The following is a 57,671-nucleotide window of genomic DNA, read 5'->3' as shown; positions in this document are numbered from 1 at the left end:
CCCGTGCAATTGCCACCCGCTGCATTTGTCCACCAGAAAGCTGATTGGGCTTTTTGTGCATATGATCTGCAAGACCCACACGCGTCAGTGCGTCTGTTGCTTTGGCTCTTTTCTCTTCTTTCGAAACACCGCTTAGGGTCATCCCTAGTTCAACATTATCGATGATGCCTAGATGACTGATCAAGTTATAGCTTTGAAAGACAAATCCGATGGAGTTGTTTCGATAGGCATCCCAGTCACGGTCTTTGAAAGATTTGGTTGATTTGCCATTGATGACCATATCACCAGAATCGTAATTGTCCAGACCACCGATCACATTGAGCATCGTTGTTTTACCAGAACCGCTTGGCCCCAAAATAGCCACGAATTCTTGTTTACGGAAAGAAACGGATACACCGTCTAACGCCTTGGTCGTACTAGCGCCGACCGTATAATACTTTTTGATATCTTTTAATTCTAACATGCTGTCACTCTTTTCTTGCTGTTTTCACAACTTTTTTCATCCTGTATCCACGCTATCACAATGGTTAACAAAAATCAACGATTATCATTGTTTAATTGAAAGGTTTATACTAAACTAAAGATAGAAGAGAGGGAGTCACATGGAGAAGCAACAAGGGAAATTCAATATAGCGGTGTTTGCAGAAATTTTTTCTTTAATGGGGAACATATTATTTGAAGAAATCGGGTTAGAAGATTTAAAATTGACCAAAATGGAAATGTTGGAGCTTGTGATCGTTTCTAGTAACGAAGGATTGACGATGTCCGAACTGGCACAACAAATCGGCACGTCAAAGGTCCAGATCAGTCGGTCGATCTCTCGGTTAGAAAAAGAGGGGTTTGTCCATAGAGAAACCAATGGGATGAATCGGCGTAACGTGAATGTCTATCTAGATGAAGCAGGCAAGCAATTATTCATTCAGAAGAAACAGCAAGTAGAGGATCGATTAAATAGCAAAGCGGCGGAGATGTCTCAGGAAGATTATGCGCAATTGACAGCTTCTTTGAGCGCGTCTGTTCGTTTGTTGCGTAAATATAAAATTCTTAAGGATGTCTAGTTCGACTATTTTTTATAGATAAGGGAGTAAAGCAATCGATTGCTCTTTGATTACAACATGATGGAATATAATGTTTTTAATCGTTTGATTATAGAGGTGAATTCAAAGCAATCGGTTGCGTTTACCTCTTGTTTTCGTGGCCTCTTTGTGGGACAATAGAAGCAACAACGCAATCCAAAGGAGACTACTATGAATACAACTGCTATTTACCATCGCCCTGAAAGCGAATTTGCCTATCTTTACGAAAAAGATCAAATGCATATTCGCTTGCGTACTGCCCGTCAAGATATCCGTCATGTCCAATTGCTGTGCGGCGATCCGTACACATTGTTTAAAGAAGCATGGTATCAAACGAAAATCCCCATGGAAAAAGTACTATCTACCGACTTGCACGATTACTGGCAAGTAGCCGTCGGTGCAGAGTTCCGTCGATTATCCTATGGGTTTTCCCTGGAAAGCTTTGATGGCTTGCATGTGTTTTATGGTGACCACGGTGTATATCCATTTGAACAACAATATTTAGAAATGAACAACAACTATTTTCGGATGCCGTATTTCCAAGATGCCGATCGTTTTAAAGTGCCTGAGTGGGCCAAAGAAACAGTCTGGTATCAAATTTTTCCAGAACGCTTTGCCAATGGAGATCCATCAAATGACCCTGAAGGCGTTCTGCCATGGGGGTCTAAAAATCCCGATCGTCAAGATTTCTTTGGTGGCGATTTACAAGGTGTCATTGATCATCTGGATTACTTAGTGGATCTGGGAATCAACGGGATTTACTTCTGCCCGATTTTTGAGGCCTATTCGAATCACAAGTATGACACGATTGATTACTTGGCGATCGATCCGGCCTTTGGGGACAACGATACATTCAAGCGTTTGGTGGATGAATGCCACAAACGCGGCATCAAGGTGATGTTAGATGCAGTTTTCAATCATATGGGTGATACGTCTCATCAATGGTTAGATGTCATCGAAAATGGCCAAGATTCTCCGTTTGCGGACTGGTTCCATATCAATGAATTCCCTGTGGATTATAAAGAAGGAGAAAACTTTGAAGATGCCTATGACATCACTTACGATGTCTTTGCGTTTACGCCACATATGCCAAAATTAAACACGGAGAATCCTGATGTTCAAGCCTATTTATTGAATATTGCCCGTTACTGGATAGAAGAATTTGATATTGATGCATGGCGTTTAGATGTTGCAAATGAAGTCAGTCACACATTTTGGAAAAAATTCCGCCAAGTTTGCGACAATGCCAAAAAAGACTTTTATATTCTTGGTGAGATTTGGCATTCTTCCCAAAGCTGGCTGCAAGGGGATGAATTCCATGCTGTCATGAACTATGCTTATACCGATGCAATTATTGAGTATTTTGTGAAAAATGAAATCTCTATGACCAAAATGGTCTCTGAGTTGAATAATCAATTGATGTTATATCGCGAACAAACCAATCAAGTTCAATTCAATATCTTAGATTCCCATGATACCCCACGGATCTTGACGTTGGCGCAAGGAGACAAAGACTTGATGCGCCAAGTGATGGCCTTTATGTACTTGCAACAAGGTGTGCCGTGTTTGTATTATGGCGATGAGATCGGGTTGACCGGTGATATGGATCCTGATTGCCGGAAATGTATGATATGGGAAGAAGAAAAGCAAGACCGAGATTTGCTGCAGTTTACAAAAAATCTGATCAGTATTCGCAAAGAAAATCAAAAGGTGCTTTCTGAAGGTGTCATGCATTGGAATTGGGTGTCAGAAGATGACGGGCTGATTATTTTTGAAAGAGAGTTAGAGGCGCAGCGAGTGATTGGTATCTTTAATACAGGCGACGAACAAATTACATTATCGAAACCAGAAAATGTGCTGTTGCAGCAATTTATGCAAGAGGAAGAAGAAGTGATTGTGATCGATAAAAAAGGATTTGTGATCGCCAAAGCCGATCAAGAGGATATGATTGAAAAAGAATAAACTAAAAATGAGGCAAGATTCGCTAAGAATCTTGCCTCATTCAAGTTATTGGGTTTTTTTAATTTCCCCATGCACGTTGGAAAGAATCTTCCCCAAAATTCCTTCTGGGCACATTATAGCCTATAACATATGAATGTGACAAATAATATCTTTTCAAAAAAGTGTCGTTTTATGAAAAAAAGCGATAGTTGCTGAAAATTCTGATAGTTCAAAACATTTTTCACCGCTTCTTTCATAAAGGGGTTTTCTTTTTTTAGGGATGTGATAAACTAGGGAAAATGTATGAATATTCGAGGAGTGATTTGATGAGTACAGGGTATCACGTAGCGGTTGTCGGTGCGACTGGCGCTGTTGGAACAAAAATGATAGAGATGTTGGAACGAACCACGCTGCCAATCAGTAAAATGACGTTATTGGCCTCCAAGCGTTCTGCCGGCAAGACCCTAGTGTTCAATAATCAATCAATTGTTATTGAAGAATTGACTGCAGATTCTTTTGAAGGGGTCGACATTGCTTTGTTCAGTGCCGGCGGTGGGATATCAAAAGTATATGCACCAGAAGCTGTGAAGCGCGGCGCTGTAGTGATCGACAATACGAGTCATTTTCGGATGGATCCTGAAGTGCCATTGGTCGTGCCAGAAGTCAATGCCCACGCACTTGCGCAACACAAAGGCATCATTGCCAACCCAAACTGTTCAACGATCCAAATGATGGTTGCCCTAGAACCGATCCGCCAGAAAGTCGGGTTGAAACGTTTGATTGTTTCTACCTATCAAGCGGTTTCTGGTGCGGGTGCGAAAGCATTGGCTGAGTTGGCACAAGAGTCGGCAGATTTGTTGGCAGGCAAGCAACCCGAAGAATTATCACCAGCGATTTTGCCAGCTGGCAGTGACAAAAAACATTATCCAATCGCCTTCAATGCCTTACCGCAGATCGATGTCTTTGCAGAAGATGATTATACCTACGAAGAATGGAAAATGATCAACGAAACCAAAAAAATTATGGAAGACGATACGATTCAAGTGGCAGCAACCTGTGTCCGCATTCCAGTATTCAGTGGCCATTCGGAGTCGGTGTATATCGAAACGGCAGAACACGCCGACGTTGCAGCGGTCAAACAATGGATCAACGATGCACCAGGGGCGGTGCTGGAAGATGATCCAAGCCAGCAAATCTATCCTCAAGCCTTAAACAGTGTAGGGAAAACCGAGACCTTTGTTGGACGCATCCGCAAAGATTTAGATGTTGCCAATGGTCTGCATTTATGGGTGGTTTCTGATAACTTGCTCAAAGGTGCTGCTTGGAATTCTGTTCAAATCGCCGAAGCCTTGCACCAACAAGGTTTGGTCCATGTGTAAACCATAAGATTTTCGGGAAAAGTGTGGTGAATGCAGCGAATTCCAGAAGCTAAATCAAAATTCTAGCTTCTGGTGTTCGCTATTTTTAATGAAAACGCATAAATTTGGATTCAAATATAAAGTCGTTGAAGAATAGGTTAAAAGTGCGGACGGATATCGTATTTCAGATAGGACCCGATGAAAGAATATTCTTTTTGCATTATTCGTATGCTAGTTGAGTGAAGTCTTTATAAACAACACTTTTGGGAGCGTTTGCAAAAAAAGGTTGGATTTTTGGATCTAATTTAAATAAAAATTTTTTTAAGATAAGGAGAATATGAATGTTCAATGAGTATTTTGCGGAAGAAATAACTATAATGCCCAATTTTTTAAAAACTAAGTATATAGGAGCAATCAGAGGTTTGATAAAAACGCCAGAATTTGAGAACAAAAAATCTCAAGTTGAAGCTATTTTTGCTAAAGGAAATGGATCCGAAACTTCGCTAAAAGAAATAGCAGCCACACACAATGACTTGTTAATCGCAGCACACAAAAATATAGAGTCTAATAAGAGTCTAAAATACAGTGCACTATATGAATTAGACGATGAACGTACATCAGAAGAAATTATAGATTTGATCACCAATAACAATGGTTTTTTAGAGTGTGGGAATACTTTGAATACGCAAGTACAAAATCTGAAAGCTACTAAACTAAATGATGTAATAAAATTTACTTTTTTTCTTGATGGAATTCGAATTAAAAATAATGTGCCTATACCTATCAAAACAACCTATTCAGTCATAGTTAAATTCTGGGGATATGGGAACGATAATAAGAAATTTATTGAAATAGATGCTGATAATGTGGCTTCGTATTTCAGATTAGATAAAAGTAATTTTTTTGAGCAAATGATAGCAACAGTTGAAGAATATCTTCAGTCAAAATTTTCTTTGACTTTGATTCCAATTGACTTATTCCAGACTTTAGAAAATATTAAGGAAAAGGTGAAGAAAGGGGAGCTAGCAGATCTTCCGATTGCATCAGCACAGAAGATGGTATTGAGTTCTGGTTCGCAAGCTATTTTAGATTCAAATGATGCGGAAACTATTATTTTACCTATACTTGGAGAGTTAAGAAAACTAATAGAGGATAATGAAGAATTGTTTTCAGAAGCTTCAGATGTTAAAATTCTTTTAGAGGGTTTTATACAAGATACGGAAACAATGTCAGATTTACCATGGATGACATTCACTTGGGATAACAAAATCAAAAGCAAAAAAATTCAAGTGAAATTTGTTTTATCAGAGTATCCTTATACACTTTTAAATTATTATAGCCATAACAAAGGAAGGAGTGGAATGAATGATGTCGTTGAATCCTTGCTCAAAGAGTATTGCAATAACCAAGATGATGGAGAAGAAGAAAATTGATGAAACTAAGACAATTGAATTTTTGAGTAAGTTAGAGTTAAAAAGCTCATCCAGAATTTACGTTTCTTTTGTTAGACGCTTTTTTGATGTATCAGAAAAGGATTCTTTAGATATTATTGAAATTTTAAATACATTAGATATCTTAAAACCAATCTATAAAATAAAGATATCTAATAGACTACTTCCAGAAGAGTATGAGTTTCTTAGAGATATTCCTCCTATTATATTCGATGAAGAATCATATGAAGATAGACAAATAAATTTTTCTGAGAATGTTTTTGTTTTTTTTAAGGTGATAAAAGATGAGTGAGCAAGTAACCGAGTTGATTAAAGCCGCAAAAACACATCCCGATTTATTTAAAAAAGAATATATTTTTACCAAAGAGGAATCAGAATCAATAGACGTATTGATAAATCAATTAATATGTGATAAATTCAACACCACCAAAGAAAAAGGGGATGCGTTAGAAAATTTAATAGAAAAAATTTTTAAGAAGCATTCAGTATATAAGGTGAAAAGAAATTTAAAAACCACTACTAATGAAATAGATTTATTTTTAGAATTAGATTTCTTTGGGAATCAAGTAAATAAAAGCATTGAAAAAGAATGTTTGCCAGATGAAGTTTTAGTGGAATGTAAAAATTATTCGACAAAGCTAGAAGTCAGTTGGATTGGTAAATTTGCTAGCCTTTTAAGAGTATCTAGCTTGAAAGATGGTTTCTTCGTAACGAAGAAAGGGATAACCGGAAGGCATAGCTGGGATGCGAGCGAAGGTTTAATTAGAAAGCTTGCTTTAAAAGATGGCAATCGAATATTACATTTCTTACTTGAAGATTTTATTCATTTACAAGGTAAAACAATTTTCGATGTTATAAAATTGAAAAAACAATCATTAGATTTAGATGTCGATGTTGAAAAGTGGATTGAATCACATGAATTAGAATCCAAACTACAAAAATAGAGCAGATTATCTGCTTTATTTTTTTCTTTTAAAATCAATTCGATGGTAAATCAAAGGTTTTTACATCAAAGTGTAAAGGCGTGGGTGATTGTACTATATTAGGACATCATAGCATCGCAAAACCTCTAGGTTGCGAGATTTTGCGATTGATTATAAGTAATATTCTTTTTTTTGTTGTATAATAGAAAAGACGGCTTATGCTTGGGATATAAAAGATAGAGAAAATTATAAGAGGTGAATAGAAGTGGAAACAATAAAAATCATTCCTCTTGGCGGTGTTCGTGAGAACGGAAAGAATATGTACATTGCTGAAGTAGGAGAGGATATATTTGTGCTGGATTGCGGTGTTCGCTATCCAGAAAACGAATTATTAGGAATCGATACGGTGATTCCTGATTTTACGTATTTAGAAGAAAATGCAGATCGTGTGGCGGGTGTCTTTTTGACCCATGGTCATGCGGATGCAATTGGGGCATTGCCTTATTTCTTAGAAAACATTCAAGTACCTGTATTCGGTACAGAATTAACCATTGAACTAGCGAAATTAACAGTCAATAAAAATGAAGCAACCAAGCGCTTCAAAGATTTCCATGTGATTGATGAACATTCTGAAATCGATTTTGGCGATGCAACCATCAGTTTCTTTAGAACGACTCATTCGATTCCTGATTCAGTGGGGATCAGTGTCAAAACAAAAGCGGGCAATATCGTCTATACAGGGGATTTCAAGTTTGATCAAACAGCGATTCCGATGTATCAAACCGACTTTGGCCGCTTGGCAGAGATCGGTAAAGAAGGTGTCTTGGCGTTGTTAAGTACTTCTTCTAATGCTGAAAACCCAACACCTGTAGCTTCTGAGCTGACGATTCAAGACGAAGTCTATGACAATATTCGGTACTGGGAAGGCCGCATTATCGTGGCTAGCGTGGCCAGCAATCTGCAACGGGTCCAGCAAGTGTTAGATGCAGCCTTTCGTTCAGGCCGCAAAGTCGTATTGACTGGGCAAGATTTCGGCCGAATCATCAAAACGGCGATGAAATTAGGAAAGTTGAAATTACCTGCAGAAGATTTGCTGATCACACAAAAAGAAATGAAAAAATACGCACCAGAACAATTGTTGATTCTGGAAACAGGCCGGATGGGTGAGCCTATCAGAGCGTTGCAAAAAATGGCAAACGGCACACATCGTTCATTGAAAGTGCAAGAAGGCGATTTGGTTTATATCACTACTACGCCTACGACTGCCATGGAAACGATCGTTGCAAAGACGGAAGATATGATTTATCGCGCAGGCGGAACAGTCAAACAGATCTCTGACAATTTCCGGGTATCTGGTCATGCCAATCCCAATGATCTACAGTTGATGCTGAACATGATGAAACCTACGTATTTGATTCCGATTCAGGGGGAATACCGTCAATTGGCAGCTCATGCTGACTTAGCCCTTGAAGTTGGGATTCCAATGAAGAACATCTTCATCACTGCCCGTGGCGATGTGCTGGAGTTCAAAAAAGATCAAATGCACGCTGCTGGCAACGTCCCTGCTGAAAACGTCATGATCGATGGTATCGGCGTGGGAGATATTGGCAATATCGTCTTGCGAGACCGTAAAGTGTTGTCAGAAGATGGTATTTTTGTGGCTGTCGTGACGATCAATCGTCGCGAAAAGAAAATTGTTTCTGCACCGCAAATCACTTCTCGCGGCTTTGTATATGTCAAAGCCAGTCGTGATTTGATCCGTGAAAGCGGCGAGATCATCGCTGAAATCGTGGAAAAACATTTGCACGATGAAGAGTTTGAATGGAGCAAGCTGAAACAAGATATCCGTGACCGTTTGAGTCGGTTCTTGTTTGAACAAACCAAACGTCGCCCTGTGATCTTGCCAGTGATCATGGAATCAAGTCAAAGAAATCGTCATCGTAAATAGACCGTCATTATCTGTAACTGAATCGAATGAGCGACCACAATTAATTTTGCTGACTGTGGACTCATTTGCTTCAGTTGCAGTTTTTTTTTGCCAATGATGCATGTTGAAGTAAGGCATTTGAACTGTGCTACTCTTTTCCTGTTTCATCTTATTGAATAGATACGTTTAAATAGAATCGATGATGATAAGGGCGGTTGGTCAGGAGCTAGCGAATTTCTCCTTTGGGTATCCTGTATTTATCTGTTATAATAAAAAATATTAGACTGTATCACTAGATAGGGAAGGAGCTTTTCTAAATGAAATTGACGTATCATGGACACTCCGTCGTGACAATTGATTTTGACAATGGGCAGAAGGTTTTGTTTGATCCTTTTATCAATGGCAACAGTGGGACGGATCTAAAGGCGGAGACTGTAACAACGGATTGGGTATTGATCACCCATGGCCATAGTGACCATATTGGTGATATGACAGAAATCGCGATTCGGAATGAGGCGCCTGTCATCAGCGTGGTAGAAGTGTGCCAATATGCAAGTCGCAAAGGTGTGCCTAAGACGCATGGCATGAATATTGGCGGCTCATATGCTTTTCCTTTTGGTCAGGTGACGTTAGTAGAAGCACATCACAGTTCCGGCATTGAAGAAGACGGGACAACGATTTATATGGGGAACCCCGCAGGTATCATCATTCAAGCAGAAGGCAAAACGATTTATCACGCAGGGGATACGGCGTTATTTGACGATATGGCTTTGCTAGGAGAACAATTTAATATCGATGTGGCGTTTTTGCCGATCGGTGATAATTTCACAATGGGACCGCAAGACGCTGCAACGGCTGCCGGTTTGTTGAAAGTCAAACAAGCGGTACCAGTTCATTACAATACATTTCCGCTGATCAAACAAGATCCGCAAGATTTTATCAAGTTGCTCCCAGAGGGTGTAGGCAAAGTAATGGCGATCGGAGAATCGATCATCCTTTAAAAAAATGAAGATTGTTCGTAGGAATAGGGGATAGTTATGGCGACAAAACATGATTTGATTTTAGCGCATATTGAGAATTTGCCAGTCGGTGATCGGATCTCAGTGCGGGGAATCGCAAAAGATTTAAATGTCAGTGAAGGCACGGCCTATCGTGCCATTAAAGATGCCGAAAACATTGGTTTAGTGTCGACGATCCAACGGGTAGGAACGATTCGGATCGAACGTAAATTAAAGAAGCATATCGAAAAATTGACTTTCGGCGAAGTGGTTCAAATCATTGAAGGCAATGTTCTTGGCGGGGCAAGTGGACTAAACAAAGATTTGAACAAGTTTGTGATTGGTGCCATGAAAGAATCTGCTATGGAACGCTATATCACTCCGGGATCGTTGATGATCGTGGGGAATCGAAACGAAGTCCACAAACTAGCCTTAGAAGACGGCGCAGCGGTATTGATCACTGGTGGTTTTGAAACAACACCAGAAATCTGCCAATTGGCAGATACGTTGGCGTTACCAATTTTACAGACAACCTATGATACATTTACAGTAGCAACGATGATCAACCGGGCATTGAGTGACCAATTGATCAAAAAAGATATCATGTTGGTCAGTGACATCTATATGCCACTAGAAAAAACCAAGTATTTGTATACGTTTGACACAGTAAAGGACTACAAGATTCTCTCAGAATCAACCAATCACTCCCGTTACCCTGTTGTAAACAAAAATATGCGGGTCGTTGGCATCATCACAGCGAAAGATGTCTTGGAAAAACCGGATACGCAAATCATTGAGCGCATTATGACTCGAGATCCTCGAGTCGTCAAAAAAGAGATGAGTGTGGCCTCTGCCAGCCATCAAATGATTTGGGACGGCTTAGAAGTGATGCCGGTGGTGGCAGATGACCTCTCTTTGATTGGGATTGTTACTAGACAAGATATCATGAAAGCCATGCAAATGGTTCAACGACAAACACAAATATCAGATACCATCTCTGATCAAATCTCAGGACAGATGCAAGTTATCGATCAAGATTTTGAAGGCAACAAATTGCCGCAGCCGCATTTTAGTTTTGCCGTTACACCGCAAATGGTCAACGAGGTAGGGACCATCTCATTTGGTGTCTTGAGCGAAGTCATTGCCAATACAGCAAAACGAACCATGCAACTGAATCAAAGACGCAATAGCTGGATCGAGCAAGTCAATCTGCATTATTTTCGTTTGATCCAATTAGAGAGTGAAATCATTATTCAACCGCGTATTTTAGAACTAGGTAGACGTTCGGCCAAAATCGATATCGAAGTGACCATAGAAAATTCTTTGGTAGCCAAAGCCATCGTTGTCTGCCAAGTTATGGAACGTCCATAAGAGCAATTGGTCATCCTATCATGGGCATCATTCAGTAAATCGAATAGAGAAAGTTGAGACAGACATGACTGTACAAGAAGAAATCTTAGAAACCATCAAGGCATATGAAACAATTATCATTCATCGCCATCAACGTCCTGATCCAGACGCATTGGGATCGCAAGTGGGGTTGGCCGAAATCATTAGAGCCAGTTTCCCGGAGAAAACCGTTTATCAAGTTGGCGGTCCAGTAGAAGGTTTAGATTATTTGGCTGACATGCAAACCGTGGCGGACACGGACTATCAAGGGGCTTTGGTAATCGTTACCGATACAGCAAACGCTCCTCGCATCAGTGATCAACGCTATGATCAAGGAGCTAAATTGATCAAAATCGATCATCATCCCAACGATGAACCCTATGGAGACCTTGTCTGGGTCAATACTAAAGCCAGCAGTTGTAGTGAAATGATCGCATCTTTTTGGTCAACCTATCAAGAGACGTTGACCATGACCAAAGAAGCAGCCCGTTTGCTTTATGCAGGGATCGTCGGTGATACAGGTCGTTTCTTGTATCCTGCCACCACAGCAACGACACTGCGCTTAGCTGCTGAGTTATTGGACCGTGGCTTCGATGCACCGAAAATCAATCGTCAAATCGATCAAATATCTCGATCAGTAGCACGACTATCTGGGTATGTCTATGAGCATATAGAGGTAGACGAGAGTGGGGCGGGGAAAGTGATTCTCTCACAAGAATTGCAGCAATCTTTTGGTGTTGTCGACTCAGAAACATCGGCCATTGTATCTCTACCCGGGAAAATAGAAGATGTGGTAGCATGGGCCATTTTTGTAGAGCAGCCCGAAGGTTATTATCGCGTACGGATGCGTTCAAAGGGACCTGTCATCAATGAAATCGCCAAACGCCATCACGGTGGGGGGCATCCATTGGCTAGTGGTGCCAATGCAGCGGATCTCGAAGAAGTAGCAATGATCTATCAAGAAATTCAAGAAGTCATTAAACAAGCGTAAAAAAAGAGAAGCGGCCATAAAGGCTGCTTCTCTTTTGCTGTTCACCGTTGGAAAAAATCAACCGCGTAAATCATCTAAGAATTCTGTTTTGCTCTTCGTTTTGTCATCTTTCATTTTGATGACTCTTGCAGGCGAACCAGCGACTACTGCGCCAGCAGGCACATCTTCAGTGACGACTGAACCAGCGGCAACCACCGCACCTTCACCCACACGAACGCCTTCTAAAACGACTGCGTTGGCACCAATCAACACATGGTCTTCCACGATGACTGGACTTGCTGAAGGTGGCTCAAGAACGCCTGCCAAGACGGCACCAGCACCAATATGTGCTTTTTTTCCGACAGTCGCACGAGCACCTAAAATGGCCCCCATATCGATCATTGTTTCTTCACCGACGACCGCACCGATGTTAATGACGGCACCCATCATGATGACCGCATTCTTTTCAATGATTGCTTGGTCGCGGATGAAAGCACCTGGTTCGATCCGTGCATCAATAGTGGTCAAATCCAGTAAAGGAATCGCGGAATTGCGGCGATCATTTTCTAAATATTGATCTGTGATCTTGTCTTGATGTTCTGTTAGAAATGCAGCGACTTTTTGGCTGTCTCCGACGACGAAATAGAAGGAACCTGCGCCAAATAATTGCAGACCATCAGCTGAAACATCTGACAAATCACCATTGATATATACTTTGACAGGTGTTTGTTTATTGGCGTCTTTGATATATTTTGCTAATTGATAGGGATCTGAAAACTGTAATTCTGACATAAGATACCACCTTTACTTATCAAGTAGATTTTGCATAGAATAAAGACCAGGCGCCTGGTCAGCCAAAAAGAGTGCAGCTTTTAATGCACCATTGGCAAAGATGTCGCGGGAAAGGGCTGTGTGTGTTAATTCGATGATCTCGTCTTGTCCCGCGTAGATCACGGTATGCTCACCAGGAATCGTGCCACCGCGTACTGCGTGGATACCCATTTGGCCACGATCGTTGGTCAAATCACTACCGGATCGAACGTATAAATAGTCTTTCTTGGTGTCGCAACTGTCATTGATGCTGTCTGCCAACAATAACGCTGTACCACTCGGGGCATCTAATTTTTGATTGTGATGTTTCTCGATGATCTCAATATCGAAATCGGCTTCCAATGCAGGTGTGATAGATTGCAATGCTTTGATCAAAATATTGATACCCAATGACATATTCGCTGAATAAAAGACAGGAATCACTTTGGCTGCTACTGGCAGCATCATTTGCGTTTCTTCCGTCAATCCCGTTGTTGCGACTACGATTGGCAGTTGTTGTGCCACACAATAGTTCAATAGATCGGGCACATTGCTGTAATGAGAAAAATCGATGACCACATCCACCGTTTCTTTGATAGCGTCAGCTGAATCGTAAATCGGAAAAGAACCGCTGCGGTCTTCTTGGCGGTCTAAACCTGCCGCTACTTCAAGATCTGGCTGTTGTGCAATCAACTTTTGCAAGACTTGCCCCATGCGGCCATTTGCACCGCTTAATAATACTTGTTTCACTATGTCGCCTCCTTAAAGCAAACCATATGCAGTCATTTCTTCTTCTAAATGCACCAATGTTGCATCTTCGGGCATGCCCAACGGCAAGCGATAATGCAAGTCGCATTTTCCAAGCAAGGATACGGCGGCTTTGATCGGTACGGGGTTAACTTCGCTAAAAATCGCATCGATCAACGGTTTTTGTTTCAATTGTTCTTTGATCGCTGGTTGGATGTCACCCTGTAAGAAATCAGCCACCATCGTTGCTGTTTGTTTAGGTGCGATGTTGGCAATCGTTGAAATGACACCGGCACCGCCGAGGGCAAGAATGGGGGTCACTTGATCATCGTTGCCAGAGTAAACGGCAAAATCTTCATCCGCTAAGCGGGCAATTTCAGCAATTTGCGAAATATCGCCGCTGGCTTCTTTGATGCCTTTGATATTGGGAATTTTTTTCAGTTCAGCCACTGCATCAGGTGTCAGATTCAATCCTGTACGAGAAGCAACTGAATAAAGGATCACTGGTAAGTCTACACTTTGGCAGATTGCTTCATAATGGGCCACTAAACTTCTTTTGGTTGCTTTGTTGTAATAAGGTGTAACAACCAATAGGGCGTCAGCACCGACACGTTGTGCTTCTTGTGAAAGGTGGATCCCATGTTGGGTATTGTTTGAACCAGTGCCACCGATAACGGGTATTCTGCCGGCCACTTGTTTGACGACAGCCTCAATCACAGCAATATGTTCTTCATCATCAAGTGTAGAGGCTTCACCGGTTGTACCACAAGCAATAATCGCATCAGTTCCTTGCTGCACATGCCATTCCGCCAACTCCTTCAACTTATCGAAATCCACCGAACCATCTTGAAGCATAGGGGTAATCAATGCAACGCCAGAACCTTTGAATATTGTCAAAATACGACACATCCTTTCAACCAATTTATTTTTTTTCTATAAGATAAGTGTAACAGAAAAGTTTGAATAAAAATCGAAAAATTTAGACAATTTATCTATAGATTATTCGAATTATATACTATAATATTAACCAATATCAATGAAAAACCATGAAAAACTGGATATCCAGTCACTTTTACGAATAAATGAATGGAATGAAAGAAAGGTGTTTATTAGATGCAAGTATCTCAAGCTGTCAAAGATTTAACCGAAGATGTGATTCGATTTCGTCGTGCATTACATCAAATCCCCGAATTAGGACTGACCGAATTCAAGACAAAAGAATACTTGCTACGTCAGTTGCAATCTTTTGGGATCAATGAGATCTATCCGATATTAGAAACCGGGCTAGTTGTTGTATTTCGCAGTGATGTCCCGGGTAAAACATTGGCCTTTCGCACCGATATCGATGGATTGCCGATAAAGGAAGAAACCGGTATTGATTTTGCTTCGACCCACGAAGGGCGAATGCATGCTTGCGGCCATGATGGCCATATGGCGACGATGTTAGGATTTGCTAAATATTTAGCCAACCACCCTGAAGCGATCCAAGGGACGATCGTTTTGATTTTCCAACCAGCGGAAGAAGGACCTGGTGGTGCCCAATTACTGATCGATGAAGGCGTTTTGCGAGACTTTGCTGTTGAGAAAATTGTCGGTCTGCATGTCTTTCCAGATTTTCCTGAAGGTGTGATTGCTTGTCGCAAAGGACCAATGATGGCCCGTAATGGTGAAATCAATATCACGATCCATGGTGCCAGCGCACATGGTGCTCAGCCGCAACAAGGCAGTGATGCGATTTTGGCGGCTGCCGCTGTGATCCAAGGATTACATTCTGTGATTTCGCGGAATATCAGTCCGCTGTCGTCTGGTGTCATCACGTTTGGCAAAATTCACGGTGGTGATGCTGAAAACATCATCCCTGGAAAAGTCGTGTTGAACGGAACGATGCGGGCCTTTGAAGATGAGATTTATGAAACAATGACACAACGGATCACTGTATTGGCAGAAGAAATCGCAAAAGGCTATGGTTGTCGCGCAGAAGTAGACTTCCAACACCTCTATCGAGTGGTGGATAATGATACAGAGATGGTGGATATTCTGGCTGAGGTCGTGGGAGACAGTTATCTTGAAACACCGCCTTATATGTTGGCAGAAGATTTCTCGATGTATCAAAAAGAAATTCCCGGTGTCTTCTTTTTTGTAGGAATTCGTAATGAAGACAAAGGCTATACTTATCCTTTACACAGCAATAAAATGAATTTTGATGAAAAAAATCTCTTGCAAGGAATCGAGTGCTATGTCCGATTGATCCCTGCACTGAATGACACAAAAGGAGCTGCAGAATGACGAAAGAAATCAAAGAGAACCATCTGTTTATAGACGGTGTCGACACTGTTTCGCTGGCACAAAAATTTGGCACGCCATTGTACGTGTATTCCGTTTCTGAGATTCGAGAAGAATGCCGCAAGATTCATGCTGCATTTTTAGATCGCTATCCTCACACCCGGGCAGCATATGCAGCCAAAGCATTTTGCACAACAGCTATGCTGCGTATTATTGAAGCTGAAGGGTTATCATTAGATGTTGTCAGTGGTGGCGAGTTGTATACAGCGATCCAAGCAGGATTTACAGCTGAACATATCGAGTTCAATGGGAACAACAAATCCATCGAAGAACTGACTGAAGCCATCGATTATGGCGTTGGCCGGATCATTGTAGACGGTATTCAAGAAATCGGTTTGATTCGAGCAATCTGCCAAGAAACAAATCAAGTGGCCAAAATCATGTTGCGGATCACACCAGAAGTTTCAGTTCAGACGCATCAATTTATTTCTACTGGCCAAAAAGATTCAAAATTTGGTATTCCATTGGATGAAGAAATTTTGTTTCCGCTGATAGCAGAAGTCATTGAAGCACCAGAGCTCGATTTTTATGGGTTGCATTTCCATGTGGGCAGCCAGTTGTCGGACAATCAATCTCACTTAAGCGCAACAGATGCAGCATTGCAATTAGTCCAACAAATCTATGAGCGTTTTTCTTATTGGATCAAAGAGTTGAATGTTGGTGGTGGTTTTGGCGTTCGTTATACGGATACAGATGTACGCCAACCCTATCAATTCTTCCTTGATCCTGTGATGCAAAAAATCAATGATTTTTATCAGCAACACGACCAAGAACGACCAACGATCGTTATTGAACCTGGTCGCAGCATCGTTGCAGAGGCAGGGATCAGTTTGCATACGATCGGCAGTATCAAAACGCTGCCAGGTATTCGGACTTACGCTAGTATCGATGGCGGCATGACAGACAATATTCGTCCTGGATTGTACCAAGCAAGCTATACTGGCATATTAGCCAATCGCGCCAGCGAAGCGGCAACAGAAACCATCACGATTTCTGGTAAGGCCTGTGAAAGCACCGATATCTTGGTAAAAGACTTGGCTTTACCGCCAGTTGAAACTGGCGATATATTTGCGACATTTGCGACTGGGGCGTATGGGTATTCAATGGCCAGTAATTATAACAATTTACAGATTCCAGCTGTTGTATTTGTGGAAGACGGCCAAGCAGAATTGGCTGTAAAACGCCAAACGTATCAGCAAATGATCCAAAATGAAGTGATTCCTTCGTTTTTAGCAAAGTAAATCACTCGATCTTTCCTAAAAAAAGAGAGCAGGTGAACAAATGATGAACATTCCTTATACCAAAATGCAAGGGGCTGCCAATGATTTCATTGTGATCGATAATCGCCAATTGAAACTGACCCATGCGCAACTTTCAGCCTTAGCGATCCAAACCTGTCAGCACAAGTTCTCAATCGGGGCTGATGCGGTAATGGCTGTTGATTATCCGGAAGGTACTGCAGATTTTCGCATGCGTTTTTACAACGCCGATGGTACGGAGGCTGAGATGTGCGGCAATGGCGCGCGGTGTATTGCCCGTTATGCCTATGAAAATCAAATTGCTGGTGAAGCGATGACGATTGAAACTGTCGCCGGAGATGTACCGGCTTGGCGGTTAGCTCAGAAAGAATACAAAGTGATGCTAAATCCGCCAACAGTCACCCGTTTTAATCAAGTATTTCCTGGTACAGAGGTCACGACCTTAGATTATGTTGAATTAGGGGATCCAGGTATTCCCCATGCAGTAGTGCGTTATCCTGGATTAGCTGATATACCATTAAGTGAACTGACGGATGTGGCAAAAGCGATACGACATTGGGAGGTATTTCCAAAAGGGGCCAATGTCAACTTCTATGATGAAGAGGCAAATGGTGACTTGGTAGTCAGAACCTTTGAACGTGGGGTGGAAGACTTTACCTTTGCATGCGGGACTGGTTCTGGCGCAACGGCCTTCGCAGTGTCACATCACCAAGGAAAAGCAGCGGCCAATGTTGTGTTGCATGTTCTTGGCGGTGAACTGACAGTGGTCGTTGATCACAACGATCTTGAGTTGATTGGCGATGCCATCATGGTGTCAGAAGGCTTGATCTTAGATGAGAATTTGCATCTATAAACGCAGTGAAATCTCTTGCAAATCAATTGGATTTTCATGAAAAAAAGATTGACAAGCAAAGCTCCATATCGTATAGTTAAGCACAATTAAAAAACACGCAATGATAAGAAAAGTAGATCGATTGTGCTTGTTTCAGAGAGCTCGGATGGTGAGAAAGAGCGCAAGCAGGTGATTGAAGATGGTCTTGGAGCGTTTGGACGTGAGTATCTTAGATACAAGCGTGCAACGGGTTGCCCGTTACAGCAAATCAGTGAACTGATAAGGTTGATGTTGATCAACGAATAAAGGTGGTACCACGAACTTGGTTGTTTCGTCCTTTCCCTATAATACGGGGAGAGGACTTTTTTTATTTAAAAAGGGGGAAATGTAAATGTTAGGTTTAAAAAAATTGACAGTTGGTTTGGCGGCAGCGGCCGTCTTGTTCTCTTTGGCAGCTTGCGGGAACAGCAGCACCAGTGATACCCAAGCGTCCAGTAGTACAGCAGCATTAGAAGAGAAAGTTGTGGGTGTAGCACCTGGTCCTTATGGTGATATGGTGACGGATGTTATCTCACCGTTATTAGCAGATAAAGGCTATGAATTAACGACAAAAGTGTTTAATGACTATATTCAACCGAATAATGCATTGGCCAATGGACAAATCGATGCCAATCTCTTTCAACATACCGCGTATCTGGAAAAATTTTCAGCAGACAACGGGTTGGATTTGACTGCATTACAAAAAGTACCAACACTCGGTATGGGGATCTATTCAAACACATTGACAAGTTTGGATGATTTAGCAGATGGTGCAACAGTGTCGATCGCCAATGATGCGTCAAACTTGGCACGGACATTGCAATTATTAGCAGCCAATGATTTGATCACGATTGCCGATGACATCGATGAAACAAAAGCAACGGTTGCAGATATCAAAGAAAATCCTAAGAACTTAACATTTAAAGAATTGGATGCCGCTCAATTGGCGCGTTCGTTAGATACAGTCGATTTGGCGTTGGTACCAGGAAACTTTGCTTGGGCTGCGTCATTAGACCCAGCAGATGCGTTGGCGTTAGAATCATTGAAAGAAGAATACAAAAATGTTTTTGTTGTGCGTACGGAAGACAAAGACAGCGATTTTGCCCAAGCAGTCACTGAAGTATTAGAGAGTCAAGACTTCAAAGATGCAATTGCAGATTCCGCGTTCAAAGATTTCAATCAACCAGATTTCTGGACTGAGTAAGAAGGGTCAGTTATGGCAAAAATAGAAGTAAAACAGCTATCTGTGCAATTCAAACAGAACAAGCAAATAAAAAAAGCTGTGGACAACGTTGATTTTTCTGTTCAGACGGGGGAAGTATTCGGCATTGTTGGTTTGAGCGGGGCGGGGAAAAGCACCCTCGTCCGTACCTTGAATCTATTACAGGCACCTTCAAGCGGCCAGATTTTGATTGATGGACAGGACATCACGAAAGCCCGTGGGCAAGCATTGCGGGAATTACGTCAAAAAATCGGCATGATCTTTCAACATTTCAATTTGATCCACAATCGGACAATCAAAGATAATTTGGCCTTCGCATTGAAAGCCGGCAATTATCCGAAAGACAAACGAGAAGCACGAATCAAAGAATTATTGGAAATGGTAGATTTAACTGATAAATTGCATACGTATCCCAATAATTTGTCTGGTGGCGAAAAGCAGCGTATCGGTATTGCCCGTGCGATTGCCAATGAGCCCGAGATCTTGCTCTGCGACGAAGCTACCAGTGCGCTAGATGTCGAAACAACCGAAGAAATCTTGCAATTGTTGACACGGATCAAAGCCCAAACCGGGATCACGATTGTCTTTATTACCCATGAATTGGATGTAGCACGCAAGTTTTTTGACCGCGTTGCTGTTATGGAAAACGGGCGGATTGTGGAAGAACAATCAACATATGGCTTATTCAGTCAACCCAATCAACCTATAACAAAAAAATTAGTAGGTCGCTATTTGGATCTGACATTGCCTGATGAAATTGCTGCACTGTTTACACAAGGTGAGTTGCTGGAATTGAGATATCAAGGAGAATACACATTGGAACCGTTGATTTCAACCGTTGCAAAGGCCTATGATGTAGCAGTGAATATTATTCATGGCAAAATTGAATATATTCAACAAGATGTGATTGGTATCTTGTATGTCTATCTCACTGGACCTGAAGAAGAAGTCCAAAAGGCGCGAACATATATCGGCGAAAACGTCTTTTCTTTACGGAAGGTAGGTGACGTCAATGACTGAAACGATTGAGATTTTGAAAGCCAACTTACCGAAAGCACTTTGGGAAACCTGTTTTATGGTAGGGACGTCCGCGATCATCGGTGTTCTATTCGGTTTGTTGATCGGTTTGCTGCTCTTTTTGGTCAGCAGTAAACTATTCTACAAGAACAAAGTGTTGCATCATGTGGCAGACTTTATAGTGAATGCGATTCGTTCACTGCCGTTTTTGATTCTCTTGATCACATTGATTCCGGTCTCCGCATTGCTGATCGGTGATCCCTATACACCAGCGGGGGGTGCTATTGCTCTGTCGATTGCGGCCATTCCATTTTATGCGCGGATCGCAGAATCGGCTTTTGCAGAAATCGATTATGGCGTATTGGAAGCAAGTATTGCTTCTGGCGCAACGACAGGTCAGATTATTCGCGAAGTGATTTTACCGGAAAGTTTGCCTGCGTTGATTCGCGGCTTTGTTTTGACTTTGATCAGTTTGCTAGGCTACTCCGCTATGGTCGGAACGATTGGTGCCGGTGGGATTGGCGATTTGGCCATTCAATATGGCTATTATCGCTATGAAACAGCGATATTGATTTTTGTGATCATTTTGCTGGTAATCATCGTCCAAGTCATCCAATGGATCGGGGATGCTTGTGCCAATCATTTTTCGAAATAAACGCGTTGTTCATCAGATCATGGATCATGCGAACCGTCAAAAATCAGCTGCTTTCAGCAGACGCCCTGGTGTGTCGATTGAAAGCAGCTGTTTTTTTGCGTGTAGAATGGTCGATTCGCAGTTGCACCAGCAGCAAATTTTGGGTATGCTGAGTTGAGGTGGATACACTGCCTATATTACTGATCAAAGGAGCAACAACATGACACAAATGCCTCATTGCCCCGCTTGCCAATCAAGCTATACCTACGAAGACCGCGGCTTATATGTTTGTCCAGAATGCGGACATGAATGGGAAGAACAAGTAGAAGAAGCACCTGTCTATAAGGATGCCAATGGCAACTTGCTAGTCGATGGTGACACAGTAACGGTCATCAAAGATCTGAAAGTCAAAGGTGCCTCTGGTGCAATCAAACAAGGAACCAAAGTCAAAAATATCAAATTGGTAGAAGGCGATCACAATATCGATTGCAAGATTGATGGCTTTGGTGCGATGAAATTGAAATCTGAATTTGTAAAAAAAGGTTAAAAGCAAAATATTCGTTTCATCTTCATCATTTTTTCACGACTTTAATGGTAAAATAAGGTCAGAGATTTAAAGGAGGAATACGCTTATGTACGGTATGGGTGGATATGGTTTTGGTTGGTTTTATGACCCGACGTTTATTTTAGTGATCATCGGTATGGTCATTTCGATGGCTGCTTCAGCATATGTCAAAAGTACCTTTAACAAATTTGACAAAGTCAAAAGTCGCAACAATATTACTGGAACGAAAGCTGCGCAATTCATTTTGGAGAGCCAAGGAATCCATGATGTAGGCGTCCAAGCAATTGCCGGTGATTTGACGGATAACTACAATTCTGGAAACAAAACATTGAGTTTGTCGCAAGCCACAGCGCAATCAACATCGGTCGCAGCCATTGGCGTCGCAGCCCATGAATGTGGACACGCTGTTCAAGATGCTAAAGGGTATTTCCCTTTACGGTTGCGACATGCAATTGTCCCCATCGCCAACATTGGGACATCGATCTCGATTCCTTTGATTTTGATTGGTGTTTTATTGCGCGGGTCGTTTCTAGTGAATTTAGGATTGATCGCTTTCTCATTGGCCTTTATCTTTCAGTTGGTAACATTACCGGTTGAATTTGATGCGTCAAAACGGGCAATCCGTATCTTGGCCGATGGTGGGTTATTGACAGAAGAAGAAGTGCCGCAAGCACGACGGGTTCTCTTTGCAGCAGCATTGACTTATGTCGCTGCAGCAGTTGCCACATTACTGCAATTGTTGCGGTTGGTGATCTTGTTTGGGAATAATCGTCGGAATTAGCGGTTGAACAAAAATTAAAGAAAGTATCTGCAGATTCATTTTTCTGCAGATACTTTTTTTTATTCAACAATCATATAGATATAAAAAACCCGTTCCAACGTCTGAAGGTTATCTTGGGCAATATTGTTTTCGAAATCTTCATATATTTTCAAGTCATTGCCATTTGCCAGATAAAGCAAAGGAATGTCTTGTTTCTTTTGAATCTCTATTTGGTCATTTTCAATGCTGAGTACACCACCAAAAGGGAGTGGGAATTCTTCGTCTGCTGTCGGATAATCATATTGGGTCAAATCGTGACCGACTCTTTCGCCAAAATGGTAAGTGTCAATGTACACAGTCATTGAAGTTGCATTAGTATTGAAGGTCAGATGGGAGCCATAATCAAATAATAAACTACTAAGGCCATTATCATTTTCGGATTGAACCAAATGATTGTCAGGAACACCAACGACTTTATTCCCTTGAAAAGGACCGTAGTTATAGTAACGCAGATACAAGGTGAGCGGTGCACCTACGAAGAGAATCAACATCAGTAACACAGTGAGAATATGTTTTCGATTGTTCTTGCACCGGGCTTTTTTTACGATAGCTGCCAATTGTTTGTCTTCAATAGTCATTGTTCTGTCTCCTTTAAGATTGTCTTTAATTGTTTACGTCCACGATAAAGGGAAGCCTTGAAACTATCTTCAGGCCGATTGAGCAAAAAGCTGATCTCTTTGATACTGCGGCCTTCGATATATGTCATGGCTAAAAGAGTGGCCGTGGTCAATGGCAATTGCAGCAATGCATCATATAGCGTGTCATCTGCCTCTTGCCAGATGGCTTCTTCTGTGGGCTGTACATAGTGCTTGAGAATCCGCTTGCGGCGTTTTGTCTGATTATATAGGTTGAAATAACGGTTGATACCCACGCGAAATAGCCAAGGCCGAATCTCGTCAACAGCCAAAACAGTATCGATCTCAAGTATTTTTACGAGGGCTTCTTGTGCAAGGTCTTCAGCATCTTACACACTCGCACCAATCGATTGCAGATAATGGACCAAATCGTTCGTCACTGTAAAAAGATAATGTTGATAAGCGTCTATCTGCATACCGATATTTCCCTCCTCATTCAAACAACAAATGACCTGTATAAAAAGTGAACAAAAATATAAAAAAAGTGGTCGCTCTTACACACTTTTTCTCAAATCATGGAAGAGATGACAACGAAAGAATAAAAGAAGAAACGAGACAACACAAAAAAACAAGATACAGGAAATGCATCTTGTTCAATGGCCCTTAGCGTAGAAGGCAGGAATCGAACCTGCACCTCACCTTTGCCAAAAACACCCAGAAGTAACCTTCTGATCATTTTTAGCAAAACGAGTAAAGCGCCAGTCTTCATCTACAAGACCTATTATGGCAGGGAGAAATCAAGAAATGAGGGGAGAAAAGTGATGTTATCAAGAATAGTTGTGGTGAAATCGTGAAGAGTAGTTAAGAATTTCTTGCTTTGCATAACTGAATCAAATTTGAAACACAATTGATTTTCTGAAAAAAATCCGAGAAAGTTTTCTTGACATTTGTTAGGTGAGATTGTATCATTCTGTTTGGGCACTCTTTACAAGAGTCAGAAAGTGATTTAGAATTTTCGCTCCCTATTCATTCGATGGATAGGGAGCTTTTACTATTTTCTAAGTGCTTTTCCTGTAAAATAGATTAAAGGAGTTTTTCAGTTTATGACAAAATATATTTTTGTAACCGGCGGCGTGGTTTCTTCAATTGGTAAAGGTATCGTAGCAGCGTCATTGGGCCGTTTGCTTAAAAACCGCGGCTTGAAAGTAACGATCCAAAAGTTCGATCCTTACATCAATGTCGATCCAGGAACAATGAGTCCGTATCAACATGGGGAAGTCTTTGTAACAGATGATGGCGCAGAAACCGACTTGGACCTAGGGCATTACGAACGGTTTATTGATATCAACTTGAACAAATACTCAAACGTAACAACTGGAAAAATCTACTCAGAAGTTTTGCGGAAAGAGCGTAAAGGGGAATACTTAGGGGCAACTGTCCAAGTGATTCCGCATATCACCAATGAAATCAAAGAAAAAATCATGCGGGCTGCCAAAATGACGGACGCTGATGTCATCATTACTGAAGTTGGCGGAACGGTTGGGGATATTGAATCATTGCCTTTCTTAGAAGCTTTGCGTCAAATGAAAGCTGATGTGGGTTCAGATAATGTGATGTATATCCATACGACGTTGATTCCTTATTTGAAAGCAGCAGGAGAAATGAAAACCAAACCGACACAACATAGTGTCAAAGAATTGCGTGGTTTAGGGATTCAGCCAAATATCTTGGTTGTTCGTACGGAACAACCAGTCTCTCAATCAACCAAAAATAAATTGGCCCAATTTTGTGATGTGGCACCAGAAGCTGTCATTGAATCTCGTGACGTGGAAACCTTGTATTCCATTCCATTGGCACTACAAGCGCAAGGGATGGATCAAATCGTCTGTGACCATTTGAAATTGACTGCACCAGCTGCAGACATGACGGAATGGCAAGCATTGGAAGAAAAGGTATTGAACTTGAAGAAAAAAGTTCGGATTGCCCTAGTCGGGAAATATGTTGAGTTACCAGATGCCTATCTATCTGTAGTAGAAGCATTGAAACATTCTGGATTTGCGTTTGATGCAGATATCGAATTGGATTGGATCAAAGCCCAAGACATCACACCTGAAAATGTGGCTGAATACTTGGCTGATGCAGACGGTATCTTGGTTCCTGGCGGCTTTGGCGATCGTGGAATCGAAGGGAAAATCGAAGCGATTCGCTATGCCCGTGAAAACGATGTGCCATTCTTAGGTATTTGTTTAGGTATGCAAATGGCCTGCGTGGAATTCGCCCGCAATGTCGTTGGCTTAGAAAATGCCAATTCTGCTGAAACAGATCCAGAAACAGCCAATAACATCATTGACTTGATGGCTGATCAAGAAAACATTGAAAACATGGGTGGTACATTACGCTTAGGCTTGTATCCATGTAAAATTAAGAAAGGCACCAAAACGGCTGCGGCATATAATGATGAAGAAGTGGTGCAAGAACGTCACCGTCACCGGTATGAATTCAACAACCAATACCGTGAAATATTCGAAGCACAAGGAATGGTCTTTTCAGGTGTATCACCAGACAATCGTTTGGTTGAAATCGTTGAAATTCCAGAAAATAAATTCTTTGTGGGCTGCCAATTCCATCCAGAATTGATTTCACGCCCAACCCGTCCACAACGCTTGATCAAAGCATTCGTCGGTGCATCATTAAACAATCGTCAAGCCTAACAAAAAACGCTATGTCTCGCGTACTTCAACTGAAGTAACGCGATGACTAGCGTTTTTTTCTATATTGACCCGCGTAGGGATTATTCTTCTTTCAGTTCGTATCCTTGATCCAAAAGCATTTCTTCGGTTCGTTCCATACTGATGCCATTGTCTGTGTTGCCTTCGAAGCTAACGCCAGGCAACTGCTTGGCAGAATCATAATCTAATTCATCGTAGTTGATTGTTAAGGATTCAGTAGCTTCACTATCGCTATACTCTAAAGAGTAATCTAACCCTTGTACTTGCTGGTATTGTTCAGCGATTGGATCCAAAACTTCTTGTGCTTCTTCTTTGGTGCTTACCCCGATTGCTTCATAAGGCATGACATTGTTTGCTGTTTGACTAGTGACCTTGTCGCCACTGTAGTTGAAGACCAACTCCATCGATACGCCGTTTTGATCCATCGTGAATGTTTTCGATTCTTCTTGCGAACCTGCACCAGTGCCACAACTTGCCAAAAATAATACGCCAACCAACGCAAAAAATCCAAGTAATGCTTTTTTCATTCTATCCCTCCTTTTTTAATATGATAGTATAGGCGCTTTCACATGACTATTGATATGCTCAATATGCCTTTGAGGTGAATTATGATAAATCAGCGAAAAAAATTGTGAAATTTTTCGCGAATTTTCACATGTGAAACACTGTGCGAATTGAAAGATGAAGGGAAAGAATGCCTTGTAAAATACAGTGTTTTCAGAAAAAGATTTGAAAACAACGGTCTTCTGACTTTGTGCAGACTTTTTTTGAAAAGATAAATTCTTTTTTTTAGTAGCAAATACCGCAAATATTTGCTAAAATAGCAGTGTCGGTTAAGCATGGCTTAACAAATAAAGTTTTTTAAAACTTAGGAGGAATTTTTTATGCCAGTAGTATCAGGAGCTGAATTCTTAAAAGCTGCTCGTCAAGGCGGATATGCAGTCGGCGGATTCAACACAAATAACTTAGAATGGACACAAGCGATCTTAAAAGCCGCTGAAGCAAAGAAAGCACCAGTATTGATCCAAACTTCAATGGGCGCTGCGAAATACATGGGCGGTTACAAAGTTGCTAAAGATATCATTACTAACTTAGTTGACTCAATGAACATTACTGTTCCAGTTGCAATCCACTTAGACCATGGTGACTATGATGCAGCAATGGAATGTATCGAAGTAGGTTATACTTCAGTTATGTTCGATGGCTCTCACTTACCATTCGACGAAAACTTGAAATTGGCTAAAGAAGTTGTAGAAAAAGCACACGCAAAAGGTATCTCTGTTGAGTGTGAAGTTGGTTCAATCGGTGGAGAAGAAGATGGTATTATCGGTTCTGGCGAATTGGCTGACATCGAAGAATGTAAACAAATGGTTGCAACTGGTTTAGACTACCTAGCTTGCGGTATTGGTAACATTCATGGTCAATATCCAGAAAACTGGAAAGGCCTTGCATTTGACCACTTACAAGCAATCGCTGATGCTGTAGGTTCTGATGTACCTCTAGTATTACATGGTGGTTCTGGTATTCCTCAAGAACAAATCCAAAAAGCAATCGCTATGGGTGTATCTAAAGTCAACGTAAATACTGAATTCCAATTGTCATTTGCTAAAGCAACTCGTGAATATATCGAAGCTGGCAAAGATCAAGAAGGCAAAGGATTCGACCCTCGTAAATTATTGGCACCAGGTGTTGCTGCGATCGTTAAAGATGCAGAAGAACACATCGACTGGTTCGGTTCAGCTGGTAAAGCTTAATTCGAATTACTGCCAAAAGCCGTTAGAAAGATTTCTTTCTAGCGGCTTTTTTTTGTTTCATATGTCCAATGTAACTTAGCACATAGATTTTTCACCAACCGACGAAAAAGATGATTTTTATTATATGGGTTATTTATATATATTAAATAAGGGTTTAAAGACATTGGACATAAACCGTTTTTGATAAATCATATTTTCGAATTTAGGGGGAAAATAATTATGGGACTGAAACGAAAGGTATCACTGCTTAGTGTGTTACTCATCTGTTTCCAAGCACTATCATCTCCTTTGTATATTGTACGCGCTGAAACGTTTGCTCATATAGATTATGTGGAAACAACGAGGGATGATATACAACAAGATGATGAAATAGCGGAGACTGAAAATGCAGCTGAAAATCCGCCTCAAAGCACGGAAGACTCTGAAAAACAAGAGGATCAAGAAACAATTGAGGACCAAGAAGAACGTCAGGATGAAAATGAACCGAAGGAAGGGGACATGCATATGAACGTCCCACCTAATGGATCAGAGGAGAGTAGTCAAAGATCGATTGCGCCACTTAATGTAACTACTGTAACGTCAGAAAGTGATTTTCGCAATGCAATGAATAATTCTTCTGTTGGCGTGATTTCATTAGGCGCAAATGTGACTGTTTCAACTGGGGTTAATTTTGTATTGAATCGTGATTTGGTCATTCAAGGCAATGGACACACATTGAGTCTATCGAACAACAGTATTTTCTTCGGTTTGCAGTTGCGTTCGAATACGCAGCCGGCAACCTTACGTTTGGAAAATATAGGGTTGAGTAAAATAGGGTCCACTCCTTTTTTTAAAGCATTGGACAACAATGACTTAGGTACAGGTTGGACAGTCGAGTTAGAAGATGTGTATGAATTAAGTACGAGCCGTGCCGCCGTAATTTTGGCGAGGGAAGCAAAAATCCATTTTACAGGTGGACAGAATACCTTTGATACGCGAATCAGCTCGACGGATACTTTATTTAATGTCAAAGATGTTCTGATCAGCAATCAAGCAAACCTAACGATTGCCAAACAAAATCTTTGGATCTTTTATTCGGCCCCTACGGTAAGTCAGCCGAGTGTGCAACTCTCAGGAAATGCCACCGTTGATGTGACGACCACTGCAGGAGATGCCAACGTAATTGATTACCGAGGCCCAAATCCATTGGTGCAAATTGAAGAGGGCAGCCGTTTTAACATTGATACAATAGGTACAGCACCAGTCGCGACAGTGAACAGCAACAATGTAATCACGCTGAATGGTAATAATCCGCGGCTTTTGTTATCGGGTGATAGCCAGCTGCAAATTGATACGACCCTAAATAAACGGCCAATCAATCTAGAAGGCACCAATCCAACTGTTCAATTGGATCAATCTCGTATATTGATCAAAAGTGAAACGCAAACTGGCGTCAATTTAGTCGGCAACCAGCCATCGTTTGCTATGACCAATGACAGTCGATTGTCCATCAATGCCCAATCAGGGAGCGGGGTGGTTCTTGCTGGGAATCAACCAAAAATGGACCTGTTAGATTCTGAAATTACGATAGAAAATCAAATCGCAGCATCGGCGCTAGTTGTTGATGGCCTAGAAGCGCGCCTTACCCTCGATAATAGTCAACTCTCCATTTCAAATGCGGGAACGGGCGTGATCGACAATATTCAAATCGGACAAAACAAAGACTTCCCTCAGTTACGATTAAGCAATCAATCGACAATCTCAATCGATACAGCTTCAGGGACCGCTGCACCCACGGCTACAGCAAACAATGGCCTCAGTCTTAGAGGGAGGGAAGCCAAAATGATTGTCGACCAAGAATCTGCCCTCCAGTTTCAGGTACGTTCGGGGGTCCGCAGAGGCCTATATATCAACGGGGCATCAGCGGAACTATTGGTAGACAATCAATCGACTATCTCCAGCCGTAACCTGTATGGCACGTCGATCGAACTGGAAACATCTAATGGACAATTTACCGTTGATCGCGGTTCAGAAGTTACTGTTGAAGGATCGTCTAATCGTGCCCGTGGTCTGATTATTTTTAGAAACGGCAACAACCGACTAACCGTACGCAATGATGGCAAACTGGCAACCAAGCATGTTGAATTTGACCGACTTGGCAGCAATACAAATGCTGTGGCGATGCATGGTTCAGAAAACCGTATTCGGGTAACAAATGGCGGTGCCCTAGATTTAAATAATACCCATTATTCTGTTAAACCGGCAGATGGCACAGTTGACGAAAGATATGCCACTTTGTATCTAGGGACGGGAAACAATTACTTTGTGATCGATAACGAAGCAGGCGTACAATCAAATTCATTGTCTCGATTGGTACTGATCAATGACTACGCTGCAGCGATGCTGTCGGACGGCGGACATTTAACATTTGAGCAGCAAAAAGACACAATTTTTATTGCCGAAGGTTCCTCAAGTGGTGATAAAGAGTTCGGTGTGTTTGTGGCTGGAGACACCATGAGTTTCAACGTGACGGAACCATTTTATTATGATTTCAGAAATATTCGTCGTGGTGGTGGAGATATCTTCGGGACAAAAGACGGATCAGAATTACTTTTAAATGATACCTTCTTTTCGGCATGGAAATCGGGCAGGAACTTTGACCACGATGCAGATGTCATGTTTTCATCAAAGATCAATGTCAATTACGAAGGACGGGATTTCGTTACAGCAACAAGTAAGAATGATCCAGAATTGACAAGGTTATTACCAAGCTTAACAGGGACAGTCTCACGGATTTCAGCCAATAATGCGCAACCAATTTCTCAAGGCTATCGACAACCAACCAATGCGGACAAGTCTTTTATCGCCGAATTTGGATTTAAAGAAGGGGATCATTCGATACGTGAAGCTGGGACGGGTGAGGTCACAGCAGAAATACTTGTGACATTCCCTAATGGACAAACAGAAACCCATCGTCTTTCGACACAAGGCGCAGAATCGGCATATCAAACGTGGGAAGAAGCCGAGCAAAATATTACTGGGAAAGCCGGTAGAATCAAGCTGACGTTACCATCATTGTTTGAAGTCGGCACAACCTTTGAATTTTTATCTGTACAACGTGGAGAAGGATCCACAGCCATTTCTATACCGGATGAAGAACTGGCAGCGATTGGCAAAATCGAGGTCTTGCCAATCAGGCCACCAGCATTGGCCGACTTTGGCCAATCACTGACTATCTTTACGACAGATCGCAGTGTTCGTGCGCTCCCTAACAGTATCAACCAAGCAGGAAACCGCGTGAACCTGTATCTGAATCAAACCTATATCCAACACACATTGGTAGAATCAGACGGCAGTTTTGCGCTTTCGTTACCGGAACAATTAGCGGAAAATGATGTCTTGCAATTTGTGATGGAAGACCACTCCGGTGCTGTGATCGATACTTACAGTACAATCGATAATACATTCCGACGACCGGCCACCAACACAGATATTGGGAATCGCAACCCGCTTACGGAAGATTATGTCTATCATGACACAGTGTTTCCCAAAGCAGTCTCCTATATCGTCAAACAGCCAACACATGTTGGTCCTGTAGATCCTTTAGATCCAGGAGAATCTGTGACGCCGGAAGATCTTCCAGATCGACCTGCAGACCAAGGTCTGTTGAGCATTGACTTTGTGTCTAATTTCAATTTTGGTGTCCAACGTATCGCGACACAAACCGCACAGTACTATGCTCGGCCGCAGCGAATCATTGAAGATGATGGTCGCTTGGAAGAGCGCCCAAATTATGTGCAAGTCAGTGATAGGCGTGGAGAAGATAAAGGCTGGCAGCTTGCGGTGACACAAGCAGGCGCGTTTGAATCAGTGTCCGGTCATACCTTGCAAGGGGCACAAATCAATCTGACGAATCAAGAGTTGGCCAGCATTGACACGAGTGCTGATCCGACATTCAATTATGCAACAACAGTCGGATTGATTCCAGGATACAAGCATCTTGTCCTTTCAGCAGATGACGCACAGGGCAAGGGGACTTGGGTCTATCGTTTTGGGGATGAGACAAGCGCTGACCAGAGTATTTTCTTGGAAGTACCGGGGGGAGCCAATCCGCAAGCGGTGGCATATAAAACCACGTTAGATTGGCAGCTGCAATCCGTTCCGGGGAATTAACGATAGAACTGATTGATCAGGGAAAGGAGAAGTATCCTACATGAGAATGTAAGATACTCCTCCTTTTTTCTTTCGCGTTTTTGTGCTAAACTTGTACTGATACACATAAATTTAAAAAAGAGTATAGGTGAATATAAATGAAGAAAATTGTCATTGAAGGCAATCGTCCCTTACAAGGGGAAGTCACCATCAGCGGGGCAAAAAACAGTGCTGTTGCGTTGATTCCAGCTGCAATTCTTGCAGATTCTCCCGTTGTCTTAGAAGGAGTGCCAGATATCCAAGATGTGCACTCATTAATTGAAATCCTCGAAATCATGGGCGTCAAAACCCATTTTGAACACAATACCCTCGAAATTGATCCAACCGATATCGTCTCGATTCCCATGCCAAGCGGAAAAATCAATAGTTTACGTGCGTCTTATTACTTTATGGGTGCTTTATTGGCTAAATTTGGTGAAGGCGTGGTTGGCTTACCTGGTGGTTGTTTCTTAGGCCCGCGCCCAATCGATTTACACATCAAAGGATTTGAAGCCCTTGGTGCGAAAGTGACCAATGAACATGGTGCGATGTATCTGCGTACAGATGATGAAGGGTTAACTGGGGAGCGGATCTTTTTGGATATGGTTTCTATTGGCGCCACGATCAATGTCATGCTCGCTGCAGTCAAAGCCAAAGGCAAAACAATTATTGAAAATGCCGCCCGTGAACCTGAAATTATTGATGTGGCAACATTATTGAACAATATGGGTGCCAAAATCAGAGGTGCTGGTACCAATGAAATCCGGATCGAAGGTGTAGAAGAATTGCACGGCTGTCGTCATTCGATTATTCCTGACCGAATCGAAGCAGGGACGTACTTGTCATTGGCAGCAGCTGTTGGTGAAGGCATCGTTGTCAAAAATGTCATCTATGAACATCTTGAAAGCTATATTGCCAAATTAGAAGAAATCGGTGTGCGCATGGATATCAGTGAGGATGAGATCTACGTCCATCCTTCGAAAGAGCTAAAACCCGCAGTAGTCAAAACATACCCCTACCCAGGTTTTGCGACTGATCTGCAGCAGCCAATCACACCATTGTTGTTAAAGGCACAAGGCACATCAGAAATATTAGATACGATCTATGCCAAACGGGTCAATCATATTCCAGAATTGGCACGAATGGGTGCCGATGCTACAACAGAAGGCAATATGATCTTTGTCAGCGGGCCTGCGCAATTGCACGGTGCAGAAGTGGTGGCATCTGACTTGCGTGCTGGCGCTTGCCTCGTGATCGCAGGCTTGATGGCACAAGGAACGACCACGGTCTTCAATGTCGAATACATCTTACGCGGCTATGACCATATCATCGAAAAATTGACTGCATTAGGTGCAGATATCCAAATGATAGAGGAGTAACTATGAGCGATTACTTAACAATGGCAGAGTTGGAAAACAAAACCTTAAAAGAAATCTACACTTTTGCCAAACAATTCCGAATCCCATATTACAGTCAAATGAACAAAAAAGAATTGTCATTGGCAGTCATTCGTGCGCAAGCTGAAAAGCAAGGCTTCTTCTATATGGAAGGTGTCTTGGACATTGTCGGTCAAGAAGGCTATGGCTTTTTGCGGCCCATCAACTATGGACCGAGCGCAGAGGATATTTATATTTCTTCTTCTCAGATTCGCCGCTTTAGTTTGCGGAACGGAGATAAGGTCGCTGGTAAAGCTCGGCCACCGAAAGAGTCGGAGCGGTATTATGGCTTGATGCATGTAGAATCTGTCAATGGCAAAGATCCTGAAGAAGCCAAAGAACGGCCACATTTCCCTGCATTGACGCCACTGTACCCGAATCGTCATCTGAAATTAGAAACCACAGCAGGTCGTTTGTCGACACGAATGATCGATATGTTTTCACCAGTTGGGTTTGGTCAACGGGGTTTGATCGTGGCACCGCCTAAAGCCGGTAAGACCAGTATTTTGAAGGAAATCGCTAACGGAATCACTGACAATTATCCAGATGTTGAATTGATTGTCTTGTTGATCGATGAACGTCCAGAAGAAGTGACCGATCTTGAACGCAGTGTCAAAGGGGATGTTGTGTCCTCAACGTTTGATTTGCAGCCAAGCAACCATACAAGGGTTGCAGAACTTGTGTTGGAACGGGCGATGCGTTTAGTGGAGGACAAACGGGATGTTGTGATTTTGATGGACAGTATCACGCGTCTGGCAAGAGCCTACAACTTAGTCGTACCCCCAAGTGGTCGTACGCTGAGTGGCGGGATCGATCCGGCTGCTTTATACAAACCAAAGAAATTCTTTGGGGCAGCCCGCAATATTGAAGAAGGCGGCAGTTTGACGATCTTGGCCACCGCATTAGTCGATACAGGCAGCCGAATGGACGATGTCATCTATGAAGAGTTCAAAGGTACAGGCAATATGGAATTACAGCTATCCCGCAGTCTAGCGGAACGTCGTATTTTCCCTGCCATTGATATCAGAAAATCGGGTACCCGTAAAGAAGAACTATTGATGAGCGCTGAACAATTAGAAGAAACATGGCGTCTGCGCAACAATATGACCGGAGACTCATTGGAATTCACGGAGCAATTCGTTCAATTCTTGCGTAAAACCAAGAACAATCAAGAATTTATTGCCGCGTTTCATGATGTCAACTTTGGTGATAAACGACCAAAAAGAAATATAAAAAGATAATTGCATCTGCAAATCAAACATGGTAAGATAGTCATGTTGTAAATTCGACAAAATCAACTCTGGTGAAGCAAATGAACCAGGGCAAAGGAGAGAAGAAGAAATGAAACAAGATATCCATCCAGATTATCATCCAGTTGTATTCATGGACTCAACTACTGGTTTCAAATTCTTATCAGGTTCTACAAAGAATTCTCAAGAAACAGTTGAGTGGGAAGACGGCAACACGTATCCATTGATCCGTGTCGAAGTAACTTCTGATTCACATCCATTCTACACTGGACGTCAAAAATTCACACAAGCAGACGGACGTGTGGACCGTTTCAACAAAAAATACGGTCTCAAAGACGCAAACGCTGCGGAATAATAAAAATATTGATCTATCAATGTTTAGCGACTTTCCTTTCGAGGGAAGTCGCTTTTTTGTATTTGACTATATTTTTGAACTTTTTCATACAATGCGTATGAAGAAAGCTAGGAGCGGTAATGCGGTATTTTTATAGTGATTTCTACATAAATGGGTATACCTGTCCACAATTTGTAATGCAATGACACTCAGTGTTTATCCAGTTTTCATTTATATATTTAACTGATCGTTTTCTGTTTATAGGTAGTTAAAAGATGAAATAAAACCGGTGAATTTATTTTTATTTTAATTAATAACCGGTTTTTGTTTTTTAATAAGCAGTTAAATGGTAAAATAATTACTGTAAGGGGGTTAGAAAATGTATTCTGAATTAGATGATTTTTTAGAGAGTGAAAGTGGTAAAAGTATAGAAGATAAAAAGAATATGATTAATGAAATGGTCGATATTCTTGATTTAGAACAATTAACACAGGTTATTCATTTTTTGAAGGAACCTTTTTATACAAATACACTAAAGGACTATTTACTAGATTCTAGGTTGCCAGATATAAAATCAAAGGAATTTCTATTTCTTGTACAAGCTGCAAAGTATAGTGGAAACATAGTGAAAAAATTGATGAATAAGTCAGGTATTAGTAATTATTATTTAGATAAATTTATTGATAAGTATAACTTGCAAGAAGTTTCAAGTGGAGCGTATATTTTCCCTCACAAAAGCATAGATGCACCATTCTTGTTTCAATCCCACTATTCTAGAGCGGTTATTTCACATGAGTCGGCCTTATATATGCTCGATTTGACTGATGTCATTCCGCGAAGAACCATTATGAGTATGCCAAAGGATTATAAATTTTCTCAATTAGAAAAAATTTCCAATAGATATATTGATATTTATGGTGAATTATACAATCATACTAAATCTCTTGTTCTTAATTATTATGAAAATGATCCTATATTCTTAACAAGAAATGCCCCAATAGGAGGCACTCAAATTGTTACTACAAAAACAAGGCATAACAATCCTATTCGAATGACCTCTGCAGAAAGAACTATAGCAGACATATTCACACCAAACGCTAATACAGAAGAAGAAGTGAAGTATGAAGCACTGAAAAAATATCATGATTTATATCCTCAGGGTAGCAATCGATTAAGAAGAATAGCACATCAGCAAGGTGTATTAGAAGTGTTGGACAAGTACTTGTGGGAGTTACAATTATTTTAAGAAGGGCATGTTGAATTGTGAAGCCAAATAGACTGAAAGATCTAATAAAATCTAAGAACCCAGAAATTAGTTTTGAAGAATATAGGATAAGATACGCGACTGAAAGATTTTTATCAAGGTTGCAAGAAAGTGAGTATAAAGCCAATTTTATCATCAAGGGGGGCTTTTTACTGGGAACAATATATAAAGTAGAGCAAAGAACGACAAAAGATTTAGATACACTGATAAAAGGAATATCTGTAGATAGAAAGAATATTACTAAAATACTTGAAACAGTTATTAGTATTGAGTTGGATGATGGCGTACAATTTGAATTAATTAATCTATTTGATTCACAACAAGAACGCGTGTATGATGGTTTCCGAGCTAAATTTAAAATGACATTCTTAGAAGAAAAATCAATTGTTCATTTTGACTTGGATTTGGGTGTAGGTGATGCGATCACTCCTCAAGCAGAAATGATAGATATACCGCTACTTTTCAATGAGAATAAAGACGATCATAAAGTCATCACATTATATGCATATCCGATTGAGACGATTCTTGCTGAAAAAACAGAAATAATACTGAACCTAGGAACAAAAAATTCTAGGATGAAAGATTTTTATGATATACATTTGATTTTAAATTCTCAAAATAAACCAAATATCACTAAATTTTATGAGGCTTTTCTGAACACATGGATGGTTCGCCATAAAGAACTGACTATTGACGAAGAATTATTTGAGGATTGGTTCTTTACTGTTGATGAAATAATATCAAGTGAAGAAATGAATGAAATTTTTTGGAAGAATTATATTAAAGATAGAGGATATGCAAAACATCTGAAATTGAAGAATATTGTTAGTCAATTCAAAGATTATCTAGAGGCATTACAAAGCGTATATAGAGTCAAAAATGATGTAGATTTTTTTTAGTCAATTTGCCAATAACATTGATATATCAATGTTTAGCGACTTTCCTTTCGAGGGAAGTCGCTTTTTTGTTCATTCCATGACTTTTGAACGTTACACTAAGATACCCTACTAATGAAATTTCATAATGGTGATAAATTCACACATCAAAAACAATTAGAAGGGTAATAATTGAGCAGTGATTTAAGTTCTTCAATCAACCCACAACAAACTGAACGAACAGATTGATCAACTGAGGCAGTACGACGATCGCAAACAAGGTCCGGGTGATTTGGATACTGGCGATTGACGTCAGGTCGCCGCCTAAATCAGCTGCAATTAAAGATATATCTGTGGCGCCTGCAGGAGAGGAAGCAAATATAGCGGATTGTACGTCCAACAAGCCCAATCGACTGATGACCAATGTAAAAATAATGTTGATCAGTAAAAAACCGACAAATAGTATAATGATTGGCAAAACAAGAGCCTTCATCTGAATCAGGCTATGCATCGTAAAATTGCTGCCGATAATAGAAGCTGCTAAAACTTGTGCACCATACCGAATGTATGGTGAAAGGGAAGCTGGATTGACTCTCAGCTTATAGACAAAGGAAAAAATCAATGCCAAGACCAAAGCCCCCACCGGAATACCAAGGATCAAACCGATATAACCGCCGATAAAGGCAATGATCAAAATGGCTAAATCACTTTGAACTTGCTGTGTAGGGAGAATAGTTTTTGTAGAAGAAGTGATTTCTGATCTGTGGATATGGGCTCCTTTTTTGTGCGATGTGATCTTAGATACAGTGTTCAAAATCAATTTTGACCATTGCGGCAAAATAATCAGCATCCCCACGAGGCGGGCCAACTGCATGGTAGCGACAATTTCTGCATTTGCGCCCATATCAATACTGATCAAGGAGATATCCATAATCCCACCTGGTAAGCAAGACAACAACGCAGTTGTCCAGTCCATATCAAAAAAATGAACAAAAACAGCACCTAGGGCAAAGCAGTTAATGGTAAAGAGGGACATCAATAAAACAATGGGTAACACTAGATTTTTTAATTGCAGAAAAGTGTTTCTCGAGCTTTGCTGACCGATATAGGCGCCGCTAATGACTTGGGCAAAAAACTTCATCGAACGGGGCATGGTCATTTGATTGGTTAAAATCGACAGTGCGGCTACGGCGATCATGCCACCAGTCATGTATGCCGCAGGTATTTTCATTTTTTTAAATAGTGATCCGCCGATAAAGGCGATAAAAAGGGTAAAAGCAATATTGATGATCACAAAGGGCCTCCTTTTTTATTTTTGTACATATAGCAAAAACTTGGTAATGATCATTGTTCTTTTTCTGTTCTTTTGACTTTCTCTCATACATAGTTAGGTATAATCAAAGTAAGGGCTGAGTACAGCGGCTATTCGTCCGAATCGATTGGGATGCCTAGGTAAAAAGTGGTGCCTTTGCTATCGCTTCTAAGCTCAATGAGCCAATCATTCTTTTTAACGATTGATGCGACTGTGAATAGGCCCAAACCAGTACCGCCGGATGCTGATTTCGTTGTGAAAAATCGAGTGAAAATCTTTTTTTGCATTGCTTCTGGAATCCCTGGTCCATTATCGGCGATTTCTATCAAAGCAATTCTTTTATTTTTCATCGAATGGGGAATATCAGAAAACTGAAAATTGACCAAATAAGTATAATGACTGAGTCTGATTACGCAGTTTGCATTCGCTTGATAGACATTCATCAATAAATTATAAATAATCACTTGCAAGTCAACCGCATCGAATAGACCATAGCCGACTTCTCTTAGGTCTAGGTCAATGGAGATCCTTTTCGGCAACAGACGTCGAATGGTTGTGACAGCTTCTTGAAGCGTCTCAGTAATGGACGTTTTTGTTTTTTGGTGCGAATCTATTTTAGAAAAGCGTAACACATTTGTAGAAAGCTCTTTGCCTTTTTCTGCTGCATGATACACTTCATGCAAGTCGTCGACAAGAGCAGGGTCGTCTTTATGTTCATCAATCAGTAACTGTAGATGGCCAATCATAGGCGTGAGAAAGTTGTTCATGTCGTGAACGATTGTTGTTGTCAGTACACCAATCGTTTCAAGTTTTGATTCTTGTATCATCGCCTTTTCAATCTCGTGTTTTTCTTTCAACAGTTGTTGTCTCGATTGTAATTCTTTATATTCAATAAAAATACGATTCCTTTTGATATAGTTTCTAATAAAGAAGGTGAGTAGAACAATAATGATCAGCAGGAATACCAATAGTCCAATCAAGATCAAGCTATCTTGTAGCAAAAGTCCGTTTCGCTCGTAATAATCAGAATTGCTGGCAACAATAAGGCGGGTATTGCCAACGGAGAACCACTCGTAGGCGGACAATTTTAATACTTTTTGCGGAACATCTTGATTCCACCAGTAAGAGTAGTACATGGCAGTTCCTTTTTCATGTTGTCGCTGATCATTTTCTAATCGTCGCAGATCTGTAAAATCAAGGTTTGGAAATTTATCATATCGATCATCCACGATCGATAAGCCAATCTGTTCATCTGATGGATGCATCACGATCTCCATTGCTTGGTCTTTGACCATTGTGTAACCAGATAAACCAGAATCATTTGCGAAATCTTCTCGGTATAAGGTTTGCAGTTGAATTGGCATGGCCAAAGTCAAGGGAGTGTCATCAAATATAAAAGTACTGTATAAGTTCAAATAAGATTCTTGGCCTGCAAAAAACACAGAACCGTTTTGAATATCTTGATCTGCAAAGACATTATTGGAAGCAATATCATCAATGATTTTTTTGGTCAAAGCAGTTTGTTCTGATTGGGTATCATCTTGGAAAAATACCTGTGACAGAATATGTTGTTCTTGATCGATCAAATACAGTCCGACTGCTGCACTTTTATTATTTGTTAAACTAGGTAGGAGAACAGCTGGTTTTAAAGTCAAAGAATTTGTATCTTCTATATAATCATCGACATACATTGATAATGCGGATTGATAAGCCTCAATACTATGACTAATCAACTTGATCGCAGATTGATTAATCATGCGCAATTGTTTTTTTCCCATGGTAATGGCTTGATCCTGCGCTTTATGGTAACTCGTATAGGTGAAGATAACGCCAGCAATGGTAAGGCAAAATGTGAAACATACAATGGCGTAAAGCCAGAATTTTGATGGTGGTTTCATTGTAAATCCCTTCCTTGTTGACTATAATTATAATGAAATAGGAGGAGTTTGTTTTGCGAAATGAAAAAATTTTAATTGTTGATGACGATCCGGCAATCAGACGATTGATATGGAAGTCATTACAATCAACAGGAATTTTGATTTACCAGACTGATTCTGTTGATAAAACGATCGCGATTAAATCACGGGTGACATTTGATTTATTTTTGTTAGATATTAGTTTAGAGCATGAAAACGACGGTTATCATTTAGCACAATTGATTCGGGAAGAAGAACCAACTGTTCCTATTGTTTTTTTAAGTGGAAAAAAAGAAGAAAAAGATATCATCAATGGCTACGAACTTGGTGCAGATAGTTTTATCACGAAACCATTTTCTCCAGCTATTTTAAAAGCGCAAATTGTTTCGATTCTGGATAGAATCAAAGTCTATCGAGAGAACAGCATCGATCAACCTGATACGGATATCTGTAATGGGATTTTTAGATTTGATCAAAAACGCTATCAGTTCTTTAAAAATGACCAGCAAATCAAGTTTTCGTCAAAAGAGATCCAACTGATTCGATTCTTTATGGAGTTTCCAGATCAGGTGTTTTCAAAAGAACAAATTTATAGCAGCGTCTGGAACGATGGTGAATTTGATGCAAATACAGTGATGGTGTTTATCAATCATCTGCGCAGTAAAATAGAAGATGATCCGAAACAGGCGCGCTATTTAAAAACTGTTTGGGGAATCGGTTATACCTTTTTACCAGAAGGATAGGCCTTCTAATTGCAAAAAGTAAATAGCCAAGGACAACAAATCCGCAGATCCGCCGGGACTTAGATGATGTTTAATCATGATTTGATCATATTCCGTTAATGCATGAAGCAAAGCTGTTTTTGACAAGTTTGCTTCATGTATTTTTTTCATGTCCTTTTGAACGTTTTTCATCGCTTCATAGCCGCCGCGATGGACCAAATTGCTATCTTCTGTTTCACTCATCAAGTATACAAGGCTGCGCAACAATTTCACTTCGCCTTCATCTGGTAATTGTCTTACATAGTCCAGCAATTTACTCAAAGTAGGATAACCGGCCACTGCTTCTCCGCGAATCCCTGTTAGACCATAGGTGAGATAATTCTTTTCGCCATATGATAGGTCTTCTTCTTTATCCAATTGTTCTAAATCATGTTCTATTAAATGGCGGCATATCTTTGCAGCGATGGACAATACATCATCGCTGTTTGCCGCTGTCCAAGTGGAAGGGCAGTTTTCCTGATAGAACAAACCTGTTGCCCCTAATAAAATCGCAAAAGAAAAATTTGCGCCTTTATGGGTATTGATTCCTTTTGTGGCAGTCAACATCGCATCTTCGGCCTGCTTTCCGATCTTTCTTAATGGTTCAAATAATGTATCGAATGATTGCTGATGATAAAATCCGGTTTGGATATATTGGGTAAAGAAAGGTGAAAGACTGGTAATACTGTTAATAAAGGTATACACGTTCATATCTGTATGGGCACCATTCGATTGTGGATCAACTAACCCAGGTTTAGGTAAAAGAACGACTTCATAGTGCAAAGCGTTTATCGCATAATCTCTTGCTTGGTCAATCAGTGATTTAGTCAATTTTACGTCGCTCCATTTCATTTAGAATGAATTTCAATGAGTGATCCAAATGTTCATGGGTAATCATCGTGATCTGTTGGATGTCTTTTGTTTGCATCCCGCGATAAATCAACCAGTGTTCATTTAGAGCAGTTTCTCGACGTTTAGATGATCGGATAGCGATGTCTCTAAAATAGACAAGATACGCTTGCAGATCGAGTACGATATTTTTTAAGCGCAGCATTTGACTTTTTTCGTAAATGAATGCGTTGAAATCAGAAAAATTTTCTAGCAACTCGTCGACTTTGTCTTCACGATTGAACTGTTCGCCCCGTTCTAGTAAAGCATGTAATGCTTCAAAATCACTTTCAGTCATTAGATCCATGGCTTTGATCGTAGCTAAAGTATCTAATGATTTTCGGATATCGTAGATTTCATAAGCATCTTTGATACTGATTCCTTTGACGACAATCCCTATTTTTGGTACATGTTCCACCAATTTTTCGGCTGTCAACTGTTGCATCGCGTATCGGATCGGTGTGCGACTGATATTAAGGGTATCGGAAAACTCTTTTTCATTGATGCGAGAACCTGCTGTAATATCACCTAAAATAATCGTTTTCTTAAATGCTTCATAAATCAACGATTTCAGTGGTTTATTTTCGGTAAGATCAAGATTCTTGGTTACTGCAGTAATAATTGAACTCATTGTACTCTCCAATCTTAGTAGACCTATGATCACTATCATCCTATGATTCAGTCTGTTTTCTTTCTCGTAAAATTGAAACGATCGAGCAAGGAAAATATCCCAGCTCGATAGTTAGTGTATGAAATTATTGTGCAATGTAAAGCGGCATATGGCCTAATAGAATAATCGTTACAATGAAAATAACGAAAATACCAAGTGCATATTTGGCTGCTTCTTTTTGCCATTGACCCATATCTAGGCCAGTTAAGCGCAATAACAGGTAAATAAAGGCAACGAGTGGGCTTAACAGATGGAAAGCTTGGCCCATTAATGAAGCAAGTGCCATTTGCATATTTGTGAATCCATATGAACGGCCTGCTTCTGCTAGCACTGGTAAAACACCAAAGTAGAAACCATCATTCGAAATAAAGAATGTTCCTGGTGCAGAAATCAAAGCAATGACTAATCCCCAAAAACCAGCAAGTTGGCGTGGGATGATTTGGGTGAAACTATTTGCTAATGCAGTTGCCATACCAGATCCTTGGAAAAGACCCATAAACACACCGGCAGCGAAGACGAGGATTACGACTTGAACTGCATCTCCACCATTTGCACCGATTCTAGCAGATTGATCTTTTAGGATCGGATAGTTGACCATCAAAGCAATACAAGTACCAACTAGGAATAATAAGATTGGTGGTAATGCAATTGAAGAGATGAATGAACTTGCCACTAACCAGCCAATCAATACAATCGTTAAAATGCCATTGAACAGGAAATTTTTTGGTCTGCGGATCGCAAGTGTTTCTGGATCTGTAACCGTGGTCATTTCAATGATTTCAGCGTCAGTAAGTTCAGTAATACCCAAACGGCTGCGCTCTTGTTTACCCATACGTCTCGCAACAAAGAAGACAACGTATAGTAAAGAAAGAACCATACCCGGCAATAAGTAAGATAAAATATCGGCATCTACTTCTAAGACAGCCATTGCTCTAGCGGTAGGTCCGCCCCAAGGTAACAAATTCATGATTGTATTTTGGAGAATGATCAATACACCTAGATTCATCATTTTCATATTTAGTTTCTTATAAATAGGGATAAAAGCTGAACAACAAATCAAGGTAGTCGTCGTGCCGTCACCATTTAATGAAACAGCAGCAGCTACAACAGCAGTAGCCATCAAGACTTTCATTGGATCGCCTTTAGCGAAATAAATCATTTTTTTCGTAATCGGATCAAACAAACCGGCATCTAACATAATGGAGAAATACAAAATAGCAAAAAGTAACATGATGCCTGTATTTGCAGTTGTTGAGATTCCTTCAAGGACAAATTCCCCAATATTTCCTTCTTCTGAAACACCAGCAACGATAGCAACAAGCGTGAACAGCAACGGGATGATCACCAAAGATGTAAAAGGTGACATTTTCTTTTTCATGATTACGAACATAAATACGATAATCATAGCGTATGATAAGACGGTAAGTAACATTATCTTCTTCCTCTCCTATATCTCGTTGTAAGCGGTAACGAAAACGTTTCTTCTAACTACAGGCCTGTAGGATTTTAAGTGATATAAATCACATAAGAAGGATATCATCACTTTTTTTTCTCTAAAAAACGTTATTGATTGCTTTACAAGAATAAGAATAAACATTCTAAATATTAAAAAAAAGAGAAGATTTCAAAAAGAACAAGAAAAAAACAATTTCTCTGCGCAAATCTTATTAAGAACTTAAAAACTTCTTAATGAAATATTAATGCATGAAAAACGTTGATTTGAAGCGTTTTGTAAAGGTTTTCCTTGTTTAGGCAAAAAAATGAACAACAAAAAAACAATTCTTTTCCTGAATAATACTAGCTGATTTCTACAAAGTTTTTATAATGGAGTTGAAGGCATCATAGGAGAAAGGAGAAGCAAATGAACATTATTGAAAGATTGTTCAAAAAAGCACATAAAAAAGATTCGTTATCTAACAAAGATGATAAGATAACGGTTTCAAGGATAAGCGATTCTACGTCCAGTGAAAAGTGGGAAGAATTACCAGCTTACATTCCTGCGGCACCTGAAGATTATCAAACAGTCAGTTTGATTGCCACTGCTTTGGCGGCAGAGTATTATCAGAAAAGCCAATTTAGGATAAAAAAAATCGAAGAAAGAAACCCCGAAGTAAAATTGGTGGCACTTATTTCTTCTTGTATTGGGGCAGGAAATGCGGATTATTCACAGTTGACCATAAAAAAAGTCTCAAAAAAATATAAATAAGCGAGGGAAAATAGATGTTACGTAAATTTAAGATTGCAATTGACGGTAAGGAATATTTAGTAGAGATGGAAGAGATAGGTGCACCGCAACAACCAGTCGTTCCTCAAGCAAGTGCACCAGTCACAGCTGTTGCTGAGCCAGAAGCACCTGTTGCAGCAACACCAGTAACACCAGCGGCGCCTGTGCCAACAGATGGTGAAGCCATCCATTCACCAATGCCTGGTACGATATTGAAGGTATTGGTCAATGTAGGAGATAGTATTGAAGAAAATCAGCCCCTCATGATTTTAGAAGCAATGAAAATGGAAAATGAAATCGTAGCAAGCAAATCTGGGGTGGTCGTTGCCATTCAAGTCAATCCAGGGGATATCGTAAATCCAGGGGATGCATTAATTACAATCGGTTAATTTATTGAAGAGGAAGTGATGTTAGTGGAAACATTAATTGAAGGTGTTATGGGGTTAGGATCTGAACCAGGACGTATCGTAATGATGGTCATTGGTGGTATTTTAATGTATTTAGGAATCAAAAAAGAGTATGAACCAACATTACTCGTTCCAATGGGATTAGGTACGTTATTAGTCAACTTTCCCAACTCTGGTGTATTGAGTGCCGGCGGTGAAGCTGGTCCTTTCCAAGTGCTATTTGATATGGGGATCTCTACAGAGTTATTTCCGTTGCTTTTATTCATCGGGATCGGTGCAATGATAGACTTTGGCCCGTTATTACAAAATCCATTTTTACTATTATTTGGTGCGGCAGCACAATTTGGTATTTTCTTTACGATTATCGTTGCAGTTCTTTTAGGATTTGACTTGAATGATGCTGCTTCAATCGGTATTATTGGTGCCGCAGATGGACCAACATCGATTTTCGTTGCCAATACCCTGAACTCAAAATATATGGGTGCAATCATGGTTGCTGCGTATTCTTACATGGCGTTGGTGCCAATCATTCAACCGGTAGCAATCAAAGCCGTGACAACAAAACATGAACGTAAAATTCGTATGACTTATCGTGCAGGAGAAGTTTCTCAAACAGCGAAAATCTTATTCCCGATCGTTATTTCGATTGTTGCAGGTCTGATTGCGCCAGTTTCACTGCCGTTAGTTGGTTTCTTAATGTTTGGTAATCTGCTTCGAGAATGTGGTGTGTTGGATCGTTTATCGATCACAGCTCAAAATGAATTAGTAAATATTATCAGTATTCTGCTAGGATTGTCGATTTCGGTAAAAATGCAATATGAAGAGTTCTTGCAAATCGATACGTTGATGGTTATCGGCCTTGGACTTGTTGCATTTATCATGGATTCGATCGGTGGGGTTTTATTTGCAAAATTACTGAATTTGTTCCGCAAAGAAAAAATCAATCCAATGATCGGTGCTGCAGGAATTTCAGCATTTCCAATGTCTAGCCGTGTAATCCAAAAAATGGCGACGGATGAAGACCCGCAAAATTTCATTCTAATGCATGCTGCTGGTGCGAACGTTTCTGGGCAAATTGCTTCAGTAATTGCTGGTGGGTTGCTATTAGCACTGATTGCATAGACATATAGAAAGGGGAAAAAACAATGAGTCAGGATTTACTAACGTCTTTTGAATTATTACTATTTGGATGGGGTGGCGTTTTCGTCGTTATTTTGATTATCTACTTAGCCTCATTATTGTTATCGAAAGCATTCCCAGTCAAGAAATAAAGAAGGCATCTTATGTATACATTAAAACGAATTTGGCTAAATAAAGACCCGAAAGGTTACGCGCAATGGGAAAAATTAGTGATAGCTGCCGGACTTGCTATTGGAGAAGAAGTAACGTACACGATTGGCTTGTTTGAACAGGAGCGCTTGATCGCCACGGCATCTTGTTATCACAACATTATGAAATATGTAGTGGTCTGTAAAGAGAAACAATCTGAACAACTGTTGACACGAATGGTCGTTCATTTAACGATGCGCATCAAAGATGAAGGGTATACCAACTACTTTGTTTATACTGCGCCAAAGAATCGTCTGATTTTTGCGTCATTGGGTTTCCATGAAGTAAATGCCTGTAAAGATATTGTATTTATGGAACAAGGGACTCCTTCTTTTGCCAGTTATATTGATTTGTTACGCCAAAAAGCGACTGATAAAGAAGCTAGTGGGATCGTGATGAATGCGAATCCTTTTACCAAAGGTCATTTACACTTAGTTGAAGCTGCTGCTAACCAAAGTGAGCAAGTCTATCTATTTGTGGTTTCAGAAGAAAGATCCGAATTTTCCTTTCAAGAGAGGATGGCCATGGTTCAACAAGGGGTTGCGCATTTATCAAATGTGATCGTTTTGCCTACCAATAACTATTTGATTTCTTCTGCTGTTTTTCCAAGCTACTTTTTAAAAGAGCATGCCCCATTGGCAATTGCCAAAACACAAGCGACTTTTGATGCGAAGTTATTTAAAGAAAAAATTGCGCCGGTGCTATCGATCACTACCCGTTATGTTGGTGAGGAACCTTATTCTCAAGTTACCCAATTATACAACGAATCAATGGCCACCATATTTGAACCGGAAATCCAGTTAAGAATCATTCCGCGTTTGCTGGTGGACGAGTCTCCTGTATCGGCGACGAAAGTCAGACAAGCACTAAAGGATAAAGATCAAGACGTATTAACTAAGTTTTTGCCTGAATCAACCTATTCATTTTTGAAAAAATATAACTATATTTAGAGGTGAAGAGAAGTGGAAATCAAAAAAAGTGCAGTTGCAGGATCAGTTGAATCAAGCGATATCCTGATTGCGATTGAACCAATTACAGAGCAAGAAATCAAACTATCGTTAGATAGCAGTGTTGAAAAACAATACGGCAATCAAATACGCAAAGTCATTCTTGATACATTGGCTCAGTTGAAGGTCAACGGCGTACAAGTAACAGCAACAGATAAAGGTGCCCTTGATTGTACTATTAAAGCGAGAACATTAACTGCAGTCCATCGTGCAGCAGAACAAGAGCGATATGCTTGGAAGGAGATCGACTCATGGAACGATTAAGAAGAACAATGATGTTTGTACCAGGTGCAAATGCAGCGATGCTAAGAGATGCACCATTATTTGGTTCCGATTCTGTGATGTTTGATTTAGAAGATGCAGTTTCGTTGAATGAAAAAGATTCTGCCAGAGCGCTGGTTCATTTCGCGTTGAAAACTTTTGATTACTCCAACGTCGAAACGGTTGTCAGAATCAATGGGTTAGATACTATAGGACATCTTGATATCGAGGCGATGGTTTTAGCAGGAGTGGATGTCATTCGTTTGCCAAAAACAGAAACAGCACAAGATATCATTGATGTAGAAGAAGTGATCGCACGAGTTGAGAAACAACATGAGATCCCCGTAGGAACAACCAAAATGATGGCTGCCATCGAGTCAGCCATCGGCGTCTTGAATGCAAGGGAAATCGCTGTTGCGTCAGACCGATTGATCGGCATCGCCTTAGGTGCTGAAGACTATGTAACAAATATGAAAACAAATCGTTACCCAGATGGACAAGAATTACTGTTTGCCCGCAGTTATATTTTACATGCAGCCCGAGCAGCAGGCATTGCCGCAATCGACACGGTTTATTCAGATGTCAATAATACTGAAGGATTTATTGCTGAAACGACCCGGATCAAACAACTTGGTTTTGATGGCAAGTCTGTCATCAATCCACGCCAAATTCCTTTGGTAAATGCAATCTACGCACCTTCTGAAAAAGAAATCCAACATGCCAAAGAAGTCATTTGGGCAATCAACGAAGCCGAAAGCAAAGGTTCAGGTGTGATTTCTTTGAATGGAAAAATGGTGGACAAACCGATCGTAGAGCGTGCACAGCGCGTGATTGCACTCGCAAAAGCAGCGAAATTGATTACAGAGGAGGAAATATGATCATGGTTTTAAATAAAGTAGGCAAAGAGATTCCTCAAACGTATGCCGATCAATACGGTGTCTTCGAGAATGAAACTGTCAATGTTAAAACATATCATGAAGCAAGTCGTACAATCAATCCGGTATTACCTGGACAATCTAAATTGTTAGGCAGCATCCGGGAAGCAATTGAAAAAACCGGGCTAAAAGACGGCATGACGATTTCATTTCACCATCATTTTCGTGAAGGCGACTTTATCATGAACTTAGTTTTGGCTGAAATCGCCGAAATGGGTATTAAAAATCTATCGATTGCGCCTAGTTCGATCGCAAACGTGCATGAGCCATTGATTGATCATATCAAATCTGGTGTTGTAACCAATATTACCTCTAGTGGGTTAAGGGATAAGGTTGGGGCTGCGATTTCAGAGGGAATCATGGAAAATCCGGTTGTCATCCGTTCTCATGGCGGAAGAGCTAGAGCAATCGCTGCAGGGGACATTCACATCGATGTGGCTTTTCTAGGGGCGCCAAGCGCAGATGCCTATGGGAATGCCAATGGAACAAATGGTAAAGCAACTTGTGGCTCCTTGGGATATGCTATGATCGATGCGAAATACGCTGATCAAGTCGTAATCATCACAGATACGCTCGTACCGTTTCCAAACACACCAATCAGTATTCCGCAAACAGATGTCGATTATGTCGTTCAAGTGGATGCAATCGGCGATCCTGCAGGTATTGCGAAAGGTGCAACACGTTTCACAAAAAATCCTAAAGAATTATTGATTGCCGAATATGCAGCGAAGGTTATCACCAACTCTCCTTATTATAAACAAGGATTCTCTTTCCAAACGGGTACCGGAGGTGCGGCATTGGCTGTGTCACGCTTCTTACGCGAAGCAATGATCAAAGATGATATCAAGGCCAGTTTTGCTTTGGGGGGAATCACCAATGCAATGGTGGAATTACTGGAAGAAGGATTAGTAGAAAAATTGATCGATGTCCAAGACTTTGATCATTTATCAGCGATTTCATTAGGAAAAAATGCCAATCATTACGAAATTGATGCAAACATGTATGCATCGCCTCTAAGTAAAGGGTCCTTCATCAACCAGTTAGATACGGCAATTTTGTCTGCTTTGGAAGTGGATACTGATTTTAATGTCAATGTGATCACTGGATCAGATGGTGTGATCCGCGGGGCATCAGGTGGGCATTCCGACACCAGTATGGCTTGTAGAATGAGCTTAGTGATTGCACCTCTTGTAAGAGGCAGAATTCCGACAGTTGTCGATACTGTCAATACAATCGTCACACCTGGTTCTAGTATTGATGTCATCGTGACTGAAGTTGGGATTGCAATCAACCCTGCGCGACAAGATTTGATCGACTCCTTCAAAAAGCTGGACATTCCGCAATATACAATTGATGAATTAAAAGAAAAAGCTTACAGTATTGTTGGCGAACCAGAACCAATCAAATATGGAGATAAGACTGTTGCGCTGATCGAATACCGCGACGGATCAATTATTGATGTGGTCAAAAATGTATGAAGCACTTTTTAACGGACCAGTGATCACTTTAGCCGATATGCTTGATGCGAGGGAAAACAGAGCGGCTACTCAATTGGAGTTGTTGCTGGCAGATCCAAAAGCTTCTCTAATCGTCGCAACAATGAATATTCCTGGACCCATCAAGAGCTCAGATATGCTCAAGAACGTGTTTGAAACGCTCATCATAGAGATAGAGGAAGTCGCGAAAGATACAGTTCCGATTGCCAATCTGTATCGAAATCCACCTACAGGTCCTGAATATTTTCTTGTTCTCCCTATCGATAAATATGTATTAAAAAAACGCATGGTTCAGATTGAAAGTAGTCATCCTTATGGTCGCTTACTGGATTTGGATGTCTTATATCTAGATGAGGATTCAAACCAAGTCGTACCGGTAAGTCGAACTGAACTAGGATTAGCAACAAGAACGTGCTTTGTTTGTGGTCAACCAGCGAAAGAATGCGGACGTTCCCGAAAGCATAGTATGGATGAGATGTATCGAGAGATACAAAAAATCATCGAGGAGGAATGAATGGATGAAGAACATTCGATTCACAGAAACAGTCTTACGCGATGGACAACAAAGTTTGATCGCAACAAGAATGCCAACAAGCGATATGCTGCCTATTTTAAAAACTATGGATAAAGCGGGGTATCATGCCTTAGAAATGTGGGGCGGTGCAACATTTGACGCCTGTCTTCGATATTTAGATGAAGATCCTTGGGAAAGATTACGGGCGATTCGAAAAGAAGTGAAACAAACAAAATTACAGATGTTACTTAGAGGTCAAAACCTTTTGGGTTACAAAAACTATGCAGATGATGTTGTAAGTGAATTTGTACAAAAATCAGTTGAGAATGGCATTGATATCGTTCGCGTATTTGATGCCTTAAATGATGTGCGTAATCTTGAAACAGCGATTCGTGCAACAAAACAAGCTGGAGGTCATTGTCAGACAGCGATTTCCTATACGACAAGTCAAATTCATACAGTTGATTATTTTGTTGATCTCGCAAAAACAATGGCCGATGCTGGAGCTGATTCGATTTGTATCAAGGATATGGCAGGGGTGTTAACGCCGCATGTGGGTTATGAATTAGTTAGTCGCATCAAAGATACGATCGACTTGCCACTAGAGGTTCATACACATGCCACAAGTGGTATTTCGGAAATGACCTATTTGAAAGTTGCAGAAGCCGGGGCGGATATCATTGATACAGCTATATCGTCATTTGCAGGTGGGACTAGTCAACCTGCTACAGAGTCTGTTGCCATTGCATTAGATGGCAGTGGATTTGATACCGGTTTAGACATGGCGCGGGTTTCAGAAATTGCTGAGTATTTTAATCCAATCCGTGATCGCTTCCGCAATGAAGGATTACTGAATCCTAAAGTGAAAGATATTGAACCAAAAACATTGATTTATCAGGTGCCTGGTGGTATGCTTTCTAATCTTTTGAGCCAATTGACTGAACAAGGTTTACAAGACAAGTATGAAGAAGTACTAGCTGAGGTGCCAAAAGTAAGAGCGGACTTAGGTTATCCACCATTGGTTACACCATTATCTCAGATGGTAGGAACACAAGCCCTGATGAATGTTATCTCTGGAGAACGATACAAATTGGTACCTAGTGAAATCAAAGATTATGTGAAAGGCTTATATGGCCAATCACCGGCACCTATCAGTGAAGACATCAAAACGCTGATCGTTGGTGATACCGATGTAATCACCGTTCGTCCTGCTGATTTGATTGCACCGCAGTTACCAGCAATCAGTAAAGAGATTGCGCAATATGCAAAATCTACAGAAGATACCTTAATGTATGCACTTTTTCCGCAACAAGCAAAGGATTACTTAGGCAGAAGAGAAGATAGATTTTACGATATTCCTATCCAAGAAGTCGAAGTTTCTATCGCACTTGATTAAATGGTATAACAAATATGTTTATCAGATAATTATTTTTTGAATATGACGATTTTAATGAGCTAAGAGCAGGATTATTTATCTGTTCTTGGTTCTTTTTTTGTCTACCCACAGCTCCGCAACAATAGATACATTTCAGATACATTCCTTGTCTATAGTCATTATGAGGAGTGATGCAGCATGAAAAAAATGTGGATAAGGAGTGGAAAAGAATGAAAAAAATTGGTTTGCTTCTATTGAGCTTTGTTGCACTTTCTATCCTCAGTAGTTGTGCAAGTGTAAAAAAAAGTATGGTGACCGGTATTTCAACAATAGGTTCATCAGATATGTATCGGCCAGATGAAAGCTCGGCTGTATGTGAACCCACAGAAACGACCGAAGCAACTGCAGAATCAGAGACAGCCACCCAAGAAACTGAGGAAGAGGCGATCCCAGACAATCAAAAGATGATTGCCTTTACCTTTGATGATGGACCTGATCCAAACAATACACTGCGTTTACTGGAGATGTTGGCTAAAGAAGATGTGCCCGCCACTTTCTTTTTGATTGGTCAGAATGTCGAAATGTATCCGAATATCGTCAAAGCGATTGCGAAAGCGGGCCACGAAATCGGCAATCATTCGTATAATCATCGAGACCTTACCACCTTAAGTCAAGAAGAGATGGTCAATGAAATCACCAAAACGGATCAAGCCATTGAAAACATCACAGGGAAAAGACCAAAATACTTTCGGCCGCCTTATGGTTCAGTCAATCAAACAGTCGCCGATGCAGTCAATCGTCCGATCATTCAGTGGTCGGTAGATTCTGAAGATTGGCAGTCAAAAAATACCAGTCTGATCATTGAGCGGGTGACAGCATCGGCGACAGAAGGGGCCATTGTTTTGCTTCACGATATTCACCAAACCACCGTTGATGCAGTACCAGAGTTGATCAAGCAATTAAAAGAATCAGGATACACATTTGTTACACTGGATACATTGTTAGACACCCCTGTGAAGAATGACACTTATTATGGCAGAGATGATTTTCGCCCGGTAGGAAACTGAGGGATCATGATGTATGTATCGGACAAAACGTGCAATGGGATTCGGTTATATTATTTTGCTTTATTGGCAATCCTTTATCTAGTGTTTTATCAAAAAAGTGTCTACTTTCTTTTCTTTACAAACACTATTTTAGCCTATATACCAATAGATTTAAGCTTTCTTGCAATGCATAGCAAAAGCAAGTACATTATAGGTGGTGCTTTCTGTATATGGCTTGTCTTTCTACCGAATACGTTTTATTTAATGACCGATCTTTTTCATATTTCTTTAATGAATCCATACGATGCACAAACGATGCTCGTTAGCAAAGATCTGATGAATTGGCTGAAACTTTGCCTGATTTTGCTGGCTGTGATTCCATCGACGCTGCTGGGCTGTTGGAGTATTGATAAAATGGCACGGTTATTGGTTGAGAAACTCTTTGTTGGCGTCTATCCGACATTGATGGTGGCTTGTCTGCTTTTTGTCAATGCAATGGGCTTGTATTTTGGGCGATTCATTCGATTGAACAGTGTTGATTTATTGTTTCAACATAGACAGACGATGGCAAAGATTACCGCAGCCTTTAATGATCTGGACCGGCAATCGGCGGCTATCATTATGCTGTTGTATCTTTTCTCATGTGCGTTGATGCTTGCTTTTCGGCTGATTACGCAACTGATTCGTAACGACAAAGAAAGCGAGGAGACAAATGAATATCTTGATCGTAGAAGACAATAAAGCTATCAATAATCTGCTTGTCAAAAGTTTGCAAAAAAAAGGCTATCAGCCAATTCCGATTTTTGACGGCGAAAGCGCAGCGAATTATATCGAACAGCATCAAGTAGATTTGATTTTATTAGACATCATGCTGCCCTTAATCAGTGGAGAAGAACTGATAGGTTACTTTGTAGAATATGATATTCCGGTCATATTTTTGACTGCTAAGCATACATTGAGTGACAAAGTGCGGGGCTTGAACTTGGGGGCGGAGGATTATATCACCAAACCTTTTGAACTGGAAGAACTGTTTGCTAGAATCGAAACAGTCTTGCGTCGGACCAACAAACAGATCCGCAAGAAAATCAAATGGCATAATATTCATATTGAAGACAACACGAGACGGGTATTCATTCAGAATCAGTTGGTCACATTGACGCCTAGAGAATATCAATTATTTGTCTATTTGGTCCAAAATCGTGGCATCGTCTTGGCACGAGAAACCATTTATCAACGGGTATGGGAAGATACTTGTGAATCAGATAGCAGAACCCTTGATTTGCATATCCAGCGGATCCGCAAGAAACTGCAGTTGACGGATATGCTGCGTACAATCTATGGAGTAGGCTATATATTGGAGGAATAAAATGAAGTATGGGATCAAGGCCTTTTGTTGGTTATTGTTTTTCTTCTTGAGTATCTATTTGGGCATGAGTACCATCAGTCTGCGATTGATTGCTCAAAACGCATTGGATCAAGAACGCGATCAAGCATTAGCAGCACACAAAAGTGCGGCGTTGCTTTTTGCTGCAATGATCGAAGATAATGAGCCGACAACGGAACAATGGCAGCAATTGGGGAATACGGTCCAACATACAGCCAACAATCCATTCGAAATCATTGATCAAGAAGGCCAGCAGCTGTATCACAGCGATCCGCTGTATTCGGGATTGGCCACACATCTGAATCAAGAGGACTTAGTCAAAAATACCATTCAAGTCAGTGAGATTATCGAACTCAATGAACAGAAGAGCCTCTTGCTGCAGTCGCAGATCGGTGGCTCTCCTTATATTTTTATCTCGACCCAACAATTGGTGCGCTATCCCGAGACGTTAAAGCAAGGCACGGATTTTTTTCGCATCCTGTTATTGGTCTTACAGCTCATCTTGATCCCTATTTCGTTATTTCTAACCAATCTCATTACCAAACCGATTCGCCAGTTGATTGAACAAGCGACCAATATCGCCAATGGACAAACGACGAAACCATTCAAGGTCAAACGGCGGGGGGATGAAGTAGACGATCTGGCTATAAGTTTGAATCAAATGGCCAAAAAAATGAATCAGGATTTGCGTCAAATCCGCAAAGAAAAAGAAAAACAAGAGTTGTTTGTTTCTAGTCTGACCCATGAGATCGCCACACCGTTGACATCAATCATCGGCTATGCGCAAATGCTGCAATGGGAGGAGCTATCCGATTCATCCACTGAATGTGTAGATTATATTTTGTCAGAAAGTTTCCGGTTGAAACAAATGTCGGAAGATATCTTGCGATTGCTTCATTCGCAAAAACATGAATTGCAGTGTACGGCAATAGCCGCTAGTCAGTTGGAAACCTACCTTGCAGCGTTTATTGGCGGCTTGGATCAAGCAATCGCATTGGATCTTGATCTGCAGCAAGCAACAGTCTATATGGATCTCAATTTGTTCAAGGTGGTGGCAGCGAATATCGTGGCCAACGCAGTAGAAGCCATGGCAACACCCAAAGAACTGTCGATTACAGGTCGCATTGACAATGATCGTTATTTTATCACCTTCAAGGACAATGGTCGAGGCATTCCAGCTGATCAAATTGAGAAAGTCACAGATGCCTTTTTCACCAGTGATTTGACAAGAAACGAAGGTCACTTAGGCATCGGTCTCTCACTTGTTCAAAATATTGTTTCGCTGCACGATGGGGAAGTCACGATCATCAGTAAGAAGGGTGCAGGTACGTCTATGACCATTGATTTTGCGCTAAACGAGGTGAACGTATGAAGAAGTTTATCAAAATCAGTTTGATTCTTGCAGCAGTGTTATTGAATGGTGTCTTGCTTTTTTTGCCTCGCCTTTTGTTTACCGACACGTTCTCTAAACCGCTAGTAGTTGAAGAAATGCTAGAATTGCCTACCAATAGCCGTTCACTTGAAGAACTGTTGGAAGATGCCAGAAACATCGATTTGGAAGAAAAGGACGCGCAAATCAATCGATTGAACAACGAAGAGCATGTGCAGGAGATTGAACGTTTGCTAGAGGGCATGGCGTTGTCAACTGATTATTTGGCGACTTTGAGCCAAGATCTTGCGATTATTTCAAATACATTGTACTGGTCTATGCACTATGTCACGATCGAGGGATATGGGGAAGCCTTGATCGAGGAATCGTCGAATAGGATCGTTCAGTTCACTTATTTTCCGCAGCAGCCGTTTACGGACATCGATCCAGAAACGATTTTGGCCAATTACTTTCATTATTTGGCCATTGAAATCACAGCGATAGAAGAGAAAGACACGCATTATACGGTCTACTTTTCAGACAACCAAATGATGGATGCCTTGATTGATGCGTACCGAATTATTTTGAATTTTCCTAGCGGGATGTGAGGCAAGGTCGATGATCAAACCATCATCCGTGTGACGAGAGCGTGCAGCATGCTGACTGTGCGCTTTTTTTGTTTGTGGAATCAACATGTGGGCCGATATCTTTTGCGTATTGCAACAATTATTTCCCTGATTGACGCAAAATTCGAATGTTGCTTTTTCTCTCTCCCTTGTATACTTAAATAGATAAACGTCAACCCCCTTGGCATAGCCAGTTTTCTGCTTATTGCTAGGAAGGGGAATGGCAAATGAACTTGTGAAAGAGGGATCAAATGAAAAAGCATCGTATACTGATGGCAAGCACCATTGTTTTGAATATAGGACTGTCGCCTTTGTCAGTGGCCGCGGCGCCCAAGGTGGATCTAGTCCAAATGACCGAAGCATCGGAGGCAGTGGATGCTATTCGGGCACCTAGGGAATGGGCCAACCCAGTCCCGGTTCTTCATGACTTGTCTGAAGAAATGGAAGAACGTTTGCCGATCGAAGACGAATGGACAGAAGATGAGTGGCAAGATGAGGCTTCTTCTGCGGCGGCTTATCAAACAGAGGCGGTTGGTCGGGAAGGAGATCAGTCGGGGGTATGGGGGGAAGTAGAATGGAGATATGATGATAGCACCGGAACGATTCATTTAGGAGAAGGGCAATCAGGCGTTTTCTCAGCTAGCACACTTAATACGCGTCCATGGGTAATTGTTGGCGAAGCTAATGTACGGAAACTCGTGGTCCATGTCACGATTCGGTTGCCAGCGGATTCAAGTAGCTATTTTAGACACATGCAAAATCTGGAAGAAATCGTGAATAGTGGGAATTTGGATATGTCGCGAGTGACGAGTATGAGCAGCATGTTTTATGATGCCTATGCATTGAATGAGTTAGATGTAAGTAGTTGGGATACTTCACAAGTCACGAGTATGTACGCTTTATTTTATGGATGCTGGGCGCTAACTTCCCTTGATTTGAGCAATTGGGATACTTCTCGTGTGAGGAATTTGGATCATATGTTCAATAATAGTCGATCGATGACCAGTCTAGATTTAAGTAGTTTTGATACCTCCCGTGTGACATCTATGGATAGGATGTTCATCGGTTGTCATTCATTGATATCTTTAAATGTTGGTAGTTTTGATACTTCTAGTGTAACATCAATGAATAGTCTTTTTAATAATTGCCGTTCGCTAATTAATTTAGATATAAGCAATTTCGATACCTCAAGTGTGGAGATTATGACCAGTATGTTTTCTGGTACTGTAAGATTAACTGATTTGGATTTAAGCCATTTTGATACATCGAATGTGTGGACGATGGCCAGCATGTTTTCTGGCGCCACAGGATTAACTAGTTTAGACTTAAGTAGCTTTGATACCTCAAGTGTGACGACAATGGCCAACATGTTTTCCGGAGCTACGGGATTAGCTGATTTAGATATAAGCAATTTCGATACCTCAAAAGTGACGACGATGGTCA

General features: G+C 40.8%; 55 protein-coding genes and 1 other annotated feature (1 of these 56 only partly in view). Of the genes, 43 read left to right on the top strand and 12 right to left on the bottom strand.

Features of this window, described 5'->3' with window-relative positions; all coding sequences use genetic code 11:
* Positions 1–463: the 5' portion of an ABC transporter ATP-binding protein/permease gene (locus A5886_RS13295; protein ID WP_086275572.1), read on the bottom strand. 1,877 nt of this gene lie to the left of the window's left edge; the window shows 463 of its 2,340 coding nt (coding positions 1–463); the start codon lies at positions 461–463; its stop codon lies off the left edge, out of view.
* Between the two features lie 139 nt (positions 464–602).
* Here A5886_RS13295 and A5886_RS13290 point away from each other — a divergent pair, with 139 nt between their 5' ends.
* From A5886_RS13290 to A5886_RS13245, 10 genes are all read left to right on the top strand, one after another.
* Positions 603–1,058, top strand: a complete 456-nt coding sequence (locus A5886_RS13290) for a MarR family winged helix-turn-helix transcriptional regulator (RefSeq protein WP_086275571.1) — start codon at positions 603–605, stop codon at positions 1,056–1,058.
* Between the two features lie 189 nt (positions 1,059–1,247).
* Positions 1,248–3,038, top strand: a complete 1,791-nt coding sequence (locus A5886_RS13285; RefSeq protein WP_086275570.1) for a glycoside hydrolase family 13 protein — start codon at positions 1,248–1,250, stop codon at positions 3,036–3,038.
* Between the two features lie 305 nt (positions 3,039–3,343).
* The gene (locus tag A5886_RS13280; RefSeq protein WP_086275569.1) at positions 3,344–4,396 is read left to right on the top strand and encodes an aspartate-semialdehyde dehydrogenase; all 1,053 of its coding nucleotides are present in this window, start codon (positions 3,344–3,346) and stop codon (positions 4,394–4,396) included.
* Between the two features lie 320 nt (positions 4,397–4,716).
* Entirely contained in the window at positions 4,717–5,808 is a 1,092-nt protein-coding gene (locus tag A5886_RS13275) for a hypothetical protein (RefSeq protein ID WP_086275568.1), read from the top strand.
* Complete coding sequence (locus tag A5886_RS13270) at positions 5,741–6,118, top strand: hypothetical protein (RefSeq protein WP_143353796.1); 378 nt, start codon at positions 5,741–5,743, stop codon at positions 6,116–6,118. Before A5886_RS13275 ends, A5886_RS13270 begins: the two co-directional genes overlap by 68 nt.
* Positions 6,111–6,770 carry a restriction endonuclease gene (locus A5886_RS13265; protein ID WP_086275566.1) on the top strand — a complete coding sequence of 220 codons (660 nt, stop codon included), beginning with the start codon at positions 6,111–6,113 and terminating at the stop codon, positions 6,768–6,770. The genes A5886_RS13270 and A5886_RS13265 overlap by 8 nt, the downstream gene beginning before the upstream one ends.
* A gap of 244 nt (positions 6,771–7,014) precedes the next feature.
* Entirely contained in the window at positions 7,015–8,697 is a 1,683-nt protein-coding gene (locus A5886_RS13260) for a ribonuclease J (RefSeq protein WP_086275565.1), read from the top strand.
* A 296-nt stretch (positions 8,698–8,993) separates the two neighbouring features.
* Positions 8,994–9,677 (top strand): metal-dependent hydrolase, encoded by a 684-nt coding sequence (locus tag A5886_RS13255; protein WP_086275564.1) that lies wholly within the window; start codon positions 8,994–8,996, stop codon positions 9,675–9,677.
* A 36-nt stretch (positions 9,678–9,713) separates the two neighbouring features.
* Complete coding sequence (locus A5886_RS13250; RefSeq protein WP_086275563.1) at positions 9,714–11,045, top strand: DRTGG domain-containing protein; 1,332 nt, start codon at positions 9,714–9,716, stop codon at positions 11,043–11,045.
* A gap of 64 nt (positions 11,046–11,109) precedes the next feature.
* A complete protein-coding gene (locus tag A5886_RS13245; protein WP_086275562.1) occupies positions 11,110–12,054 on the top strand; it encodes a DHH family phosphoesterase in 945 nt (314 codons plus the stop codon).
* 57 nt (positions 12,055–12,111) lie between these two features.
* Here A5886_RS13245 and dapD read toward each other — a convergent pair whose 3' ends face one another.
* The 3 genes from dapD to dapA are packed head-to-tail and all read right to left on the bottom strand — an operon-like array spanning position 12,112 to position 14,487.
* Complete coding sequence (gene dapD, locus A5886_RS13240; RefSeq protein WP_086275561.1) at positions 12,112–12,825, bottom strand: 2,3,4,5-tetrahydropyridine-2,6-dicarboxylate N-acetyltransferase; 714 nt, start codon at positions 12,823–12,825, stop codon at positions 12,112–12,114.
* A gap of 12 nt (positions 12,826–12,837) precedes the next feature.
* Positions 12,838–13,593, bottom strand: coding sequence for a 4-hydroxy-tetrahydrodipicolinate reductase (gene dapB, locus A5886_RS13235; RefSeq protein WP_086275560.1), 756 nt, complete (start codon positions 13,591–13,593; stop codon positions 12,838–12,840).
* 12 nt (positions 13,594–13,605) lie between these two features.
* Complete coding sequence (dapA, locus tag A5886_RS13230) at positions 13,606–14,487, bottom strand: 4-hydroxy-tetrahydrodipicolinate synthase (protein ID WP_086275559.1); 882 nt, start codon at positions 14,485–14,487, stop codon at positions 13,606–13,608.
* A gap of 216 nt (positions 14,488–14,703) precedes the next feature.
* On the opposite strand from dapA, the gene A5886_RS13225 reads away from it, so the two are divergent.
* The 8 genes from A5886_RS13225 to A5886_RS13190 all read left to right on the top strand — a co-directional run bounded on the left by A5886_RS13225 (position 14,704) and on the right by A5886_RS13190 (position 22,282).
* Positions 14,704–15,876, top strand: coding sequence for a M20 metallopeptidase family protein (locus tag A5886_RS13225; protein WP_086275558.1), 1,173 nt, complete (start codon positions 14,704–14,706; stop codon positions 15,874–15,876).
* Positions 15,873–17,174, top strand: a complete 1,302-nt coding sequence (gene lysA, locus A5886_RS13220) for a diaminopimelate decarboxylase (RefSeq protein ID WP_086275557.1) — start codon at positions 15,873–15,875, stop codon at positions 17,172–17,174. The genes A5886_RS13225 and lysA overlap by 4 nt, the downstream gene beginning before the upstream one ends.
* Positions 17,175–17,217: 43 nt before the next feature.
* A complete protein-coding gene (gene dapF, locus A5886_RS13215) occupies positions 17,218–18,045 on the top strand; it encodes a diaminopimelate epimerase (protein ID WP_086276067.1) in 828 nt (275 codons plus the stop codon).
* Positions 18,046–18,136: 91 nt separating this feature from the next.
* Positions 18,137–18,366 (top strand) — a binding site (T-box leader).
* A gap of 49 nt (positions 18,367–18,415) precedes the next feature.
* Positions 18,416–19,267, top strand: a complete 852-nt coding sequence (locus tag A5886_RS13210) for a MetQ/NlpA family ABC transporter substrate-binding protein (protein WP_086275556.1) — start codon at positions 18,416–18,418, stop codon at positions 19,265–19,267.
* 12 nt (positions 19,268–19,279) lie between these two features.
* Positions 19,280–20,305, top strand: a complete 1,026-nt coding sequence (locus A5886_RS13205) for a methionine ABC transporter ATP-binding protein (protein WP_086275555.1) — start codon at positions 19,280–19,282, stop codon at positions 20,303–20,305.
* Positions 20,298–20,957 (top strand): methionine ABC transporter permease, encoded by a 660-nt coding sequence (locus A5886_RS13200; RefSeq protein ID WP_086275554.1) that lies wholly within the window; start codon positions 20,298–20,300, stop codon positions 20,955–20,957. The genes A5886_RS13205 and A5886_RS13200 overlap by 8 nt, the downstream gene beginning before the upstream one ends.
* A gap of 199 nt (positions 20,958–21,156) precedes the next feature.
* Positions 21,157–21,483 carry a zinc ribbon domain-containing protein YjdM gene (locus A5886_RS13195; RefSeq protein ID WP_086275553.1) on the top strand — a complete coding sequence of 109 codons (327 nt, stop codon included), beginning with the start codon at positions 21,157–21,159 and terminating at the stop codon, positions 21,481–21,483.
* Between the two features lie 85 nt (positions 21,484–21,568).
* On the top strand, positions 21,569–22,282 hold the full coding sequence (locus A5886_RS13190) for a zinc metallopeptidase (RefSeq protein WP_086275552.1): 714 nt from the start codon (positions 21,569–21,571) through the stop codon (positions 22,280–22,282).
* 59 nt (positions 22,283–22,341) lie between these two features.
* Here A5886_RS13190 and A5886_RS13185 read toward each other — a convergent pair whose 3' ends face one another.
* Together A5886_RS13185 and A5886_RS13180 are read right to left on the bottom strand one after the other, a co-directional pair.
* A complete protein-coding gene (locus tag A5886_RS13185; RefSeq protein ID WP_086275551.1) occupies positions 22,342–22,899 on the bottom strand; it encodes a hypothetical protein in 558 nt (185 codons plus the stop codon).
* Positions 22,896–23,228, bottom strand: a complete 333-nt coding sequence (locus tag A5886_RS13180) for an RNA polymerase sigma factor (RefSeq protein WP_256926227.1) — start codon at positions 23,226–23,228, stop codon at positions 22,896–22,898. Before A5886_RS13180 ends, A5886_RS13185 begins: the two co-directional genes overlap by 4 nt.
* Before the next feature lie 771 nt (positions 23,229–23,999).
* Between A5886_RS13180 and pyrG the strand changes: the two genes are divergently transcribed.
* A complete protein-coding gene (gene pyrG, locus A5886_RS13175) occupies positions 24,000–25,607 on the top strand; it encodes a CTP synthase (protein WP_086275550.1) in 1,608 nt (535 codons plus the stop codon).
* A gap of 80 nt (positions 25,608–25,687) precedes the next feature.
* Here the strand turns inward: pyrG and A5886_RS13170 are convergent, their stop codons facing one another.
* Positions 25,688–26,152 (bottom strand): YehR family lipoprotein, encoded by a 465-nt coding sequence (locus tag A5886_RS13170; RefSeq protein ID WP_086275549.1) that lies wholly within the window; start codon positions 26,150–26,152, stop codon positions 25,688–25,690.
* 357 nt (positions 26,153–26,509) lie between these two features.
* On the opposite strand from A5886_RS13170, the gene A5886_RS13165 reads away from it, so the two are divergent.
* From A5886_RS13165 to A5886_RS13135, 7 genes are all read left to right on the top strand, one after another.
* Positions 26,510–27,379: a class II fructose-bisphosphate aldolase gene (locus A5886_RS13165; RefSeq protein WP_054115041.1), complete on the top strand. Its 870-nt coding sequence runs from the start codon at positions 26,510–26,512 to the stop codon at positions 27,377–27,379.
* Positions 27,380–27,598: 219 nt separating this feature from the next.
* Positions 27,599–31,531, top strand: coding sequence for a WxL domain-containing protein (locus A5886_RS13160; RefSeq protein WP_086275548.1), 3,933 nt, complete (start codon positions 27,599–27,601; stop codon positions 31,529–31,531).
* A 137-nt stretch (positions 31,532–31,668) separates the two neighbouring features.
* Entirely contained in the window at positions 31,669–32,928 is a 1,260-nt protein-coding gene (gene murA / locus A5886_RS13155; RefSeq protein ID WP_086275547.1) for a UDP-N-acetylglucosamine 1-carboxyvinyltransferase, read from the top strand.
* Positions 32,929–32,930: 2 nt separating this feature from the next.
* Positions 32,931–34,226, top strand: coding sequence for a transcription termination factor Rho (gene rho / locus A5886_RS13150; protein WP_086275546.1), 1,296 nt, complete (start codon positions 32,931–32,933; stop codon positions 34,224–34,226).
* Between the two features lie 100 nt (positions 34,227–34,326).
* A complete protein-coding gene (locus A5886_RS13145) occupies positions 34,327–34,590 on the top strand; it encodes a type B 50S ribosomal protein L31 (RefSeq protein ID WP_005228304.1) in 264 nt (87 codons plus the stop codon).
* A gap of 358 nt (positions 34,591–34,948) precedes the next feature.
* Positions 34,949–35,815, top strand: a complete 867-nt coding sequence (locus A5886_RS13140; RefSeq protein ID WP_086275545.1) for a type IV toxin-antitoxin system AbiEi family antitoxin domain-containing protein — start codon at positions 34,949–34,951, stop codon at positions 35,813–35,815.
* Positions 35,816–35,832: 17 nt separating this feature from the next.
* Positions 35,833–36,732, top strand: coding sequence for a nucleotidyl transferase AbiEii/AbiGii toxin family protein (locus A5886_RS13135; protein ID WP_179190043.1), 900 nt, complete (start codon positions 35,833–35,835; stop codon positions 36,730–36,732).
* A gap of 193 nt (positions 36,733–36,925) precedes the next feature.
* On the opposite strand, the gene A5886_RS13130 is transcribed toward A5886_RS13135, so the two are convergent.
* Positions 36,926–38,002: an AbrB family transcriptional regulator gene (locus A5886_RS13130; RefSeq protein WP_306297901.1), complete on the bottom strand. Its 1,077-nt coding sequence runs from the start codon at positions 38,000–38,002 to the stop codon at positions 36,926–36,928.
* 128 nt (positions 38,003–38,130) lie between these two features.
* Entirely contained in the window at positions 38,131–39,918 is a 1,788-nt protein-coding gene (locus A5886_RS13125) for a sensor histidine kinase (protein WP_086275543.1), read from the bottom strand.
* 53 nt (positions 39,919–39,971) lie between these two features.
* Between A5886_RS13125 and A5886_RS13120 the strand changes: the two genes are divergently transcribed.
* Positions 39,972–40,679, top strand: coding sequence for a response regulator transcription factor (locus tag A5886_RS13120; protein ID WP_086275542.1), 708 nt, complete (start codon positions 39,972–39,974; stop codon positions 40,677–40,679).
* On the opposite strand, the gene citG is transcribed toward A5886_RS13120, so the two are convergent.
* The 3 genes from citG to A5886_RS13105 all read right to left on the bottom strand — a co-directional run bounded on the left by citG (position 40,665) and on the right by A5886_RS13105 (position 43,687).
* A complete protein-coding gene (gene citG / locus A5886_RS13115; protein ID WP_373404592.1) occupies positions 40,665–41,528 on the bottom strand; it encodes a triphosphoribosyl-dephospho-CoA synthase CitG in 864 nt (287 codons plus the stop codon). The genes A5886_RS13120 and citG overlap by 15 nt on opposite strands.
* Positions 41,521–42,216 (bottom strand): GntR family transcriptional regulator, encoded by a 696-nt coding sequence (locus A5886_RS13110; protein ID WP_086275540.1) that lies wholly within the window; start codon positions 42,214–42,216, stop codon positions 41,521–41,523. Before A5886_RS13110 ends, citG begins: the two co-directional genes overlap by 8 nt.
* A 124-nt stretch (positions 42,217–42,340) precedes the next feature.
* Positions 42,341–43,687 (bottom strand): CitMHS family transporter, encoded by a 1,347-nt coding sequence (locus tag A5886_RS13105; RefSeq protein ID WP_086275539.1) that lies wholly within the window; start codon positions 43,685–43,687, stop codon positions 42,341–42,343.
* A 429-nt stretch (positions 43,688–44,116) separates the two neighbouring features.
* On the opposite strand from A5886_RS13105, the gene A5886_RS13100 reads away from it, so the two are divergent.
* The 16 genes from A5886_RS13100 to A5886_RS13025 form a co-directional block, all read left to right on the top strand.
* Positions 44,117–44,461: a hypothetical protein gene (locus A5886_RS13100; RefSeq protein ID WP_086275538.1), complete on the top strand. Its 345-nt coding sequence runs from the start codon at positions 44,117–44,119 to the stop codon at positions 44,459–44,461.
* A 14-nt stretch (positions 44,462–44,475) separates the two neighbouring features.
* Positions 44,476–44,868, top strand: coding sequence for an acetyl-CoA carboxylase biotin carboxyl carrier protein subunit (locus tag A5886_RS13095; protein ID WP_086275537.1), 393 nt, complete (start codon positions 44,476–44,478; stop codon positions 44,866–44,868).
* Between the two features lie 24 nt (positions 44,869–44,892).
* Positions 44,893–46,008: a sodium ion-translocating decarboxylase subunit beta gene (locus tag A5886_RS13090; RefSeq protein ID WP_086276065.1), complete on the top strand. Its 1,116-nt coding sequence runs from the start codon at positions 44,893–44,895 to the stop codon at positions 46,006–46,008.
* A gap of 23 nt (positions 46,009–46,031) precedes the next feature.
* A complete protein-coding gene (locus A5886_RS16105; protein ID WP_086275536.1) occupies positions 46,032–46,157 on the top strand; it encodes an OadG-related small transporter subunit in 126 nt (41 codons plus the stop codon).
* A 12-nt stretch (positions 46,158–46,169) separates the two neighbouring features.
* A complete protein-coding gene (gene citC, locus A5886_RS13080) occupies positions 46,170–47,165 on the top strand; it encodes a [citrate (pro-3S)-lyase] ligase (RefSeq protein WP_086275535.1) in 996 nt (331 codons plus the stop codon).
* A gap of 12 nt (positions 47,166–47,177) precedes the next feature.
* Positions 47,178–47,486 (top strand): citrate lyase acyl carrier protein, encoded by a 309-nt coding sequence (citD, locus tag A5886_RS13075; RefSeq protein WP_086275534.1) that lies wholly within the window; start codon positions 47,178–47,180, stop codon positions 47,484–47,486.
* Entirely contained in the window at positions 47,474–48,361 is an 888-nt protein-coding gene (citE, locus tag A5886_RS13070) for a citrate (pro-3S)-lyase subunit beta (RefSeq protein WP_086275533.1), read from the top strand. Before citD ends, citE begins: the two co-directional genes overlap by 13 nt.
* A gap of 2 nt (positions 48,362–48,363) precedes the next feature.
* Positions 48,364–49,896, top strand: a complete 1,533-nt coding sequence (gene citF / locus A5886_RS13065; protein ID WP_086276064.1) for a citrate lyase subunit alpha — start codon at positions 48,364–48,366, stop codon at positions 49,894–49,896.
* Positions 49,889–50,428 (top strand): citrate lyase holo-[acyl-carrier protein] synthase, encoded by a 540-nt coding sequence (citX, locus tag A5886_RS13060; RefSeq protein WP_179190042.1) that lies wholly within the window; start codon positions 49,889–49,891, stop codon positions 50,426–50,428. Before citF ends, citX begins: the two co-directional genes overlap by 8 nt.
* A 4-nt stretch (positions 50,429–50,432) precedes the next feature.
* Positions 50,433–51,824 carry an oxaloacetate decarboxylase subunit alpha gene (locus A5886_RS13055; RefSeq protein ID WP_086275531.1) on the top strand — a complete coding sequence of 464 codons (1,392 nt, stop codon included), beginning with the start codon at positions 50,433–50,435 and terminating at the stop codon, positions 51,822–51,824.
* Between the two features lie 209 nt (positions 51,825–52,033).
* A complete protein-coding gene (locus tag A5886_RS13050) occupies positions 52,034–52,870 on the top strand; it encodes a polysaccharide deacetylase family protein (protein ID WP_179190041.1) in 837 nt (278 codons plus the stop codon).
* Between the two features lie 6 nt (positions 52,871–52,876).
* The gene (locus tag A5886_RS13045) at positions 52,877–53,590 is read left to right on the top strand and encodes a DUF1361 domain-containing protein (protein WP_256926225.1); all 714 of its coding nucleotides are present in this window, start codon (positions 52,877–52,879) and stop codon (positions 53,588–53,590) included.
* The gene (locus A5886_RS13040) at positions 53,562–54,215 is read left to right on the top strand and encodes a response regulator transcription factor (RefSeq protein ID WP_086275529.1); all 654 of its coding nucleotides are present in this window, start codon (positions 53,562–53,564) and stop codon (positions 54,213–54,215) included. Before A5886_RS13045 ends, A5886_RS13040 begins: the two co-directional genes overlap by 29 nt.
* 1 nt (position 54,216) lies before the next feature.
* Positions 54,217–55,605: a HAMP domain-containing sensor histidine kinase gene (locus A5886_RS13035; RefSeq protein WP_086275528.1), complete on the top strand. Its 1,389-nt coding sequence runs from the start codon at positions 54,217–54,219 to the stop codon at positions 55,603–55,605.
* Positions 55,602–56,210: a hypothetical protein gene (locus A5886_RS13030; protein WP_086275527.1), complete on the top strand. Its 609-nt coding sequence runs from the start codon at positions 55,602–55,604 to the stop codon at positions 56,208–56,210. The genes A5886_RS13035 and A5886_RS13030 overlap by 4 nt, the downstream gene beginning before the upstream one ends.
* A gap of 269 nt (positions 56,211–56,479) precedes the next feature.
* On the top strand, positions 56,480–57,671 hold a 1,192-nt coding region (locus A5886_RS13025), incomplete at its 3' end, for a BspA family leucine-rich repeat surface protein (RefSeq protein WP_143353812.1).

Origin of the sequence: Candidatus Enterococcus testudinis (assembly GCF_002140915.1) — a bacterium.
In the GTDB taxonomy this organism is placed as follows: Bacteria; Bacillota; Bacilli; order Lactobacillales; family Enterococcaceae; genus Enterococcus_D; species Enterococcus_D testudinis.
The sequence above is the reverse complement of the archived record's forward strand: the minus strand, read 5'-3'. Positions and strand labels throughout refer to the sequence as shown.

Coding starts and splice junctions, on each gene's coding strand:
- A5886_RS13110 (WP_086275540.1), bottom strand. CDS start 42,216: ATGAGTTCAATTATTACTGCAGTAACCAAGAATCTTGATCTTACCGAA.
- A5886_RS13200 (WP_086275554.1), top strand. CDS start 20,298: ATGACTGAAACGATTGAGATTTTGAAAGCCAACTTACCGAAAGCACTT.
- A5886_RS13265 (WP_086275566.1), top strand. CDS start 6,111: ATGAGTGAGCAAGTAACCGAGTTGATTAAAGCCGCAAAAACACATCCC.
- citF (WP_086276064.1), top strand. CDS start 48,364: ATGGTTTTAAATAAAGTAGGCAAAGAGATTCCTCAAACGTATGCCGAT.
- A5886_RS13195 (WP_086275553.1), top strand. CDS start 21,157: ATGACACAAATGCCTCATTGCCCCGCTTGCCAATCAAGCTATACCTAC.
- A5886_RS13040 (WP_086275529.1), top strand. CDS start 53,562: ATGAATATCTTGATCGTAGAAGACAATAAAGCTATCAATAATCTGCTT.
- lysA (WP_086275557.1), top strand. CDS start 15,873: ATGACGAAAGAAATCAAAGAGAACCATCTGTTTATAGACGGTGTCGAC.
- A5886_RS16105 (WP_086275536.1), top strand. CDS start 46,032: ATGAGTCAGGATTTACTAACGTCTTTTGAATTATTACTATTTGGATGG.
- A5886_RS13255 (WP_086275564.1), top strand. CDS start 8,994: ATGAAATTGACGTATCATGGACACTCCGTCGTGACAATTGATTTTGAC.
- A5886_RS13055 (WP_086275531.1), top strand. CDS start 50,433: ATGAAGAACATTCGATTCACAGAAACAGTCTTACGCGATGGACAACAA.
- A5886_RS13205 (WP_086275555.1), top strand. CDS start 19,280: ATGGCAAAAATAGAAGTAAAACAGCTATCTGTGCAATTCAAACAGAAC.
- A5886_RS13250 (WP_086275563.1), top strand. CDS start 9,714: ATGGCGACAAAACATGATTTGATTTTAGCGCATATTGAGAATTTGCCA.
- A5886_RS13190 (WP_086275552.1), top strand. CDS start 21,569: ATGTACGGTATGGGTGGATATGGTTTTGGTTGGTTTTATGACCCGACG.
- A5886_RS13160 (WP_086275548.1), top strand. CDS start 27,599: ATGGGACTGAAACGAAAGGTATCACTGCTTAGTGTGTTACTCATCTGT.
- citE (WP_086275533.1), top strand. CDS start 47,474: ATGGAACGATTAAGAAGAACAATGATGTTTGTACCAGGTGCAAATGCA.
- A5886_RS13275 (WP_086275568.1), top strand. CDS start 4,717: ATGTTCAATGAGTATTTTGCGGAAGAAATAACTATAATGCCCAATTTT.
- A5886_RS13140 (WP_086275545.1), top strand. CDS start 34,949: ATGTATTCTGAATTAGATGATTTTTTAGAGAGTGAAAGTGGTAAAAGT.
- A5886_RS13035 (WP_086275528.1), top strand. CDS start 54,217: ATGAAGTATGGGATCAAGGCCTTTTGTTGGTTATTGTTTTTCTTCTTG.
- A5886_RS13095 (WP_086275537.1), top strand. CDS start 44,476: ATGTTACGTAAATTTAAGATTGCAATTGACGGTAAGGAATATTTAGTA.
- A5886_RS13165 (WP_054115041.1), top strand. CDS start 26,510: ATGCCAGTAGTATCAGGAGCTGAATTCTTAAAAGCTGCTCGTCAAGGC.
- murA (WP_086275547.1), top strand. CDS start 31,669: ATGAAGAAAATTGTCATTGAAGGCAATCGTCCCTTACAAGGGGAAGTC.
- A5886_RS13170 (WP_086275549.1), bottom strand. CDS start 26,152: ATGAAAAAAGCATTACTTGGATTTTTTGCGTTGGTTGGCGTATTATTT.
- A5886_RS13145 (WP_005228304.1), top strand. CDS start 34,327: ATGAAACAAGATATCCATCCAGATTATCATCCAGTTGTATTCATGGAC.
- A5886_RS13290 (WP_086275571.1), top strand. CDS start 603: ATGGAGAAGCAACAAGGGAAATTCAATATAGCGGTGTTTGCAGAAATT.
- A5886_RS13245 (WP_086275562.1), top strand. CDS start 11,110: ATGACTGTACAAGAAGAAATCTTAGAAACCATCAAGGCATATGAAACA.
- A5886_RS13105 (WP_086275539.1), bottom strand. CDS start 43,687: ATGTTACTTACCGTCTTATCATACGCTATGATTATCGTATTTATGTTC.
- pyrG (WP_086275550.1), top strand. CDS start 24,000: ATGACAAAATATATTTTTGTAACCGGCGGCGTGGTTTCTTCAATTGGT.
- A5886_RS13270 (WP_143353796.1), top strand. CDS start 5,741: ATGATGTCGTTGAATCCTTGCTCAAAGAGTATTGCAATAACCAAGATG.
- A5886_RS13100 (WP_086275538.1), top strand. CDS start 44,117: ATGAACATTATTGAAAGATTGTTCAAAAAAGCACATAAAAAAGATTCG.
- A5886_RS13280 (WP_086275569.1), top strand. CDS start 3,344: ATGAGTACAGGGTATCACGTAGCGGTTGTCGGTGCGACTGGCGCTGTT.
- A5886_RS13125 (WP_086275543.1), bottom strand. CDS start 39,918: ATGAAACCACCATCAAAATTCTGGCTTTACGCCATTGTATGTTTCACA.
- dapF (WP_086276067.1), top strand. CDS start 17,218: ATGAACATTCCTTATACCAAAATGCAAGGGGCTGCCAATGATTTCATT.
- A5886_RS13030 (WP_086275527.1), top strand. CDS start 55,602: ATGAAGAAGTTTATCAAAATCAGTTTGATTCTTGCAGCAGTGTTATTG.
- A5886_RS13045 (WP_256926225.1), top strand. CDS start 52,877: ATGATGTATGTATCGGACAAAACGTGCAATGGGATTCGGTTATATTAT.
- dapD (WP_086275561.1), bottom strand. CDS start 12,825: ATGTCAGAATTACAGTTTTCAGATCCCTATCAATTAGCAAAATATATC.
- A5886_RS13225 (WP_086275558.1), top strand. CDS start 14,704: ATGCAAGTATCTCAAGCTGTCAAAGATTTAACCGAAGATGTGATTCGA.
- A5886_RS13050 (WP_179190041.1), top strand. CDS start 52,034: ATGAAAAAAATTGGTTTGCTTCTATTGAGCTTTGTTGCACTTTCTATC.
- A5886_RS13285 (WP_086275570.1), top strand. CDS start 1,248: ATGAATACAACTGCTATTTACCATCGCCCTGAAAGCGAATTTGCCTAT.
- rho (WP_086275546.1), top strand. CDS start 32,931: ATGAGCGATTACTTAACAATGGCAGAGTTGGAAAACAAAACCTTAAAA.
- A5886_RS13185 (WP_086275551.1), bottom strand. CDS start 22,899: ATGACTATTGAAGACAAACAATTGGCAGCTATCGTAAAAAAAGCCCGG.
- A5886_RS13210 (WP_086275556.1), top strand. CDS start 18,416: ATGTTAGGTTTAAAAAAATTGACAGTTGGTTTGGCGGCAGCGGCCGTC.
- citX (WP_179190042.1), top strand. CDS start 49,889: ATGTATGAAGCACTTTTTAACGGACCAGTGATCACTTTAGCCGATATG.
- citC (WP_086275535.1), top strand. CDS start 46,170: ATGTATACATTAAAACGAATTTGGCTAAATAAAGACCCGAAAGGTTAC.